This window comes from Microbacterium festucae (assembly GCF_025421715.1).
In the GTDB taxonomy this organism is placed as follows: Bacteria; Actinomycetota; Actinomycetes; order Actinomycetales; family Microbacteriaceae; genus Microbacterium; species Microbacterium festucae.
In genome coordinates this window covers 229,711-285,566 of the sequence record NZ_JAOEFC010000004.1, presented here as the reverse complement: position 1 = coordinate 285,566, position 55,856 = coordinate 229,711, and the positions used below count along the sequence as shown (strand labels likewise).

General features: G+C 69.9%; 54 protein-coding genes (2 of these 54 only partly in view). 24 read left to right on the top strand and 30 right to left on the bottom strand.

Annotated features, from left to right (window positions below):
- Both N3K63_RS14085 and N3K63_RS14080 read right to left on the bottom strand, forming a co-directional pair.
- Nucleotides 1-413, bottom strand: partial view of a 3-oxoacid CoA-transferase subunit B gene (locus N3K63_RS14085; protein WP_261580826.1) — the 5' portion only. It extends 241 nt beyond the left edge of the window; 413 of the gene's 654 nt are visible here — the first part of the coding sequence; it begins with the start codon at nt 411-413; the stop codon falls past the left edge of the window.
- 2 nt (nt 414-415) lie between these two features.
- Nucleotides 416-1,204: a CoA transferase subunit A gene (locus N3K63_RS14080; RefSeq protein WP_261580825.1), complete on the bottom strand. Its 789-nt coding sequence runs from the start codon at nt 1,202-1,204 to the stop codon at nt 416-418.
- Nucleotides 1,205-1,327: 123 nt separating this feature from the next.
- Between N3K63_RS14080 and N3K63_RS14075 the strand changes: the two genes are divergently transcribed.
- A complete protein-coding gene (locus tag N3K63_RS14075) occupies nt 1,328-2,134 on the top strand; it encodes an IclR family transcriptional regulator (RefSeq protein WP_261580824.1) in 807 nt (268 codons plus the stop codon).
- Nucleotides 2,135-2,312: 178 nt separating this feature from the next.
- Here N3K63_RS14075 and N3K63_RS14070 read toward each other — a convergent pair whose 3' ends face one another.
- Nucleotides 2,313-3,203, bottom strand: a complete 891-nt coding sequence (locus N3K63_RS14070) for an SDR family oxidoreductase (RefSeq protein WP_390895265.1) — start codon at nt 3,201-3,203, stop codon at nt 2,313-2,315.
- Between the two features lie 191 nt (nt 3,204-3,394).
- Here N3K63_RS14070 and N3K63_RS14065 point away from each other — a divergent pair, with 191 nt between their 5' ends.
- The 7 genes from N3K63_RS14065 (at nt 3,395) to N3K63_RS14035 (ending at nt 10,642) form a co-directional block, all read left to right on the top strand.
- Nucleotides 3,395-5,197, top strand: a complete 1,803-nt coding sequence (locus tag N3K63_RS14065) for a glycoside hydrolase family 15 protein (RefSeq protein WP_261580823.1) — start codon at nt 3,395-3,397, stop codon at nt 5,195-5,197.
- Nucleotides 5,187-6,083 carry an SMP-30/gluconolactonase/LRE family protein gene (locus N3K63_RS14060; RefSeq protein WP_261580822.1) on the top strand — a complete coding sequence of 299 codons (897 nt, stop codon included), beginning with the start codon at nt 5,187-5,189 and terminating at the stop codon, nt 6,081-6,083. Before N3K63_RS14065 ends, N3K63_RS14060 begins: the two co-directional genes overlap by 11 nt.
- Before the next feature lie 45 nt (nt 6,084-6,128).
- The gene (locus N3K63_RS14055; protein WP_261580821.1) at nt 6,129-6,929 is read left to right on the top strand and encodes an SDR family NAD(P)-dependent oxidoreductase; all 801 of its coding nucleotides are present in this window, start codon (nt 6,129-6,131) and stop codon (nt 6,927-6,929) included.
- Complete coding sequence (locus N3K63_RS14050; RefSeq protein WP_261580820.1) at nt 6,926-7,423, top strand: GNAT family N-acetyltransferase; 498 nt, start codon at nt 6,926-6,928, stop codon at nt 7,421-7,423. Before N3K63_RS14055 ends, N3K63_RS14050 begins: the two co-directional genes overlap by 4 nt.
- Nucleotides 7,424-7,524: 101 nt before the next feature.
- Nucleotides 7,525-8,610, top strand: a complete 1,086-nt coding sequence (locus tag N3K63_RS14045; protein ID WP_261580819.1) for an acyl-CoA dehydrogenase — start codon at nt 7,525-7,527, stop codon at nt 8,608-8,610.
- Nucleotides 8,607-9,920 carry a PIG-L family deacetylase gene (locus tag N3K63_RS14040; protein WP_261580818.1) on the top strand — a complete coding sequence of 438 codons (1,314 nt, stop codon included), beginning with the start codon at nt 8,607-8,609 and terminating at the stop codon, nt 9,918-9,920. The genes N3K63_RS14045 and N3K63_RS14040 overlap by 4 nt, the downstream gene beginning before the upstream one ends.
- Nucleotides 9,917-10,642, top strand: coding sequence for a glycosyltransferase (locus N3K63_RS14035; RefSeq protein ID WP_261580817.1), 726 nt, complete (start codon nt 9,917-9,919; stop codon nt 10,640-10,642). Before N3K63_RS14040 ends, N3K63_RS14035 begins: the two co-directional genes overlap by 4 nt.
- A 12-nt stretch (nt 10,643-10,654) precedes the next feature.
- Here the strand turns inward: N3K63_RS14035 and N3K63_RS14030 are convergent, their stop codons facing one another.
- Nucleotides 10,655-11,842, bottom strand: coding sequence for an alcohol dehydrogenase catalytic domain-containing protein (locus N3K63_RS14030; RefSeq protein ID WP_261580816.1), 1,188 nt, complete (start codon nt 11,840-11,842; stop codon nt 10,655-10,657).
- A gap of 278 nt (nt 11,843-12,120) precedes the next feature.
- On the opposite strand from N3K63_RS14030, the gene N3K63_RS14025 reads away from it, so the two are divergent.
- From N3K63_RS14025 to N3K63_RS13995, 7 genes are all read left to right on the top strand, one after another.
- Complete coding sequence (locus N3K63_RS14025; RefSeq protein WP_261580815.1) at nt 12,121-13,206, top strand: carboxylate-amine ligase; 1,086 nt, start codon at nt 12,121-12,123, stop codon at nt 13,204-13,206.
- A 178-nt stretch (nt 13,207-13,384) separates the two neighbouring features.
- Nucleotides 13,385-14,332 carry a manganese catalase family protein gene (locus N3K63_RS14020; RefSeq protein WP_261580814.1) on the top strand — a complete coding sequence of 316 codons (948 nt, stop codon included), beginning with the start codon at nt 13,385-13,387 and terminating at the stop codon, nt 14,330-14,332.
- Nucleotides 14,333-14,442: 110 nt separating this feature from the next.
- A complete protein-coding gene (locus N3K63_RS14015; protein ID WP_261580813.1) occupies nt 14,443-14,937 on the top strand; it encodes an SRPBCC family protein in 495 nt (164 codons plus the stop codon).
- Nucleotides 14,934-16,391 (top strand): phytoene desaturase family protein, encoded by a 1,458-nt coding sequence (locus N3K63_RS14010; protein ID WP_261580812.1) that lies wholly within the window; start codon nt 14,934-14,936, stop codon nt 16,389-16,391. The genes N3K63_RS14015 and N3K63_RS14010 overlap by 4 nt, the downstream gene beginning before the upstream one ends.
- A 46-nt stretch (nt 16,392-16,437) precedes the next feature.
- The gene (locus N3K63_RS14005) at nt 16,438-16,746 is read left to right on the top strand and encodes a DUF7882 family protein (RefSeq protein ID WP_261580811.1); all 309 of its coding nucleotides are present in this window, start codon (nt 16,438-16,440) and stop codon (nt 16,744-16,746) included.
- Nucleotides 16,747-16,773: 27 nt separating this feature from the next.
- Nucleotides 16,774-16,953 carry a hypothetical protein gene (locus N3K63_RS14000; RefSeq protein WP_261580810.1) on the top strand — a complete coding sequence of 60 codons (180 nt, stop codon included), beginning with the start codon at nt 16,774-16,776 and terminating at the stop codon, nt 16,951-16,953.
- Nucleotides 16,954-17,057: 104 nt separating this feature from the next.
- Nucleotides 17,058-17,225 carry a hypothetical protein gene (locus N3K63_RS13995; protein WP_261580809.1) on the top strand — a complete coding sequence of 56 codons (168 nt, stop codon included), beginning with the start codon at nt 17,058-17,060 and terminating at the stop codon, nt 17,223-17,225.
- A 48-nt stretch (nt 17,226-17,273) separates the two neighbouring features.
- On the opposite strand, the gene N3K63_RS13990 is transcribed toward N3K63_RS13995, so the two are convergent.
- Together N3K63_RS13990 and N3K63_RS13985 are read right to left on the bottom strand one after the other, a co-directional pair.
- Nucleotides 17,274-18,260, bottom strand: a complete 987-nt coding sequence (locus N3K63_RS13990) for an aldo/keto reductase (protein ID WP_261580808.1) — start codon at nt 18,258-18,260, stop codon at nt 17,274-17,276.
- Nucleotides 18,261-18,414: 154 nt separating this feature from the next.
- Nucleotides 18,415-19,080: an SDR family oxidoreductase gene (locus N3K63_RS13985; RefSeq protein ID WP_261580807.1), complete on the bottom strand. Its 666-nt coding sequence runs from the start codon at nt 19,078-19,080 to the stop codon at nt 18,415-18,417.
- A gap of 327 nt (nt 19,081-19,407) precedes the next feature.
- Here N3K63_RS13985 and N3K63_RS13980 point away from each other — a divergent pair, with 327 nt between their 5' ends.
- Nucleotides 19,408-19,722: a hypothetical protein gene (locus N3K63_RS13980; RefSeq protein WP_261580806.1), complete on the top strand. Its 315-nt coding sequence runs from the start codon at nt 19,408-19,410 to the stop codon at nt 19,720-19,722.
- Between the two features lie 157 nt (nt 19,723-19,879).
- Here the strand turns inward: N3K63_RS13980 and N3K63_RS13975 are convergent, their stop codons facing one another.
- Both N3K63_RS13975 and N3K63_RS13970 read right to left on the bottom strand, forming a co-directional pair.
- Nucleotides 19,880-21,433: a hypothetical protein gene (locus tag N3K63_RS13975; RefSeq protein ID WP_261580805.1), complete on the bottom strand. Its 1,554-nt coding sequence runs from the start codon at nt 21,431-21,433 to the stop codon at nt 19,880-19,882.
- Entirely contained in the window at nt 21,409-22,146 is a 738-nt protein-coding gene (locus N3K63_RS13970) for an ABC transporter ATP-binding protein (protein ID WP_261580804.1), read from the bottom strand. The genes N3K63_RS13975 and N3K63_RS13970 overlap by 25 nt, the downstream gene beginning before the upstream one ends.
- Nucleotides 22,147-22,289: 143 nt before the next feature.
- Here N3K63_RS13970 and N3K63_RS13965 point away from each other — a divergent pair, with 143 nt between their 5' ends.
- Nucleotides 22,290-22,487, top strand: a complete 198-nt coding sequence (locus tag N3K63_RS13965; protein ID WP_261580803.1) for a hypothetical protein — start codon at nt 22,290-22,292, stop codon at nt 22,485-22,487.
- A 5-nt stretch (nt 22,488-22,492) separates the two neighbouring features.
- Here the strand turns inward: N3K63_RS13965 and N3K63_RS13960 are convergent, their stop codons facing one another.
- Nucleotides 22,493-22,957 carry a hypothetical protein gene (locus N3K63_RS13960; protein WP_261580802.1) on the bottom strand — a complete coding sequence of 155 codons (465 nt, stop codon included), beginning with the start codon at nt 22,955-22,957 and terminating at the stop codon, nt 22,493-22,495.
- 125 nt (nt 22,958-23,082) lie between these two features.
- Between N3K63_RS13960 and N3K63_RS13955 the strand changes: the two genes are divergently transcribed.
- Nucleotides 23,083-23,475: a DUF5684 domain-containing protein gene (locus tag N3K63_RS13955; RefSeq protein ID WP_261580801.1), complete on the top strand. Its 393-nt coding sequence runs from the start codon at nt 23,083-23,085 to the stop codon at nt 23,473-23,475.
- Between the two features lie 75 nt (nt 23,476-23,550).
- On the opposite strand, the gene N3K63_RS13950 is transcribed toward N3K63_RS13955, so the two are convergent.
- Nucleotides 23,551-23,922, bottom strand: coding sequence for a DUF2834 domain-containing protein (locus N3K63_RS13950; protein ID WP_261580800.1), 372 nt, complete (start codon nt 23,920-23,922; stop codon nt 23,551-23,553).
- Between the two features lie 150 nt (nt 23,923-24,072).
- Here N3K63_RS13950 and N3K63_RS13945 point away from each other — a divergent pair, with 150 nt between their 5' ends.
- Nucleotides 24,073-25,947, top strand: coding sequence for an alkyl/aryl-sulfatase (locus N3K63_RS13945; protein WP_261580799.1), 1,875 nt, complete (start codon nt 24,073-24,075; stop codon nt 25,945-25,947).
- A gap of 244 nt (nt 25,948-26,191) precedes the next feature.
- Here the strand turns inward: N3K63_RS13945 and N3K63_RS13940 are convergent, their stop codons facing one another.
- The 3 genes from N3K63_RS13940 to N3K63_RS13930 are packed head-to-tail and all read right to left on the bottom strand — an operon-like array spanning nt 26,192 to nt 28,901.
- On the bottom strand, nt 26,192-27,241 hold the full coding sequence (locus N3K63_RS13940) for a transketolase family protein (RefSeq protein ID WP_261580872.1): 1,050 nt from the start codon (nt 27,239-27,241) through the stop codon (nt 26,192-26,194).
- Entirely contained in the window at nt 27,238-28,101 is an 864-nt protein-coding gene (locus tag N3K63_RS13935) for a transketolase (protein WP_261580798.1), read from the bottom strand. The genes N3K63_RS13940 and N3K63_RS13935 overlap by 4 nt, the downstream gene beginning before the upstream one ends.
- A gap of 29 nt (nt 28,102-28,130) precedes the next feature.
- Nucleotides 28,131-28,901, bottom strand: a complete 771-nt coding sequence (locus N3K63_RS13930) for an SDR family NAD(P)-dependent oxidoreductase (RefSeq protein WP_261580797.1) — start codon at nt 28,899-28,901, stop codon at nt 28,131-28,133.
- Nucleotides 28,902-29,059: 158 nt separating this feature from the next.
- Here N3K63_RS13930 and N3K63_RS13925 point away from each other — a divergent pair, with 158 nt between their 5' ends.
- Both N3K63_RS13925 and N3K63_RS13920 read left to right on the top strand, forming a co-directional pair.
- Nucleotides 29,060-30,400: an MFS transporter gene (locus N3K63_RS13925; RefSeq protein WP_261580796.1), complete on the top strand. Its 1,341-nt coding sequence runs from the start codon at nt 29,060-29,062 to the stop codon at nt 30,398-30,400.
- 77 nt (nt 30,401-30,477) lie between these two features.
- Nucleotides 30,478-31,134, top strand: coding sequence for a GntR family transcriptional regulator (locus N3K63_RS13920; protein WP_261580795.1), 657 nt, complete (start codon nt 30,478-30,480; stop codon nt 31,132-31,134).
- Here the strand turns inward: N3K63_RS13920 and N3K63_RS13915 are convergent.
- Nucleotides 31,131-31,769 carry an acyl-CoA-like ligand-binding transcription factor gene (locus tag N3K63_RS13915; RefSeq protein ID WP_261580794.1) on the bottom strand — a complete coding sequence of 213 codons (639 nt, stop codon included), beginning with the start codon at nt 31,767-31,769 and terminating at the stop codon, nt 31,131-31,133. The two genes, N3K63_RS13920 and N3K63_RS13915, sit on opposite strands and share 4 nt — an antisense overlap.
- A 127-nt stretch (nt 31,770-31,896) precedes the next feature.
- On the opposite strand from N3K63_RS13915, the gene N3K63_RS13910 reads away from it, so the two are divergent.
- Nucleotides 31,897-32,724, top strand: coding sequence for an SDR family NAD(P)-dependent oxidoreductase (locus N3K63_RS13910; RefSeq protein ID WP_261580793.1), 828 nt, complete (start codon nt 31,897-31,899; stop codon nt 32,722-32,724).
- A 45-nt stretch (nt 32,725-32,769) separates the two neighbouring features.
- On the opposite strand, the gene N3K63_RS13905 is transcribed toward N3K63_RS13910, so the two are convergent.
- On the bottom strand, nt 32,770-33,567 hold the full coding sequence (locus N3K63_RS13905) for an SDR family NAD(P)-dependent oxidoreductase (RefSeq protein WP_261580792.1): 798 nt from the start codon (nt 33,565-33,567) through the stop codon (nt 32,770-32,772).
- A 21-nt stretch (nt 33,568-33,588) separates the two neighbouring features.
- Nucleotides 33,589-34,512, bottom strand: a complete 924-nt coding sequence (locus tag N3K63_RS13900) for a Gfo/Idh/MocA family protein (protein WP_261580791.1) — start codon at nt 34,510-34,512, stop codon at nt 33,589-33,591.
- A 25-nt stretch (nt 34,513-34,537) separates the two neighbouring features.
- Between N3K63_RS13900 and N3K63_RS13895 the strand changes: the two genes are divergently transcribed.
- Nucleotides 34,538-36,196 (top strand): MFS transporter, encoded by a 1,659-nt coding sequence (locus N3K63_RS13895; RefSeq protein WP_261580790.1) that lies wholly within the window; start codon nt 34,538-34,540, stop codon nt 36,194-36,196.
- Between the two features lie 56 nt (nt 36,197-36,252).
- Here the strand turns inward: N3K63_RS13895 and N3K63_RS13890 are convergent, their stop codons facing one another.
- The 6 genes from N3K63_RS13890 to N3K63_RS13865 all read right to left on the bottom strand — a co-directional run bounded on the left by N3K63_RS13890 (nt 36,253) and on the right by N3K63_RS13865 (nt 43,600).
- On the bottom strand, nt 36,253-37,317 hold the full coding sequence (locus N3K63_RS13890; protein ID WP_261580789.1) for a LacI family DNA-binding transcriptional regulator: 1,065 nt from the start codon (nt 37,315-37,317) through the stop codon (nt 36,253-36,255).
- Nucleotides 37,307-37,807: a gluconokinase gene (locus tag N3K63_RS13885; RefSeq protein ID WP_261580788.1), complete on the bottom strand. Its 501-nt coding sequence runs from the start codon at nt 37,805-37,807 to the stop codon at nt 37,307-37,309. Before N3K63_RS13885 ends, N3K63_RS13890 begins: the two co-directional genes overlap by 11 nt.
- Before the next feature lie 19 nt (nt 37,808-37,826).
- Complete coding sequence (gene manD, locus N3K63_RS13880) at nt 37,827-39,065, bottom strand: D-mannonate dehydratase ManD (protein WP_261580787.1); 1,239 nt, start codon at nt 39,063-39,065, stop codon at nt 37,827-37,829.
- 22 nt (nt 39,066-39,087) lie between these two features.
- The gene (uidA, locus tag N3K63_RS13875) at nt 39,088-40,881 is read right to left on the bottom strand and encodes a beta-glucuronidase (protein WP_261580786.1); all 1,794 of its coding nucleotides are present in this window, start codon (nt 40,879-40,881) and stop codon (nt 39,088-39,090) included.
- A gap of 85 nt (nt 40,882-40,966) precedes the next feature.
- Nucleotides 40,967-42,298: an MFS transporter gene (locus N3K63_RS13870; protein WP_261580785.1), complete on the bottom strand. Its 1,332-nt coding sequence runs from the start codon at nt 42,296-42,298 to the stop codon at nt 40,967-40,969.
- A 45-nt stretch (nt 42,299-42,343) separates the two neighbouring features.
- Nucleotides 42,344-43,600, bottom strand: a complete 1,257-nt coding sequence (locus tag N3K63_RS13865; RefSeq protein WP_261580784.1) for a glycoside hydrolase family 1 protein — start codon at nt 43,598-43,600, stop codon at nt 42,344-42,346.
- Nucleotides 43,601-43,694: 94 nt separating this feature from the next.
- Here N3K63_RS13865 and N3K63_RS13860 point away from each other — a divergent pair, with 94 nt between their 5' ends.
- The gene (locus N3K63_RS13860) at nt 43,695-44,309 is read left to right on the top strand and encodes a TetR/AcrR family transcriptional regulator (RefSeq protein ID WP_261580783.1); all 615 of its coding nucleotides are present in this window, start codon (nt 43,695-43,697) and stop codon (nt 44,307-44,309) included.
- Between the two features lie 13 nt (nt 44,310-44,322).
- On the opposite strand, the gene N3K63_RS13855 is transcribed toward N3K63_RS13860, so the two are convergent.
- The 8 genes from N3K63_RS13855 to N3K63_RS13820 form a co-directional block, all read right to left on the bottom strand.
- A complete protein-coding gene (locus tag N3K63_RS13855) occupies nt 44,323-45,144 on the bottom strand; it encodes an ATP-binding cassette domain-containing protein (RefSeq protein WP_261580782.1) in 822 nt (273 codons plus the stop codon).
- Nucleotides 45,141-46,958: a dipeptide/oligopeptide/nickel ABC transporter permease/ATP-binding protein gene (locus tag N3K63_RS13850; protein WP_261580781.1), complete on the bottom strand. Its 1,818-nt coding sequence runs from the start codon at nt 46,956-46,958 to the stop codon at nt 45,141-45,143. The genes N3K63_RS13855 and N3K63_RS13850 overlap by 4 nt, the downstream gene beginning before the upstream one ends.
- Nucleotides 46,955-47,896, bottom strand: a complete 942-nt coding sequence (locus tag N3K63_RS13845; RefSeq protein WP_261580780.1) for an ABC transporter permease — start codon at nt 47,894-47,896, stop codon at nt 46,955-46,957. The genes N3K63_RS13850 and N3K63_RS13845 overlap by 4 nt, the downstream gene beginning before the upstream one ends.
- A 54-nt stretch (nt 47,897-47,950) precedes the next feature.
- Entirely contained in the window at nt 47,951-49,510 is a 1,560-nt protein-coding gene (locus tag N3K63_RS13840; protein WP_261580779.1) for an ABC transporter substrate-binding protein, read from the bottom strand.
- 140 nt (nt 49,511-49,650) lie between these two features.
- Nucleotides 49,651-50,979 carry a mannitol dehydrogenase family protein gene (locus N3K63_RS13835; RefSeq protein ID WP_261580778.1) on the bottom strand — a complete coding sequence of 443 codons (1,329 nt, stop codon included), beginning with the start codon at nt 50,977-50,979 and terminating at the stop codon, nt 49,651-49,653.
- A complete protein-coding gene (uxaC, locus tag N3K63_RS13830; protein WP_261580777.1) occupies nt 50,976-52,433 on the bottom strand; it encodes a glucuronate isomerase in 1,458 nt (485 codons plus the stop codon). Before uxaC ends, N3K63_RS13835 begins: the two co-directional genes overlap by 4 nt.
- Before the next feature lie 7 nt (nt 52,434-52,440).
- Complete coding sequence (gene uidA, locus N3K63_RS13825; RefSeq protein ID WP_261580776.1) at nt 52,441-54,240, bottom strand: beta-glucuronidase; 1,800 nt, start codon at nt 54,238-54,240, stop codon at nt 52,441-52,443.
- Nucleotides 54,234-55,856, bottom strand: partial view of an alpha-L-rhamnosidase gene (locus N3K63_RS13820; RefSeq protein ID WP_261580775.1) — the 3' portion only. Its footprint extends 1,029 nt past the window's final position; 1,623 of the gene's 2,652 nt are visible here — the last part of the coding sequence; the start codon falls outside the window, past its right edge; it ends in the stop codon at nt 54,234-54,236. Before N3K63_RS13820 ends, uidA (N3K63_RS13825) begins: the two co-directional genes overlap by 7 nt.

Sequence of the window (55,856 nt, the reverse complement as noted above, 5' to 3'; positions counted from 1 at the left end):
CGCGCGGCGCCGTGCACGAGGTCCATCGCCCCGCCCGGCCCTTTGACCATCTTCCCCGGGATCATCCAGTTGGCGAGGTCGCCGCGGGCCGAGACCTGCATGGCGCCGAGGATGGCCGCGTCGATCTTGCCCCCGCGGATCATGCCGAAGCTCGTCGCCGAGTCGAAGAAGGCCGCCCCCGGCAGCACCGTCACCGTCTCTTTGCCCGCGTTGATGAGGTCGGCATCCACGGCATCCTCGGCCGGGTACGGCCCGACCCCGAGGATGCCGTTCTCGGACTGCAGCACGACCGTCACCCCCGCCGGCACGTGATTGGGCACGAGGGTCGGCAGCCCGATGCCGAGGTTCACGTACGACCCGTCGGTCAGCTCGGCCGCCGCACGGGCGGCCATCTCGGTGCGGGTGAGCGCCACGGTCAGGCCTCGCTTCCGGTGGTGCGGGCGGCGGGTGGGGGCGCGGCGACCGTGCGGCGCTCGATGCGCTTCTCGATGCCGGTGCCGACCTCGACGACGCGGTGCACGTAGACGCCGGGCAGGTGCACGGTGTCGGGGTCGATCGTGCCGGGCTCGACGAGCTCTTCCACCTGCGCGATGCACACGCGGCCGGCCATCGCCGCCAGCGGTGAGAAGTTCTGCGCCGCCTTGCGGAACACGAGGTTGCCGTGGCGGTCGCCGCGCCACGCGTGCACGAGCGCAAAGTCGGTGGCGATGGCCTCTTCGAGCACGTACTCGCGGCCGTCGAAGACGCGCACCTCCTTCACCGGCGAGGCCAGCGCCACCCCGCCGGCGCCGTCGTAGCGCCGCGGCAGGCCCCCCTCGGCGACCTGCGTGCCCACGCCCGTCTGCGTGAAGAAGGCGGCGATGCCCGCGCCCCCCGCGCGCAGCTTCTCGGCGAGGGTGCCCTGCGGGGTCAGCTCGAGTTCGAGCTCACCCGAGAGGAACTGCCGCTCGAACTCCTTGTTCTCGCCGACGTACGACGAAGTCATCTTGCGGATGCGGCGGGCCGCCAGCAGCACGCCCAGCCCCCAGTCGTCGACGCCGCAGTTGTTCGACACCACCGACAGCTCGCGGGTGCCCTGCGCCAGCAGCGCCTCGATGAGCGCGATGGGGTTGCCGCTCAGCCCGAACCCGCCGACGGCGATGCTCGCCCCGTCGGGGATGTCGGCCACGGCCTCCGCCGCCGACGGCCAGGTCTTGTCGATCACGTCCGCTCCTTCGCGCTCGGCTGCCCCGTCGCTGCGGGGGCGTCACCGATCCTGCGCGCGGGCGGCGGCACCCGGCAGGGCGGGGCTTGCGATGTGGATGCCGGCGCGCGTAGCGTCCACATCGTGGACACCTCGCCCCGCTCCGCACCCGCGTCGGCCGCCACCGGCACGCAGGCGGTGGCGCGCGCGGCGGCTCTGCTGAAGACGGTGGGCCTCGCCGGCGACGGGGGCACCCGCACCTCCGACCTGGCCCGGCGCGCGGGCCTCACCCGCCCGACGACCCACCGGCTTCTCGTGGCGCTGCGCGAGGAGGGCCTGATCGACCAGGACGAGGCCACCGGCGCCTGGGTTCCCGGCCCCGAGCTGTATCTCATGGGCATCGCGGCCGCGGCCCGCTACGACATCGTCGACCTCAGCCGCGACATCGTGCGCTCGCTCGCGGTGCGCACCGAAGAGAGCGCGTTCCTGTCGGTGCGCCGCGGCGACGAGACGGTGTGCGTGCTGCGCGAAGACGGCAGCTTCCCCATCCGGTCGTTCGTGCTCTCCGAAGGCGTGCGCTTTCCGCTGGGTGTGGCCTCGGCCGGCCTCGCGATCCTGTCGTTCCTGCCACCTCACGATGTGGATGCCTACTTCGCACGGCATCCCGACATCGCCACCGCCTGGGGCGCCGCCCACAGCGAGGCGCGCATCCGGGCCCGCATCGGCGACACCACCGCGCGCGGCTTCGCCCTCAACGCCGGTCTCGTCGTGGAGGGCAGCTACGGACTGGGGGCGGCGGTGTTCGACGGCGCCGGCGAGCCGCAATGGGCGCTGAGCCTCACCGGCGTGCACTTCCGCTTCTCCCCCGACCGCATCCCCGAACTCGGTCGCACGCTGCTGGCCCACGCCCACCAGCTCACGCAGCGGCTCGCGAGCGCCCGGCGCGGCTAGATGCTCCGGGCGCCGTTCCGCGCGGGCACGACGGCCGAAACGGATGCCGGAAGCCCCCGCTCCCGACATCCGTCCTGCGCCGGCGCTTCTCGCGCCGACGCCCCGCATGCCCGATTGCCCGGCGCCGATTCTGGCCCCTTGTCGCGCTCGGAGACGGGCATGTCTGTGGCGCCCCCGCTCAGGTCACCGGCATACCGCCGGTGACGGCGATGGTCTCGCCGACGACATAGCTCGACTCCTGCGAGGCGAGGAACACGTAGGCGGGCGCGAGCTCGACGGGCTGCCCGGCGCGCCCGATCGGCGTCTGCTCGCCGAAGCTCTCGATCTTCTCGTTGGGCACGAACGCGGGCTGCAGCGGCGTCCAGATGGGGCCGGGGGCGACTCCGTTGACGCGGATGCCGCGTTCGATGAGCTGCTGCGCGGTCGCGCGCGTCCAGTTGGCGATGCCGGCCTTCGAGACGGCGTACTCCGACAGCGACGGCGACGGGTCGAACCCCTGGATGCTGGAGGTGGTGATGATCGACGACCCCGGCTTCAGGTGCGGCGAGGCCGCCTTGGTGAGCCAGAACAGCGGATAGATGTTGACCTTCACGACGTGATCGAGGGTCTTCGTCTCGAAGTCGTCGATGCTGTCGACGGTGGGCATCGTGCCGGCGTTGATCACGAGGATGTCGAGGCCGCCGAGCTCGGCGACCGCCTTCTCGACGGTGTCGATGTTGGTCTGCTCGTCCTGCAGGTCGCCGGGCAGCAGCACCGCGGTGCGGCCCTCGGCGCGCACCAGCTCGGCGACCTCTTCGGCCTGCTTCTGCTCGGCGGGCAGGTACGAGATCGCGACGTCGGCGCCCTCGCGGGCGTAGGCGATGGCGACGGCACGGCCGATGCCCGAGTCGGCGCCGGTGACGAGCGCCTTGCGGGCCGGAAGCCGGCCGAAGCCCACATAGGTCTTCTCGCCGTGGTCGGGCGCCGGGTCCATCTTGTGGATGTCACCGGGGGCGTCCTGCTGCTGCGGCGGGAACGGCGGGCGCGGGTACTGGGTCGTCGGGTCCTGGGGGGTGTACATGTTCGCCATACCGCCACGCTACGAAGCCGCGGCGGGGCCCGAGACCCCCTTGCCAGCGGGCCCCCGGCCCGCTACGGGCCGCCTCTCCCGGGCGGCGCCGCCGGCATCCCGGCTCCCGCCGCGAGCACCGCCCATAGCCACCGTCACCGGGGCACGCAACCCCCGTCCGGCCTCGACGCGACCGGTGACACCATGACGGGGTGACCCCCGCCGACCGCAGCGACCTGCGCACCTACGCCCCCATCGGCGACGGGCGTACCGTGGCCCTCATCGCCGCCGACGGCGGCATCGACTGGATGCCGATGCCCAACCTCGATTCGACGCCGGTGTTCGCGCGACTGCTCGACGAAGACGGCGGCGGCTGCATCGAACTGGCCCCCGACGACGACTACACGGTGCGGCGCCGCTATCTGCCGGGCACCAATGTGCTGCAGACGACGTTCACCACGGCATCCGGCGTCGCCCGCGTCACCGACGCGCTGGTCACCGGCGTGGCCGGCCGTCTGCCGTGGGCGCAGCTGGTGCGTCGCATCGAAGGGCTCGAGGGCGCGGTGGCCTTCTCGTGGGCGGTGCGGCCGGGCACGCGCCTGCGCACCGCCTCGCCCTGGGTCGAGCGTCACGACGACACCCACCTGCTGCAGGTGGGCACCACCACCGTGGCCGTGCTCGGCGAGGGCGTCGGCGACAGCCGGGCCGACGCCGCCGAGTTCCCGTTCCCGGCGGTGCGCGGCTCGTTCCGCACCGCCGAGTCCAGCCGTCACGTGCTGGCGGTCGTCGCGACCGACGACGAGCCGCTGCATCTGCCGGCCGCCGCCCATCTCGACGAGAGCCTCGACCGCTCGATCGCCGGCTGGCGCACCTGGTCGCGAGAGTTCTCCTACGACGGGCCGTGGCGCGCGGCGGTGCAGCGCAGCGCCCTGGCCCTGAAGCTGCTCGTCTACGCCCCGACCGGCGCGATCGCGGCGGCGGCCACCACGTCGCTGCCCGAGAACCCCCGCGGCGGCAAGAACTGGGACTACCGCTTCGCGTGGGTGCGCGACCTCGCCTACACCGCGCACGCCCTCGTGCGCTTCGGGCTGCGCGAAGAGACCCACGCGGCGCTGTCGTGGCTGTTGAAGACGATCCGCCGCCACGGCTCCGACCTGCATGTCATGTACACGCTGCGCGGCGACACCGTCGAGGGCGTGCACGAGTTCGACGCCGCCGGGTGGAACGGCATCCCGCCGGTCGTGGCCGGCAACCCCGCCCACGATCAACTGCAGCTGGGGGTCTACGGCGACCTGTTCGCCATCTGCCGCACCTACGTCGACGCGGGCAACGTGCTCGACGCCGCCACGGGGCGGCTGCTGGCCGAGCTCGCCGACCGCACCTGCGACCTGTGGCGCAACCGCGATTCGGGCATGTGGGAGCTGCCCGAGCTCGCGCACTACACGTCGTCGAAGATGGGATGCTGGCAGGCGCTGCGCGACGCCGTGCACCTGTGCGAGGCGGGAGCCATCCCCGGCAACCGCGAGCGCTGGAGCGCCGAACAGGACCGCATCGCCGAGTGGATCCGCGCGGAGTGCTGGTCGGAGGACATCGGCGCCTACACGATGGCCCCGGGCTCGTCGGCGCTCGACACCTCGGTGCTGCTGCACGCCGAGAGCGGCTTCGACCGCGGCGAGCGCATGTCGCGCACCATCGACGCGATCACCGCGCAGCTGGGCGCGGGGGCGCTGGTCTACCGCTACAGCGGGATGCAGCGCGAAGAGCACACCTTCGTCGCATCCGCGTTCTGGCGGGTGAGCGCGCTGGCCTGCGTCGGCCGGCACGACGAGGCCGTCGCCGCGATGGACGACCTCGTCGGGCGGGCCAACGACGTCGGCATCTTCAGCGAGATGATCTCGGAGCGCGACGGGAGCTTCTGGGGCAACCTGCCGCAGGCGCTCAGCCACCTCGCCGTCGTCAGCGCCGCCCTCACCCTGCGCGACCTCGTGCCCGACGAGGACCTCGATGGGCACTGACCGCGCCGCCCTTCCCGCCGGCGTGCGCCTGTTCCGGCAGCTGCCCTCGATCCTCGTCGAGAGCATCTTCTGGGACGCGCGCACGGCCGAGGTGGCCTGGCTCGACATCACCGCCGGCACGTTCCACCGCGCCCGTCTCGACGGCGCCGTCGACGGCAGCGACGACCGTGTCGTGCGCCTCCCGCCGCCGGCCAGCGCCGTGCAGCCGGCCCGGGGCGGCGGCTTCGTCGCCGCGCTGAAAGACCGCGTCGTGCTGCTGGATGCCGACGGGGCCCTCGTGCGCGAGGTCGCGCGCACCCCGCACGCTCACGGCGGCATCCGCAACAACGAGGGCAAGGTCGACCCGTTCGGGCGCTTCGTCGTCGGGGCGATGCACGTCACCGGCGACGCCCCCGATGCCGCGTTGTACGCCATCGACGTCGACGGCGGCGTCGAGGTGCTGCGCGGCGGCTTCGGCGTCGCGAACGGCTTCGAGTGGTCGCCGGCGGGCGACGTCATGTACGTCACCGACACCTCGACGTCCACCGTCTACCGCGGCGCCTACCGGGATGGCCCCGAGCCCCTCGGCGACCTCGAGCCCTTCCTCACCGGCCTGAACTCCGACGGCCTCGCCCGCGGAAGCGGGGGCGAGTTCTGGAACGGCGTCTACGGCGGCGGCGAGGTGGTGCGGTGGAACGCCGACGGCACCCTGGCCGAACGGCATCCGCTGCCCGCCCCGCAGGTCACCTCGGTCGCCTTCGGCGGCCCCGACCTGGCGACGCTGTTCGTCGGCACCGCCCGGGAGAACCTCACCGAAGCGCAGCTGGCGGACCACCCGTTGAGCGGCTCGATCTTCGTGCTCGACGTGGATGCCGTCGGCGCGCCGCCCCACGTCTTCGGCGGCTGACTCACGCCGCCGCACCTGCCCACCCCCGATCCGAAAGGAACCGACATGGATCTCGGAATCACCGGCCGCACCGCCCTCATCACCGGAGGCGACTCCGGCATCGGCTGGGAGACCGCCCGCCAGCTGCTCGACGAAGGCGTGACGGTCGTGATCAGCGACATCGACCCCGACGCCCTTGCCGAGGCGGCGGCCCGTCTGGAGGCCCCCGAGGGCGCCCTGCACCACTTCGCCGCCGACATCACCGACGTCGAGTCGGTCGCCGAGCTCGGCCGCCGCGTGCGCGCGGCGGTGGGCGGCATCGACATCCTCGTGCAGTCCGCGGGGATCACCGGCGCACAGGGACTGTTCCACGAGATCGACGACGAGGGCTGGACGACGACGATCGAGACCGACCTGCTCGGGCCGGTGCGTCTGGTGCGCGAGTTCCTCCCCGACCTGCGCACCGGCGGGTGGGGACGCCTCGTCTTCCTCGCGTCGGAGGACGCCGTGCAGCCCTACGACGACGAGATCCCGTACTGCTCGGCGAAGGCCGGCATCCTCGCCCTCATGAAGGGGCTCTCGCGCAGCTACGCGGCGGAGGGGCTGCTGGTCAACGCCGTCTCGCCGGCGTTCATCCGCACCCCCATGACCGACGCGATGATGGACAAGCGCGCCGCCGAGCGCGGGGAGAGCGTCGACGAGGCCATCGCCTCGTTCCTCGCCGAGGAGCGCCCCTACATGGAGCTCGGCCGCCGCGGCGAGCCCGCCGAGGTCGCCGCCGTGATCGCCTTCCTCTGCTCGGACCGGGCGTCGTTCGTCAACGGCTCGAACTACCGGGTCGACTCCGGGTCGGTGGCGACCCTGTGAGCGAGGCCGGCGACGTCGTCATCCGGCCGATCGCTGTCGCCGACGCCGGTCAGGTGCTGACCATCCAGCGCGCCGCCTTCGTGACCGAGGCGCTCATCTACGGCGACCCCGACATGGCCCCGCTCACCCAGAAGCTCGAAGAGGTGCAGTTCGAGCTGCGCGAGAACCTGGGCTGCGTCGCGGTCGCCGACGGCCGCATCGTCGGGGCCGCCCGCGCCGTCGCCGACGGCGCGCTGCTGCTGGTCGGTCGCATCGCGATCGCCCCCGACCAGCAGGGCGAGGGCCTCGGCAGCCGCCTGCTCGAGGCCGTCGAGCAGCGCGGCGCCGCCGCCGGATGCCGGGAGGCGGAGCTGTTCACGGGCTCGCTCAGCGAGCAGAACATCGCCCTCTACGAACAGCTCGGCTACCGCGAGCGCGAACGCGTCGACAACGGCGACGGCACCGCGCAGGTGTTCCTGCGCAAAGCGCTCGAGGCCCGGGAGCCCGCCGCATAGCCGCGCCGGTTAGCACCGCATCCGCCCGCGCGCAAGCCTCGACAGGGGAACGGCCCGGGCGCCTATCGTCGAGCGTGTCCCCCGCGCAAGGAGCAGCTCACATGGCGACCATCCCGACCACCACCACGGCGTGGGAGACGACGATCGATCATCTGTCGCTGCATCCGTTCGGCGCGCTCGCGGGCACCGCGGGACTCGATGCGGGCATCTCGGCCGCCGCCTCGCCGATGCTCGGCACCCACATGGGCGCGACGATCGACTGGGCCGTGACCTCGGCGCTGGGCGCTCCGCTGCCCGGGTCGGGCCGCACCCGCGAGACATGGGAGCTGCTGGCCACCGCGGCGGCCGCCGATGTGTCGGCCGCCCGCATCCTCGAACCGCACCTCGACGCGCTCAGCATCCTCGATCAGGCCCGCGGCGAGCAGATCGCCGTCGACCTGGCCGCCGTGGGCGCCGACGACGAGTCGTCGTGGGGCGTCTACGCCGCCGAGGGCACGCGGCTGGAGGCGCGCGAGACGACGGAGGGGTGGGTGCTGTCCGGCACGAAGAGCTGGTGCTCGCTGGCCGGGCACCTGAGCCACGCCCTCGTCACCGCGTGGACCGGCCCCGAGACCCGGCGGCTGTTCGCCGTCTCGCTGCGCCGCCCCGAGGTCACCGCGCACCGCGGGCCGTGGGTCTCGCGCGGGCTCGCGCAGATCGTCAGCGCAGGCGTCGACTTCGCCGATGCGCCCGCCGTGCCGGTCGGCGACGACGGCTGGTACCTCACCCGCCCGGGCTTCGCCTGGGGCGGCATGGGGGTCGCCGCGGTCTGGTGGGGTGCGGCGATGCCGCTCGTGCGCGCCGTCGTGCAGCGGGCCGAGGCAGAGGGCGCCGACCAGCTGGCGGCGACCTTCGCCGGGTCGGCGGACGCCGCGTTCTGGGCGGTGCGCTCGGTGCTGGCAGAGGCCGCCGACGCGGTGGACGCCGGGGTGACCGGCCGCGACCTGAAGATCACCGCCGAGCGGGTGCGCTCGTTCGCGGCGACCCAGGTGGAGCAGATCGTCGGGATCGCCGACCGCGCGCTCGGACCGGGGCCGCTCACCTCCGACGAGAAGCACGCCCGCCGGGTGTCGGACCTGCGCATCTACCTGCGCCAGCACCACGGCGAGCGCGACCTCGCGCGCCTCGGGAAGCTCCTGGCCACGTGAGCGTCGCGTTCGACCACCGCGAGGCCGGCACGGCGGAGGCCGACTGGCAGGCGGCGGCGCCGTGGGCGGGCAGCCCCGCGCTGAGCCTCGACGTCGCCCGCGTGGTGGTCGTGGCCGCCCACCCCGACGACGAGACGCTGGGCGCGGGCGGCCTCATCGCCGCGGCGCGGCGGCGCGGGCTGCCGGTCACGGTGCTCGTCCTCACCGACGGCGACGCCTCCCACCCGGGCGACCCCGCCATCGCCGACATCCGCCGCGGCGAGTGCGTGCACGCCGTGGGCGCGCTCGGCGCCGGAATCGATCTGCGGCTGCGCGCCCTGACCGACGGCGGCCTGCGCGAACAGCACGCCGAGGTGCACGCGGCCATCGCGGCGGTGCTGGCCGAGGGCGAAGCCGGTCGCACCCTGCTCGCGGTGCCGTGGTGGGGCGACGGGCATCGCGATCACCGCATCGCCGGCGAGGCCGGCCTCGCGCTGCGGGCCACCGGCGCGCGCGTGGTGGGCTACCCGATCTGGCTGTGGCACTGGTCGCCGGCGACCGACCTCGACACCGCCGACTGGCTCGCGCTGCCGCTGGAGCCCGCGGTCCGCGCCGCGAAGGAGCGGGCGATCGAGGCCCATCGCAGCCAGCTCGTGCCGTCGGCATCCGGCGAACCGCCCATCGTGCACGCCGGCATGCGCAGCCATTTCGCCCGCGACGTGGAGGTGTTCATCGCGGCGCCGCGCGCGGCGGGACGCGGGCACGACGCCGCGTGGTTCGACGCCTTCTATGCGCGCCACGACGACCCGTGGGGCTTCGAGACGCGCTGGTACGAGCAGCGCAAACGCGCCGTGCTGCTGTCGACCCTCCCCCGCGAGCGCTACGACCGGGCGCTCGAGCTCGGCTGCGCCACGGGGCTGCTCACCGCCGGCCTCGCCGGGCGTGCGGCGCGGGTGACGGGCGTCGACATCGCCGCCGAGGCGCTGCAGCGCGCCCGTGCCCGGGGGCTCCCCGACACCGTCGAGCTGCGGCAGCTCGACACGCCCGCCCAGTGGCCCGCCGGCCGCTTCGACCTCGTGGTGCTGTCGGAACTCGGCTACTACTGGTCGCCCGACGACCTGGCGGCGGCGCTGCACCGCATCCACGCCTCGCTCGAGCCCGGCGGCGAGCTGGTCGCCTGCCACTGGCGGCCGCCCATCGAGGGCTGCACCCTCGACGGCGACCAGGTGCACGCCGCGATCGTCGCGAGCGGACTGTTCGAGCGGATCACCACCCACCTCGAGGCCGAGTTCGTGCTCGAGGTCTTCCGCCCCGTGGCGGCACGGCGATGACGCGCGCCGCCGCGATCAGCGCCGTCGCCGTCGTCATCCCGGCCCACGACGAGGAGGAGCTCCTGGGCGCATGCCTGGCATCGGTGGCGGTGGCCGCCCTCGCTCCCCGCCGCCGCGGCATCCCCGTGCACGTGTGGGTGGCCCTCGACGCGTGCACAGACGGCTCGGCGCGCATCGCGGCAGCGGCCGGCGCGCACCTCGTCGAACTCGACGCCCGCAACGTGGGCGTGGCCCGGCAGGCGGGTGTGACGGCGGCGCTGGATGCCGTCGGCGACGTCGCCCCGTCGCAGGTGTGGCTCGCCCACACCGATGCCGACAGCGTCGTGCCCGCCAACTGGCTCACCGACCAGCTGCGGCACGCGCGGCGCGGCGCGGGCGTCGTGGTCGGCACCGTGCGTCCCGACTTCCGCGACCTCAGCCCCGCCCAGCACGACGCGTGGTGGCAGACCCACACCCCCGGCGTCGCCAACGGGCACGTGCACGGCGCGAACCTCGGCATGCGCGCCGACGTGCACCTGGCGGCGGGCGGCTTCGCGGCCGCCGCGGTGCACGAAGACGTCATGCTCGTGGCGGCGGCGCGGGCCGCCGGGGCCCGCGTGAGCGCGTCGGATGCCGCGTGGGTGCGCACCAGCGGCCGGCAGGCCGGTCGCGCGCCCGACGGCTACGCACGCTACCTGCGCGAAGACCTGATCCCGCTGTCGAAGTCGCTGCCGACGGTCTGAGGAGCAGCGCTCTCACACGTGCGCGGCGCCGGGTTGCAGGACCACCTTGATGCAGCCGTCGGCCTTCTTCTGGAACAGCTCGTAGTGGGCGGCGGCGTCGGTGAGCGCGGGGCGGTGGGTCACGAGGTCTTCGGTGCCGAGCGGGTCGTCGGGCGCCTCCACGAGCGGCAACAGCATGTCGGTCCAGCGCTTCACGTTGCACTGCCCCATCCGCAGCGTCACCTGCTTGTCGAACAGCGTCTTCATCGGCATCGGGTCGGCCTCGCCGGCATACACGCCGCTGAGCGAGACGGTGCCGCCCCGGCGCACCATGTCGATCGCGCTCAGCAGGGCGGCCGTGCGGTCGAGCCCCGCCGTCTGCATGAGCGGCTGCGCGATCGCATCCGGCAGCGCCCCCATCACGTGGTGCGCGGCGCTGACGACGGGGTTGCCGTGCGCCTCCATGCCCACCGCGTCGACGACGCCGTCGGCCCCGCGCCCGTGGGTGGCCTCGAGCACGGCATCCACAGCGCCGGGCTCGTCGAGGGTGTGCACGCCGTGACGCGCCGCCATCTCGCGACGCTCGGAGACCGGGTCGATGCCGATCACCTCATAGCCGAGGTGGCGTCCCACGCGGGCGGCGAACTGGCCCACCGGGCCGAGGCCGACCACGACGAGCGAACCGCCGGCGGGCACGTGGGCGTAGTCGACGCCCTGCCACGCGGTGGGCAGGATGTCGCTGAGGAACAGGTAGCGGTCGTCGGGCAGGTCATCGCCGACGGGCACCGTGTTGTAGTCGGCCAGAGGCACCCGCAACAGCTCCGCCTGCCCGCCGGGCACCTGCCCGTAGAGCTTGGTGTAGCCGAACAGCGACGCCCCCGAACCGTACTCGCGCACCTGGGTGGTCTCGCACTGCGACTGCAGACCGCGCACGCACATGAAGCACTCGCCGCACGAGATGTTGAAGGGCACGACCACGCGCTGGCCCGGGCGCAGACCGCGCACCTCGGAGCCGACCTCTTCGACGATGCCCATCGTCTCGTGGCCGAGGATGTCGCCGCGATCGAGGAAGGGTCCGAACAGCTCGTAGAGGTGCAGGTCGGAGCCGCAGATCGCGGTCGAGGTCACCCGCACGATCGCGTCGGTCGGCAGTTCGATGCGCGGGTCGGGCACATCGAGCACCTCGACGCGCCGGCGGCCCTGCCAGGTGAGCGCCTTCATGCCCGCACCTGCCGCGCGGCGGCGCAAGGGAGCGGGGATCGGACGGCGGTGGCGGTGGCGCGGGGGACGGCGGGAGCGGAGATGTCCATGACACCACGCTGTGCCCACCGGCCGTCGTCGACGAAGGGGCTTGCGTACCGAAGGTGCGGCGGCTATGCCGCACGGATGCCGCCGCACCTCGGCCGCATACCCCTCCGGGTCACGCGACGCAAGCGCCTCGGCGGTATGCGGTGTCTGACCTATCGTCGTGCCACGACGAGCGCGAGGAGGCGGGGATCGTGACGACGACGTTCGGCATCGAGGAGGAGTTCGTCGTGCTCGACCCGGCGACCCTCGCCACCGCCGACCTCGGCGACGTGGCGGTGCGCGAGCTCGCCGCGGGCGAGGAAGGCACGGTCACCCCCGAGTTCTTCGCGTCGCAGATCGAGTACGCCTCGCCCGTGCTCGGCACGCTCGACGATGCGGCCGAGGCCCTGGGGCGCTTCCGACGCCGATTGGGCGACTGGGCCGCCGACCACGGCGTGCTCGCGGTGGGTTCGGGCACCCCGTTCCGCATCGGGGCGCACGCCGAGGTGCACGCCGCCGACCGCTACGCGCGGATCGCCGCCGACATCGGCGCCCTCGCCCCCGACCACCAGATCAACGGCCTGCACGTGCACGTCGGCATCGCCGACCGCGACACCGGGGTGCACGCGTCCAACGCGCTGCGGGCGTGGCTGCCGGTGCTGCTGGCGCTGTCATCCAACTCGCCCTACTGGCACGGGCGCGACACGGCCTTCGCCAGTTGGCGCGCCGTGCACTCCCGGCGGTGGACGACCTACGGCATCCCGCCGGTGTTCGCCGACGCCGCCGACTACGACCGCGGCATCGCGGCGCTCACCGGGCTCGGCGCCACCTCGGACGCCGGCACCCTCAACTGGAACGTGCGGCTGTCGCAGCGGCATCCCACGGTCGAGGTGCGCGTCTGCGACGCCCAACTCGATCCGGGCAGCGCCGTCGCACTGGCCGCGATCGTGCGCGCGCTCGTGGTCGCCGGACCCGTCGTGGCAGAGCCCGCACCCGGGTACGGGGATGCCGCGCTGTGGCACGCCGCACGGCACGGGCTCTCGGCCGACCTGGCCGACCCGGGCACGGCGACCATCGCCCCCGCCCGCCACGCGGTGCGCAGCTTGCACGCCGCCATCGCCCCGGCACTGCGCGCCGCCGGCGACCTCCGCCGCGTCGAACGCTTCCTCTCCGACGCGCTGCGTGCGGGCACCGGCGCGACCCGGCAGTGGCGCGCCGGGCGGCACGGCCCGCCCGCGCTGGGTGCGCTCTACCGCGAAAGCCTCACGCGCGACGCGCTCGCGCCGACACCGCACTGACGCTGCCTCGCCCGACCGGTCTCGCGCGCGCCGACCGGTCTCGCGTCCCCCGACCGGTCTCGCGCGCGCCGGAGTGTACGCCGCGAGACGCGTGACGTCGAGCGCCTGCACCCCCGCCGAGACGGCGCGCAGACTCGCCGCACGACACCGCCCCCGGCCGTCGCGACAAGGAGACCCCATGTACTTCCACCTGCAGAACCTCATCAACGAGATCGAGATCGACGAGCCCGATCCCGCCGCCGCCAACGCCCTGCAGGAGGGGCTCGGCGGCCAGTTCGGCGAGATGCGCACGATGATGCAGTACCTGTTCCAGAGCATGAACTTCCGCGGACCCGAGGGGAAGCCGTACAAGGACCTGCTGCAGGGCATCGGCACCGAGGAGATCAGCCACGTCGAACTGATCGGCACGACGATCTCGCGCCTGCTCGACGGCTCGCCCCGCTACCGCGGCGAGAAGACCGACCCCGTCGACAAGCCCGGTGCCGGCGGTGCGACGCCGCTGAGCGTGGCGCTGGACACCGGCAACATCCACCACTACCTCGTCGGCGCGCAGGGTGCGCTGCCGGTAGATGCCGTCGGCAACCCGTGGAGCGGCAGCTATGTCTACAACTCGGGCAACCTCGTGCTCGATCTGCTCTACAACCTCATGCTCGAATCGACCGGCCGGCTGCAGAAGTGCCGCCTGTACGAGATGACCGACAACAAGGCCGCGCGCAGCACGATCTCGTACCTGATCGTGCGCGATCAGGCCCACGAGAACGCCTACGCGAAAGCGCTCGAGACGCTCGGGGTGAACTGGCGCGTGTCGCTGCCCATCCCCAAGACCAACGCCGAGAGCTTCCCCGAGGTGGCACGGCTGCTCGATCTCGGTCTGCAGAGCAAGGCCTACTCGTTCGACCTCGACGGCCGCTCCGAGGCGGGGCGCATCTTCCAGGGGATGTCGCCCTCCGGCGACGGCACCGAGCTCGACGCGTCGGAGCAGGCCCCCGAGGGCGTGCCGCTGGAGATCGCCCCCGAGCGCCCCGAGGAGTTCTCCCCCGGCGCCGACGCCGAGCTGCGCGAGCTGATCGCGGCGACCGCGGCGATGGAGATGGCCGACATCGACGCCGCGTTCGGCCGGCTCTGACCCGTCCGGGCCGTCATGCACGGAGTGCCCCGGCGGCCCTGGCGAGGGGGTTGACAGTGGCAGCCCGTGACCGCGGAGACTGGGAGCCGGACCACGAACAGAGGCGGACCATGTCACGCAACGTGCGGAAGTTGGAGTGCACCCCCGAGGCGGTGTTCGAGGTACTCGGCGACGGGTGGCTCTACCCGACGTGGGTCGTCGGCGCGTCGCGCATGCGCGCCGTCGACGACCGGTGGCCGGCGCAGCGCTCGCGGCTGCAGCATTCGTTCGGGGTGTGGCCGGTGCTCATCGACGACGAGACGGTCGTCGAGTCGGTCGACCCGCCGGGGCAGATCGTGCTGCGGGCGAAGGGGTGGCCGCTGGGCGAGGCGCGCGTGGTCATCGATGTGAAGCCGGTGGCGGGCGGCACGCTCGTGCGCATCCAGGAGGAAGCCGTCTCGGGACCGGGCCGGTTCGTGCCGCGGCCGATCATGGATGCCCTGCTGCACTGGCGCAACGGCGAGACGCTGCACCGGCTCGCCTACCTGGCCGAGGGCCGCGCGGCCGCCGACGGGGGCGGCGCCACCGCCGACCGCGAAGGCGCGCCGACAGGCGCCGAGCGATGACCCACGATCTCGACGCGATCGTGGTGGGCGCCGGCCCCAACGGCCTGGCCGCCGCCGTCACCCTCGCCCGGGCCGGGCTGTCGGTGCGCGTCTACGAGCGCGCCGCGACCGCCGGCGGCGGCACCGCCACCCGCGAGCTCACCCTCCCCGGGTTCCATCACGACGTCTGCTCCGCCGTGCACCCGCTGGCCTTCGAATCGCGCTTCTTCCGCGAGTTCGACCTGCGCGCCCGCGTGCCGTTCCACACGCCCGACGTCTCCTTCGCTCACCCGCTCGACGGCGGCCGGGCGGGCATCGCCTACCGCGATCTCGCCCGCACCGTCGACGGGCTGGGCGCCGACGGAGCGGCCTACGGGCGCCTGCTGCAGCCGCTCGTCGACCGCGCCACCCGGGTGGCCGCCTTCACCGGCGCCCCGCTGCTGCGGGTGCCCGACGACCCGGCGACGGCTGTGCTGTTCGGCATCCGCTCGCTCGAGCAGGGCTCGCCGCTGTGGAACGCGCGGTTCCGCGATGAGGTGGCCCCCGCGCTGCTGACGGGGGTGTCGGCGCACACGATCCTCGCCCAGCCGGGGCTGGCCGCCGCCGGGGCGGGGCTGGCGCTGACCACCTACGCGCACGCGCGCGGCTGGCCGATCCCGGTGGGGGGAAGCCAGGCGATCGCCGACGCCCTCGTCGACGATCTGCGCGCCCACGGCGGTGAGCTCGTCACCGACCACGAGGTCGCCTCGCTGCGAGACCTGCCCCCGGCGCGTGCCGTGCTGCTGGATGTCACGCCGCGCGCGCTCGTGGCGATGGCGGGCGAGCGGATGCCGTCCGCCTATCGCCGCGCGCTGGAGCGCTTCCGGTACGGCCCCGGGGTCGCGAAGGTCGACTTCGCCCTGTCGGAGCCCGTGCCGTGGCAGCATCCCGAGCTGCGCCGCGCCGGGGTGGTGCATGTGGGCGGCACCCGCGCCGAGATCGCCGCGGCCGAGAACGCCGTGCAGGCCGGCGCGCACCCCGACAGCCCCTACGTGCTGGTCGCGCAGCAGTCGCTGTTCGACGCGGGCCGCGCTCCCGCCGGCCGTCACACCCTGTGGACCTACACGCACGTGCCCGCCGGCAGCGAGGTCGACCAGGCCCCGGCGGTCATCGCCCAGATCGAGCGGTTCGCGCCCGGCTTCCGCGACGTGGTGCTGGCCACCGCGTCGTCGACGGCCGCCGACGTCGCCCGGCACCACCCGAACTACCCGGGCGGTGACATCTCGGCCGGAGTGCCCTCGATCCCGCAGATGCTCCGCCGCCCCGTGCTGGCCCGCGAACCGTGGCGCACGCCGCTGCCGGGGGTCTACCTGGCGTCGGCGTCGACGCCACCCGGACCGGGAGTGCACGGCCTGGCCGGGTGGTTCGCGGCGCGCAGTGCGCTGCGGCACGAGTTCGGCACCGGCATCCTGCCCGCGCTGTCGCCGCGCGGGTGATGGCCGGGCGCTCCCGGGGCTAGAGTCTCCCCTGAGAGGAGCCACCATGGGCACCCTGCACTACGACGGCGAGCGGTTCGAGTTCGACGACCTCGTCCTCGCCCATCTGCAGGTGATCATCGGGCTCAAACTTCGGCGCAACGAGTCGTTCTTCATCAGCTGGCACATCGGCACCGAGAACGGCTCGGGGCGCAACGTGATCTGGATCGACAACGGCATCCCGATCCGCATCCGCTACGCCGGTTCCCGTCCGCCGCAGATCAATCGCGAGTGGGCCGAGTCGCTCTCGTTCGCCGCCAACACCAGCAGCGGGCTCGTCATCACCGACGAGCGCATCGCCCCGGCCGAGGACTGACCGGATGCCGACCCCGAGGAGCACCGCATGAGCACCGACCGCCCCGCATCCAGCGCACCCGCCGAGCCCGAAGAGAGCCGGTCGCTCGCCGACGAGTCGCACATCGTGGTGAGCGAGCACGACGGCGCGACCCGCGTCGACATCGCCGACGACTCCGGCGTGCGCCCCGGCCCCGGGCCAGGTCAGCCCGAAGCCGACGCCGACTGAGAAGCCGCTGACCGGCCGCTGCGGCGGTGCCGCCCGAACCTGCACACGCGGCCCCGTTGCGCAAGCCCCGCGCGCGCCGGCCGGGGCGGGCGTGCACTGGATCCATGGACGACATGGACCAGCAACACGACGAGGAAGACCACCGCAACCACGACGGCAACGGCGACGACTCCGTCGACGACGCGGCCGCCGCGGGGGCGGAATCCACCGAAGAGGGCGCGGCGGCGATGACCGCCGCCGAAGACGCGACGGTCGACCAGGGCGATGGCTGACACCACGCTCCCAGCGGCCGTCACCTGCCCGCTCGCCCTCGAACGGAGTCAGAGCCCGACGGCGGCCATCCCGGCGTCGTCGTAGCGGTTGCCGGCCACCCCGATGCGGGCGGCCAGGCCGTCGAGATCGGCGATGTCGTCGGCCGACAGAGCGAGCGCGGTGGCCCCGGCGTTCTCGTCGAGGCGGGTGCGACGCCGGGTGCCCGGGATCGGCACGATGAACGGATGCTGCGCCAGCAGCCATGCCAGCGCCACCTGGGCGGGCGTCGCATCCCGCTCCGCCGCGACGCGGCGCACGTGGTCGACGAGCGCCTCGTTCGCGCGCAGGTTGTCGGGCGCGAACCGGGGCACGCGGGAGCGGATCTCGTCGGGGCCGAAGGTGGTGTCGGCGGTGACGGTGCCGGTGAGGAATCCCTTGCCGAGCGGGCTGAACGGCACGAACCCGATGCCGAGCTGGGCGCACAGCGGCAGCACCTCGGGCTCGGGGTCGCGGGTCCACAGCGAGTACTCGCTCTGCACGGCGGTGACGGGCGTCACCTCGTGGGCCCGGCGGATCGTCGCCGCTCCGGCCTCCGACAGACCGAAGTGCGCGACCTTCCCCTCCCGGATGAGCTCGCCGACGGTGCCGGCGACGTCTTCGATCGGCACGGTCGGGTCGACCCGGTGCTGGTAGAGCAGGTCGATGCGCTCGATGCCGAGGCGCGAGAGCGAGCCTTCCACCGCACTGCGGATGCGTTCGGGGCGCGAGTCCACGCCCTGCGAACGCCCGTCGACGATGTCGAAGCCGAACTTCGTGGCGACGACGACGCGGTCGCGGATGGGGGCGATCGCCTCGCCGACGAGCTCCTCGTTGACGTACGGTCCGTACACCTCGGCGGTGTCGATGAAGGTGATGCCCTGGTCGACGGCGTAGCGGAGCACGTCGATCATGTCGCCGCGGTCGCCGGGGTTGGGGCCGTAGCTCTGCGACATCCCCATGGCTCCGAGGCCGAGGGCCGAGACGGTCAGGCCCTGACCGAGTGTTCTGGTGTGCATGGGTTCTCCTTCGTGCCGGTGGGCGGGGAAGAGCGCCCGGAGGCGGTCACCCCTATTGCACCTCGCCGCGCGAACGCGTGGCAGTCCCCCTCGTGCCCGGTACTGCCAGAACCCCCCCCCCCCCGCTCGAGCATGGCCGGCTGGTCTCGGCGCGTCAGTACCGCGCGGAGTAGCCGCCGTCGGTGTGCAGGAGCTGGCCGGAGATCCAGCGCCCCTCGTCCGACAGCAGGAACGACGTGATGGCGGCGATGTCTTTCGGGGTGCCCATGCGGCCGAGCGGATGATCGGCGGGCATCTGCGCGCGCAGCTCGTCGGTCATCCATCCGGTGTCGATGGGCCCGGGGTTCACGGCGTTCGCGGAGATGCCTCGGGGGCCGAGCTCCCGTGCCGCCGAGATCACGATCCGGTCGAGCGCGCCCTTCGAGGCGCCGTAGGGGAGGTTGCCGGTCGTGTGGTCGCTGGTGAACGCGACGATCGCTCCGCCGCTCTCCGACACCTGCCGCGCGAATGCCGCGATCAGCAGCAGCGAGGCGCGCGCGTTGACGGCGACGTGCGCATCGAAGCTCTCCGCCGTCGTGTCGAGGATGCCCGACTCGATGTCGTGCGCGTGGCTCAACACCAGCCCGCTGAGCGTGCCCCGCTCCGCGTTCACCCGCGCGATCAGCTCCGCGGCTGCGTCCGCGGCACTGAGGTCGCACGGGTAGTCGCCGTCATGCAGGTCGCTGGTGACCACATCCCATCCGTCGGCGACCAGTCGAGGGACGATGCCGGCGGCGATGCTGTTCGCACGGGCGGCACCGGTGACGAGAACGAGACCCATGCCGGCAAATCTATCCGCCCGTCACCGCCCGACCACCGCCCACCCCCTCGGTCGTTGAGCGAGCGCAGCGAGTCGAAACGCCCCCACCCCCTCGGTCGTTGAGCGAGCGCAGCGAGCCGAAACGCGCCGCCCCCTCGGTCGTTGAGCGAGCGAAGCGAGTCGAAACGGCCCCACCCTCAAGAGATGCGCGCTCCCCGTCCGATCACTAAAATCGTTGCGCCGCCGCGAGGCTGCTCGTTGCACAGGTGAGCCCGGCGCTCCGTCCGCGTCTCGGACGGACCACGGAGGAGGAGACATGCCCTATCGCGACCGCGCGCAGGTGGAACGATGGCTCGCGGAGTTCTGGGACGCGCACAGCCTTTTCAGTCACCAGCTCTCCGTGCTCGACGACGACTTCGTCCCGACGCCAACAGCGGACTCGTCGTCGCCTACCTGGAACGCTCCCCCGGACTGGCCTACCTGAGCGTCAAGATCATCGACGGCACGCCGCGCTGGATGGTGACGTTCGAGCCACGGCAGGATGCCATCAACCTCGAGGCCGCCGGTGTGCGCGAACTGACCCGAGAGATCGCCGCGCTCGGCACGCTCTGCGACTACCTCCAGACCCGCACCGACGACGCGACCCGCCTGACCGCGCTCTGACCGGCCACCCCTCCCCCCCCCCCCGGTCGTTGAGCGAGCGCAGCGAGCCGGAACGCGCCGCCGCCTATACCCCGGTCGTTGAGCGAGCGCAGCGAGTCGAAACGCACCGGCCGACCCGACCTCTCGTCTCGTCGGTATCGGAACCACGCGCGCCGGGTCAGGCCGCGAGCGCGTCCAGCAGACGAGCGGGATCTCGGTCCAGCCGGCGGCCGAACAGGCGCATCGAGGCCGCGGCGAGAGCAACCGCAGCGGCCAGCAGCACGAGGGCGACGACGCTCTCGGGCAGAACTGTGAGCAGCGCCGCCCAAGCGACCGCGCCGACGACGATCAGAGCGAGAGCGACACCGAGGATCCCGAAGACCCTGGGGAGCTGTCCGATCCGATTGGCGGCACTTCCCACGTCGAACGGGTTCCACGCACTCGACCACGCGCCGACGGCGATCATCACCGCGACGGTGCCGTAGCTCGCCAAGAGCGCGACGAAGACATCGGCGAGACGGTCGAAGACGAGCGCGAAGGCGACGACGACGACGGTCATGAGCGGCACGAGGTAGGCTGCTGCGGCGAGAAGCTTGCCGGCGAGGATGCCGCGGAGCTCTGCCCCCGTCTGCACGGTCGCCTCGATGGCAGTGCCGTCGTATCCGAAGACATTCGTGACCCCGCCGAACGCGACGATGACGGCGGTCAGCGCCATGGCGACGGTGAGCGGGTTCGACCCGATCTGCGTCACACCGACCACGATGCCGAACAGGGGTGTGATCGTGACGAGTTGCGCGGCGCGCGGCGAGCGGAAGAAGAGGTAGCGCAGCTGCTGACTCATCGCGGCGAGCGCGGTCGAGGAGCGCATGCCGTGGAGCGCGCGCGGAACGAGTGACAGTGTCTGCGGATGCCGCTCCGCGCGGCGCCGGCGGGACGAGCCGCTCTGGCCGCGAACGTGTCGGCCGAGCGCCCAGGTCCACCCGGCCAGAGCGAGCGCGATCGTCGCGACGGCGATCACAGCGCGGATCGCTGCGCCCGCCGCGTCACCGTCGCGCATCTCCATACCGATCGCGGCGGCAGCCCCGGGCGGCGCCCACGACAGCACGTCGCGGATGGCCCCAGCGGCCGAGTCCGCCGAGCGCAGCACATCGGTGGACGTCTCGACGAGGAGGAAGAGCCCCACGGCGAGAATGCCACTCGCGAGGATCGCGATGTCGCGTCCTCGGCGGGAGGCGAGGGCCGCGGCGAAGAGGGCGCGAACGGCGTACGAGACGCTGACGCACAGCACTGCGAACATCGCGGCGCTGAGGAAGGACACGACGCGGGTCGGCCCATCGAGCCCGGCGGTGAAGACGGCACCGGCAGCGACGAGGAACGTGGCTACCGCGGTGGGGGCGACGAGGCCGCCGAGCAGGAGTCCGGTGACCTGCTCGCCCCGGGAGAGCGGGAACTGTTCCAGGTTGGCGGGGTCGATCGCATCACCACCGACGCCGGGGATGAGCACGGGGGTGAGCACCCACGAGAGGAAGACCGCGGTCATCAGCAGCAGCACGATCATGTCGCCGCCGGCCGAGTCCTGCGACTCGAACGCGGCGACGAGCGTGCCGCCCGCAAGTCCGGCGGCCACGGCGAGCACCCACCCCAGCACGAACCAGGCCGTGCCGGCTGCACCGCGCCGTGCTCGTGCGCCGTGGTGCAGTGCCAGCCTCAGTCGGAAGAGGACGAGAGCCATCCGAGGTCCTCCTCACCGAGGTCTCGCCCGCCCACGATTCCCATGAAGGCCTGCTCCAGCGAGCCGGCACCGGCGAGCTCACGCACGGTGCCCTCGGCGACGAGTGCGCCCTCGGCGATCACGGCGACACGATCGCACAGCTTCTCGACCACGTCGAGCACGTGGCTCGAGAAGACCACCGAGCCGCCACCGTCGCGGTAGCGAGCCAGCAACTGCTCCATCACCTGTGTGTTGACCGGGTCGAGTGAGCCGAACGGCTCATCGAGAATGAGCACCCGCGGGCTGTGGAGGATGGCGACGGCGAGGCCGATCCGCTTCGTCATGCCCAGCGAGAAGTCGGCGATCGGCCGATCGGCGTCCGACTCGAGAGCCAGCACCCGCAACAGGTCATCACCCCGGTCTTTGATGGTGACAGGGTCCATGCCCCGCAGCATCCCGGCGTAGTCCAGCATCTCGCGGGCGCTCAGGCGCGCGAAGAGAGTGGGGTTGTCGGGAACGTAGCCGAGCACGCGCTTGGCTGCTCGCGGGTCGGGCCACACGGAGACACCATTGACCTCGATCGTGCCGGCATCCGGGCGCAGCAAGCCTGCGATCATCCGGATCGTCGTCGTCTTGCCCGCGCCGTTGGGCCCCGCGAGTCCGTAGAACGAACCACTCGGGATATCCAGCGACAGCCCACGCACGACCTGTGCGCCGTCGAAGGCCTTGACCACTCCAGACACGCGTATCGCCGTCACCGCTGCACTCCACTTGATCTCTGGTCGCTCGCGCCACGCGCCGCGATCGGTCCCTCCACGGTATCGGGGGGTTCGATACGTTGGTCGACGTACCGCACCAACCCCGAGAAGGAGACACCATGCAGTCACGCAGCACAGGCAGGTCTGTCACCCTGATCATCGTCGGGGTGCTTGTGATCGTGGGGAGCATCTTCGCGCTGGTCGGCGGCGGCCAGGTTCTCTGGTGGCTGGCCCTGGCCGCGGGCATCATCGCCGCGATCGTCGGCATCCTCGACCTCGCCCAGAAGCGCGGACGGGGAACCGACCCGCGCGCGTAGCCCGCCTAGCCGAGTTCGGCGAGCAGGTCCTTCAGACCGAGGTTGCCGATGCGCTTCGGCTCGAACTCGAGGGTCGCGCCCGTGGAGGTGTCGGTGAGTTCGAGCGTCGAGACGGTGCCGTGGCGCTTGCGGGCGACGGCGAGGTTGCTGCGGTCGATCTGCGTGATCGGCTCGAGCTTCTTCCAGCCGCCGACCGAGCCCGACTTCTGACGACCCAGCAGGTACAGGGTCGTGGCCGAGACCGCCAGGACGTAGGTCGGGTAGACGCCCTTGAGCGACGCGTTGACGCGCTGGCCGATCGCGGCGCCGGCGAACCCCCAGGCGACACCGCGGTTCCCGCCCATGCCGAGCACCGCACCCACCACACCGGAGGACGTCGCGCCGCGCGCCTCGACGAGTGCGACGTCGATGATCTCGTCGTCGGGGATGACGGACTGTGCGCCGTCGCGGGCCTTCTCTTCTTTGGACATGCATCCACTCTTTCTGACAGACCACCGAGGCGCAGTTCGCAACACCGTAGCTAAGTCGCCTGCCCGGGGGAAGGCCCCCGGCAATGCTTGACGGCCGCAGCCAACCTGACCATATGCTGTGGCCCATGACAGCCTTCGCCTCGGCGACCCTCGAGTCCCAGTACGCCGCATTCCAGCCCGTCGGCATCATCATCGCCGTGATCTGGTACCTCATCCTCGTCATCGCGCTGTGGAAGGTGTTCACCAAGGCGGGTTACGCCGGGTGGCTCGCCATCATCCCGATCGTCAACACGTTCGTGCTGGTGAAGATCGCCGGCTACTCCGCCTGGATGGGGCTGCTCTACCTCATCCCCATCGTCAACGTGATCTTCCACATCATCGTCTCGCTGCGCATCGGCCGCGGCTTCGGACACGGCGCCGCGTTCTCGATCTTCTTCCTGTGGCTGCTGACGGCGATCGGCTTCCTCGTCATCGGCTACGGCTCCGACACGTACAACCGGGCCCGCGTCGAGGGCTGAGACCTCGCGCGCTCGGGCGTTCGCTGAGCGAACGGCCGCAGACATGCGGGTCACACCTCGCGTCTAGAGCTCGACCTAGGCCTCGTTCTCGGATGCCGCTTCGTCCCGGCCGCGGCCGGCACGGCCGGCGGTCAGATGCCGCTCGCGCATCGCGAGCCACAGCGGGAACGTGAACGCGAACGCCGTCAGCGCCGAGGCGGCGACGTACGCCCATCCGAACCGCATCCCGATCCGGCGCGATTCCACGATGATCAGGATGCTGCCGGCCACGGCGACGACCAGCAGATCGTTCGTGATCGACGACACCGCCGGTCCGCTGGAGACGAGGTCGCTGATGAAGTCGTTCCCCTCGGCGATGGCGATCGCGTTGTACGTCCAGGTGCCGACGAGGCCGACGACAGCGAGCACGAGGTAGACGACGGCGAGCGGGGTCCAGTGACGGGTCATGCGCCCAGTGTGGCGTCGATGCGCCTCCTGACGGGCCGCGGCGCCCAGACCGCGCCGCGATCCCTTCATCAAAGTCGTTCACCGAAAGGCTGGCGGGACACGTCAGCGGCGCGCCATAGTCGTAGAAGGCCCCCCTGAATCGAGGACTTCATGTCGAACAAGCCCGCCACCCCCACGATCATCGCCCAGCAGTCCGCCCTGCGCGACACGTTGCCGTTCTCAGACACCCGCGATTTCGATGATGCGGAACGCGGCTTCATCGCGGCGTTGGACGACGGTGTGATCCAGGCCTCCGACGGCCGGGTGGTGTGGGATGCCGACAGCTACGCGTTTCTCGACGGCGACGCGCCCGACACAGTCAATCCGAGCCTGTGGCGCCAGTCGCAGCTCGTCGCCAAGCACGGCCTGTACGAGGTCGTCGAGGGCATCTATCAGGTGCGCGGTTTCGACTTGTCGAACATCACGTTCGTCGAGGGCGACACCGGTGTGATCGTCATCGACCCGCTGATCTCGACCGAGACCGCCGCCGCCGCGCTGGCGCTCTACCGCACGCACCGCGGCGACAGGCGGGTCGTGGCGGTCATCTACACGCACAGCCACGTCGACCACTTCGGCGGAGCTTTCGGGGTCACCACGGTCGAGGATGCCGCGTCGGGTGCGGTCAAGGTCATCGCCCCCGAGGGGTTCACCGAGCACGCTGTGGCGGAGAACGTCTATGCCGGAACTGCCATGGCCAGGCGTGCCGGCTACATGTACGGCGCCGCACTGGCCCGCGGACCTCAGGGCGCGGTGGGTGCCGGGCTCGGCCAGACGACCTCGACCGGAGAGGTAGGTCTCATCGTCCCGAACACCGAGATCACCCGCACCGGCCAGACCCTCACGGTGGACGGCGTCGAGATCGAGTTCCAGATGGCGCCGGGCACCGAAGCTCCCGCCGAGATGCACTTCTACTTCCCTCGATACCGGGCCCTGTGCATGGCGGAGAACGCCACCCACACCCTGCACAACCTGCTGACGCTGCGCGGCGCGCTCGTGCGCGACCCGCACGTGTGGTCGCAGTACCTGACCGAGGCGATCGATACCTTCAGCGACCGCGCCGACGTGGCATTCGCGTCACATCACTGGCCCACCTGGACCCGCGAACGCATCGTCGAGTTCCTCTCCACCCAACGCGACCTCTACGCGTACCTCCACGACCAGACCCTGCGACTGATCAACCAGGGGTATCAAGGGGCGGAGATCGCCGAATCGCTCGAGCTGCCGCCGGCCCTCGCCGACTCGTGGAACACGCACGGCTACTACGGCTCGCTCAGCCACAACCTCAAGGCGATCTACCAGCGCTACATGGGCTGGTTCGACGCGAACCCCGCACGGCTGTGGCCGCACCCGCCGGTCGAGCAGGCGCGTCGCTATGTCGCCGCGCTCGGCGGGCTCGACCGCGTCGTCGAGCTCGCGCAGATCGCGTTCGACGAGGGCGACTTCCGGTGGGCGGCCACCCTTCTCGACCACGCCATCTTCACCGACGAGATCCACGCCGGAGCGCGAGAGCTGTATGCCGACACCCTCGAGCAGCTGGGCTACGGGTCGGAGAACGGCACCTGGCGCAACTTCTTCCTCTCGGGCGCGACCGAACTGCGTGACGGGAACTTCGGCACCCCCACCGCCACTGCTGCTCCCGCGATCGTCGCCCAGCTCAGCCCGCAACAGCTGTTCGATTCCCTCGCCATCTCCGTGAACGGACCGAAAGCATGGGATCTGTCGATCGACCTCGACGTGACCCTTACCGATCTCGGCACCAACTACCGGCTGACCCTTCACAACGGTGTGCTCATCTACCGTGAACGCATCGCCGAAGCAGGCGCCGACGCGACGATCACCACGACGAAGGCCCGACTGATCCAGCTCGCCGCCGGCGGCGACCTGACCAGCCCTGGGCTGGACGTCGACGGCGACATCGGCGCACTGCAGGCGCTGCTGGGCGTGCTCGATCAGGGTGATCCCTCGTTCAACATCGTCACCCCGTAACGCGGCGTCCGCCGGTCGGTCGGGACGGGCTGAGGTGCGCTCAGCGGCGGCTTCAGCCCGTCAGCGTGACCGTGTCGGTGACGCTCTTCGCTCCGTCGCTGCCGTACACCGTGGAAGTCAGCGTGTAGGTACCGGCGGGTATCGGGGCCGTGCCGTAGGAGATGGGCCCGGTGATCTCTGCAGAACCGGCCGACGTTCTCCGGTGCACACATAGGTGCGCACAGGCGCTGCTGGGCGTGCTCGATCACCGCGACCCCTCGTTCAACATCGTCACCCCGTAGCGGCGCCCACCGGTCGGGCGCGACCCGATCGCCGCGAGCACCCTCTGGACGATCTCGTCGGTTCCCAGTCCGTACCTCGCGTGCAGAGTGGGCAGCGCCCCCGCATCCAAGAACGCATCGGGCAGCCCGATGCGTTCGACTCTGCGCGGCTTCTGCGACCGGACGACTGCGCTCGCGACAGCTTCGTGCAAGCCACCGATGACGGAGTGGTTCTCGAGGGTGAAGGCCACGCGCGGCGAGTCGAGTTCGCGCAACACGGTGTCGGCGTCGAAGGGTTTGATCGTCGGGCTGTGCACGACGGCGACGTCGACCTTGTGTGCTGCAAGCCGATCGGCGGCCTGCAACGCACGCATCGTCATGAGTCCGCTCGAGATAAATACGACGTCGTTACCCGGGCGGATGAGCTGGGCCTTGCCCAGCTCGAACGCGTAGTCGTACTCGTCGAGCACTGTGGGCACCTGTCCGCGAAGCAGGCGCAGGTAGGTGGGGCCGGCGGATGCCGCGAGTTGCGGCACCGCCTGGGTGATGTCGACCGAGTCGCACGGGTCGACGATGGTGAGGTTGGGCATACCCCGGAAGATGGCGATGTCTTCAGTCGCCTGATGACTGGGGCCGTAGCCGGTCGTCAGGCCGGGCAGGCCGCCGACGATGTTCACGTTGAGGCCCGGTTCGGCGATGTCGAGGCAGATGAAGTCGTAGGCGCGGCGCGCGGCGAAGACCGAGTAGGTCGATGCGAACGGCACGAGCCCGACCTCGGCCAGGCCCGCGGCGGCACCGAAGAGCAGCTGCTCGGCCATCCCCATCTGGAAGAACCGGTCGGGGTGCGCATCGCGGAAGATGTGCATGTCGGTGTACTTGGCGAGATCGGCCGACAAACCGACGATGCGCTCGTCGGTTTCCGCGAGTTCGCGCAGCGCGTGGCCGAACGGAGCCGGAGCCGTCTTCTGCCCGGGGTCTGCGAACGAGGCGATCATCGCCGAGGTCTTGAGCTTGGGCGCGGATGTTGTATTCATCGGTCTCCTCCGTCGTGGCCGGCGGTCAGCTGCTCGCGACAGATGGCCCACTCGTGCTCGTCGATGCGCATGAAGTGGTTCTTCTCACGATGCTCCAGCAACGGGACGCCCCTCCCGACGCGGGTGTCACAGACGAGCACTTGCGGCGGCCCGTCCGCCGCGCGATCGTCTATCTCGTCGAAGGCGGCCAGCAGCCCCTCAGGGTCGTTGCCGTCGACGCGGAATGTGCGCCAGCCGAATGCCTCCCACTTGGCCTCGGCGGGTTCGATCCGCAGCACGTCGGCTGTCGGCCCGTCGGCCTGCAGGGCGTTCATGTCGACGACGGCGGTGAGGTTTCCCAGCCGATGGGATGCTGCGCCCATCGCGGCTTCCCAGGTCGAGCCCTCGTTGAGCTCGCCGTCGGAGAGGAAGTTGAACACGCGGGAGTCGCTGCCGCGGTGTCGCAGGCCGAGCGCCATTCCGACCGCGACGGTCAGACCGTGACCGAGGCTCCCCCCGGAGATCTCCATCCCCGGCGTGTAGCTGGCCATGCCCGACATCGGCAGGCGGGATTCGTCCGACCCGTAGGTGTCGAGCTCCTCCACGGGGATGACCCCCGCTTCGGCCAGTGCCGCGTACAGCCCGATCGCGTAGTGCCCCGTCGACAGCAGCATCCGGTCGCGCTTCTCCCAGTGCGGATCGGCGGGTTCGAATCGAAGCTGATCGGCGTAGAGAGCGGCGAGGATGTCGGCGGCGCCCAACGCCTGTCCGACGTAGCCTTGACCCTGCACTTCACCCATATGGAGGGCGTGGTGACGGATGCGGTGGGCCGCCGCGCGCACGGTGGCGGCCCGCTCGGCGCGGGTTCGTGTGGTGGTCATCGTCGACTCCTCATTAACGGTGGTGGACATCAATGCAGGTGGCTGCCGCCGTTGATGTCGATCGTCGTTCCCTGCAGGTATGACGCCTGGTCGCTGCTGAGGAACACGATGACGTCGGCGACCTCGGCGGTCGTGGCGGTGCGGCCGAGCGGGATGGCGTTCGCGATGGCGGCTTCCTGCTCGTCCGTCGACCCGACGCGGATGTTCGTGTCGACCGCTCCGGGTGCGACCGCGTTCACAGTGACACCGGAGTCGCCGAGCTCGCGGGCGAGCGCCTTGGTGAGCCCGAGCACGGCAGCCTTCGCCGCGGAGTAGGGCACCTTGCCGAACACCCCGCCCCCGCGCTGGGCGCTGACCGAGGACATGTTCACGATTCGGCCGAATCGTTGCTCGATCATGGCGGGCAGAAACGCCCGGGTCATCAGATAGGTGCCGGTCGCGTTCACGGCGAGCACGGTGTTCCAGAGGCTGAGCGTCGTCTCGAGGAAGGGCACGGGAGAGGTGATTCCGGCGATGTTGGCCAGGGCGCCGACGCTGGGGATGTCGCCGGCTGCCACGTGCACGTCGATCGCCTTCTGCGCCGCCTCCACCGACGTCTCATCGGCGACGTCGACACGGGCACCCACAGCCTTAACCCCGGTATCGGCGGCGATCTGCGCCGCGACGCGCACTGCGGCGTCGCCGTCGAGGTCGAGGATGGCGATCCCCCAGCCGGCACGGGCGTAGGCGTATGCGGTGGCCATTCCGATGCCCCGATCGGCGGCGGCGCCGGTGATGACGGCGGTGTAGGTGTGCGGCATTGCGATGACTCCTTCGAACGCATCGTTGCGTGGCTCGACGATAAACCTATTCGTCTAACAGTTCAACTGTCGACTGTTGACAATGATGAGAATCCTGTCGATACTCGTCTCCATCGCCCCTGCCCGGGGCCGCACAATGATGTGAGAAAGGCACGAAGATGAGCCAGACCGCTTCCCTCGAGACCCGCGGGCCCGTTGGCGGAACACCCCAAGCGCGACGGGTCGCCGTCGGTTCCGGAGTGGGGGCCGTGATCGAGACGTACGACTTCATCGGCTTCGGTACCGCCGCGGCCTTGTACTTCGGCACCGCATTTTTTCCCGAGGGAGATGCCCTGACCGGAACACTGCTGTCGTTCGCAACCCTCGGAGTCGGCTTCGCCGCACGCCCGATCGGTGGCATCATCGGTGGCCACCTCGGTGACCGCGTCGGCCGCAAGCCGGTGCTCGTGGCCTCCCTGATCATCATGGGCCTGGCCACCTTCGTGATCGGGCTGCTCCCCACCTACGCCACGGTCGGCATCGTCGCACCGATCCTGCTCGTGACCGTGCGCATCGTGCAGGGCCTGGCGTTCGGCGCGGAGTGGGGCGGTGCGATCCTGATGACCTACGAGCACGCCCCCTGGAACCGCAAGGGCGCTTTCACCGGCATCGTCCAGTCCGGCTTCCCCGTCGGCCTGCTGCTCGCGAACCTCGTGTTCCTCATCAGCGTGCACCTGCCGGGCGACTGGGCATGGCGCGTGCCGTTCCTCGCGAGCATCGTGCTCGTGGTCGTCGGCCTCATCATCCGCGCCAAGGTGCCCGAGTCGCCCGTCTTTGAAGACGTCAAGACGCAGGGCATCGTGCTGAAAGCACCCATCATCGACGTCATCCGCAACGACTGGCGCAATGTCCTGCGGGGCATCGGCCTGCGTATCCCGGAGACCGCCGGCTACGCCGTCTCGGTGACCTACCTGATCTCGTACCTCAACACCAACGAACTCACCGAGAGCTGGCAGACGCTCACCGCCCTCTGCATCGCGGCCGGCATCGGCGTTTTCGCGACCTGGGGATGGGCCCGGCTCACCGACTCGATCGGCCGCCGGCCGATCTACATCGTGGTCACCGCGGTCGCCGTGGTCTGGGGCTTCGTGATGTTCCTCGGCGTCAACACCGGACTCTTCCCCGTCATCATTCTGGTGATCGTGTTGTCGTACGCGGTCTTCCAGAACGCCCTCGCCGGCGCCCAGGGGCCGTGGTTCCCCGAACTGTTCACCGCGAACACGCGCACCTCCGGCGCCTCGTTGGCGTACCAGATCTCGGCCATGGTGTCGGGCTTCACCCCCTTCATCACCACACTGCTCTTCGGGGCGTTCGGGTGGGTCGGACCGGCCGGGCTCTTCGCCCTCTACGGCGCGATCGGATTGGTCGCCGCCCTGTCGACACCCGAGACCTGGACGAAGGCCAACCGGGAGGCAGCCGATCGCGCTACCCGCGAGGCGGGGATTCCGGTTCTGCGCTGAGCGGATCACGAAGAGGCGGCGTCGGTGTTCCGGCGCCGCCTCTTTAGGATGGGAGTCATCGGATGGGGGCACAGACCATGACAGGTGAACAGGCGATCCTCGGCCTTCGCCGCACGACGCTGCGCGAGCAGGCGATCGACTCCCTCCGCCGTGCGATCACCACAGGCGAGCTCGAGCCCGGCTCGCACGTCTCGGAAGTCGACATGGCCGCCCGCCTGCAGATCAGCCGCGGCACCCTGCGCGAGGCGATGCGAGTACTCCAGAACGAAGGGCTCCTCACCTCGTCGGCGCGAGGCCGGCTCCTCGTGCGCCAGATGAGCGACACCGAGCTGCGCGACCTGTTCACGGTGCGCACCGCGCTGGAGGCGCTGGCTGCACAGACCCTCGCCTCCCGTGACGATCTCGACACAGTGACCGGAGAGCTGCGTGCCGCTCTCGCGCGCATGGATGCGGCATCCGGCCCCCCGTGGGAGCCGCGCATGCAAGCCGATCTCGATTTCCATCGTCGAATGTGCGAACTGACCGGCAACGACACCCTCGTGCGCGCCTGGACCGCCCTCGAGGGGTCGATCCAGATGTCGATCGCAGCATCGGGGGTGGAACGGGCCGTCCGCAACATGGACGTGCCCCGGCATCTCGAGATCATCGACGCGATCGCCTCAGGCGATCCCGACACCGCGGCCCGCGCCGTCCGCGCACATATGACGACCGCAGTCTCGGTCCTCATCGACTAGCGTTCCGCGGAGGTCACGCCGTCCGTCGCGGGCGGGGTGGCGCAGGAGCTGTCGTCGATCTCATTCGAGCGACCACGGGAGCGCATGCCCGCCCAGGACGGACCGGCGGGGTCGAGCCCGTCGAACGCGTCGAGGCCCTCCGCCACGACCTCTGCAGGGTCGCGCTCGTCGCCCTCCGTCGCCCACCAGAGGATCGCGGCGGTGATCGTCGCGTGCAACGCGGTTCCGAGGGCGACCGGGACAAGGGCATCCGGCGATGTTCCGCCCGCACGTGCGACGAACCGGATGAGTTCGTCGCGCCAGCTGTCGAACGTCTCGGCGCGCCGGCGGCGAAGTTCGGACGAGGCGGAGATCAACCGTAATCGGGTGCGCAGAACATCGATGGCGTCCACGTTGCCACCCAGCACCTCGAGCACGACCGAGCGGACGGAGGCGAGGACCGGTGCACCATCGGGGATCTCGGCGAATCCGGCGCGGAGCGCGTCGAGCGAGGTGTCGATCCCGCCCCACACGATGTCGGCCTTCGATGGGAAGTAGCGATGGAGGGTACGCACGCTCGTCCCGGCCGTAGCGGCGAGATGCGCCATCGTCACGTTCTCGTAGCCGAGGGCGTCGATCTCGCGCAGGAGGAGCACGCGCATCAGGTCAGGGTCGCCGACGGGCGGTCGACCACCCTTCGCTGAGCGTGTCATCCCGCCACCCTACTGTGCTCGTCGAGTTCTGGCATAGACTGCCAAAACTCAACGACGATATGGAGACCCCATGCCATTCCCTTTCCCCGACGTTTCCGACCGCACACTCGCCGACCTGCTCTCGCTGCGCGGACGCCCCGCCGTCATCACCGGCGGCGCACAGGGTCTCGGCTTCGCCATCGCCCGACGCTTCGCCGAAGCGGGGGCACCGGTCGCCATCGCCGACATCAATGGCACGGCCGCGGCCTCGGCAGCGACCCGACTGGCGGGGGAGTTCGGCGTCGCGACCACCAGCATCGAGATGGACGTCACGCGCGAGGAGTCGGTGGTGGCGGGCATCGAAGCGGCAATCGAGGCCCTGGGCGCACTCTCGATCTGGGTCAACAACGCCGGAGTGTTCCCGAGTGCGCCAGCCGACCGGATGCCGATCGATGCTTGGGATCGCGTGTTCGAGGTGAACACCCGCGGCACCTTCATCGGCTCTCGCGAGGCCGCCAAGCGCATGGGCCCCGACGGCGGGGTCATCGTCAACATCGTTTCGACCGCCGGTTTCCAGTCGCCGGCTCCGGGGCTGGCTGCATACGTGAGCTCGAAGCATGCGGTGCGCGGGATGACGAAGGCGATGGCGCTCGACTTCGCGCCGCTCGGTGTCCGCGTGATCGGCGTCGCACCCAGCTATGTCCCCACGGAGGGGAACATCGCCATGGCGCAGGCGATGATGGAGCAGGCCGCCGCGGCCGGGATCGAGGTCCCCCCGATGGACGTGATGTCGCAGAGCCTCATCGGCCGCGTGGGAACCCCGGATGACATCGCGCGGGTCGCCCTTTTCGCCGCGAGCGACCTCGCCACCATCATGACGGGAAGCGTGCTGCTGGCCGACGCCGGCGAGACGATCTGATCGGGCGCCCGGGCCGCCGCGTATGTGTTGCGGCGGCCTCCGCTGTCACGACAGCAGCGACCCCATCTGCTTCGCGATCATGGTCGTCGCCATCTTCGGGTTGAGTCGGGAGAGGCGGTCCATCGTCGCAGCATCCCGACCAATCGTGGCCCGGAACTTGCCCTTCTCCACGGCGTCGACGATCACCCGCGCCGCATCCTCGGGGCTCGTGGTCTTGAAGGCCGGGGCGTCCGCCGACGCATCCCCGAGGGCCACGCCGGAGTTCGTGGCGATGTCGGTGCCGATCGCACCGGGGAAGACAACGGTCACCGCAACGCGGGTGTCGAGCAGTTCCGCATAGAGCGCTTCGGTGAGGATCTTCACCGCCGCTTTCGAGGCGCCGTAGACAGCCTGGCCGGGGACCGGCGCGTAGGAGCCCATGCTCGCGATGTTGACGAGCGCCGCTTCGGGGCGGGTGAGCAGCACCGGCAGGAACGCCTTGACCATGTTCATGGTGCCCCAGAAGTTCACGTTCATGACCTTCTCGATCTCGCTGAAGTCGAGGTCATTGACAGTCACGAACTTCTGGATCACGCCCGCGACGTTGATGACGGCATCGGCGGGCCCGTGGACGTCGGCCACCGAGGCCGGCAGCGTCTCGACGGCGGCACGGTCGGTGATGTTGACGACGTGCGACGAGAACCGCTCACCGACGGCCGCGAGCCGCTGCGTCTCGGCGAGGCCGTCCGCATTGAGGTCGACACCGGCGACCCGCGCACCGGCCTGGAGGAGTTGCAGGGTGACCTGCCGGCCGATGCCGTTGCCGGCTCCGGTAACGACGAAGACTTTCGAGGAGATGTGCATGGGGGTCCTTTGTGTGATCGATCAGGTGGAGGTGGTCATGGCGTGGAGAACGCGGTCCATCGTGCGCGCGATGCGCAAGGTGTCCTCGTGGGTGTGGTCGGGGTGCTCCAGGCGCCCGTCCCCTAGCGCGGAGATCACGGCGGTGAGCATGGGGCGGTAGCCGTTGCCCTCGCGCGGATGTTCGACGATTTCGGGGGCCACGAAGATGCGCTCCACGGTTCCCGCGTGCACGCGCGCACGGCTGCCGGCCCAGAACATGGGATCGAGGGTGATCCAGCCGCGCTCTCCGCTCACCGTCGCCGAGAGGTCGAGGAACTCGACTCCCGACCAGGCGAGCTGCGCGAAGCCGTCGACACTGTGCAGCGTCGCGCGCCCGTGCACGTCGACGCCGTCGTCGAACGCGCCGGCGGCGTGGATCGACGTCGGCGCCCCGAGGAACCAGTCGGCGAGCGTGATCGGGTAGATTCCGCGATCGAGCAGGATGCTGCCACCTTGGCCGGGGCTGAGGACGTTGCCACGGGCCTGGAACGGTGTGCCGAAGCTCGCGCGCACACTGTTGACCTCGCCGATCAGGCCGTCGGAGATGCGCTCGCGCAGCTCCGTGTGAAGCGGGTTGAATCTCATCCACATCGCTTCCATCGCGAACCGGCCGGTGGCGCGTGCGGCGGCGAAGATCTCCGCCGCGTCGGCCGCGCTCGTCGCGAGTGGCTTCTCGATGAGCACGTGCTTCCCCGCCAGAAGAGCCGCGATCGCGATGTCGCGGTGGGTGGCGGCGGGTGTGGCGACGTAGACGACATCGACGTCGTCCCGATCGAACACCGCTGCGCGCGAATCCGAGGCGAACGGGATGGCGAACTGTTCGGCGAAGGCGTGCGCCCGTTCAGGCCCCCTTCCCCACACTGCTGTCACTGCGCCGGGAGCCACCGCCGACAGATCGGCGGCCATCCGGCGCGAGATGTCTCCGGTTCCGATGATTGCCCATCTGTACATCGTCGCCCCCCGTATGGTCATCCGTCGCAGGCAGCAGCACGTCGCTGGCAACCGGTTGTCAAAACCGATGATACGTGCTGTACTAGTTGCGCGACAAGTGACGTCGCACGTGCGACAGAGGAGTTCGGCTATGGCAGCCCCCACCACGACCACCACGGTGCCCACCGCGCGGCTGCCCTTCGGCAAGCTCGTCGCGTGGGCCGGCGCCGGCCTCTCGGCCGCGGCGAACTTCATCATCCTGGGCTACGTCGCCATCTATTGCACCGACACCCTCGGGCTCTCCCCCGCGGTGGTGGGAGCTCTCCTGCTGGTGAGCAATCTGTGCAACGCAGTGCTCGCTCCGGTAGCCGCCTACATCGTCGACCGCAGCCCCGAGACGCGCTGGGGCAAGGCCCGACCCTACGAGTTCGCGGTGCTCGGAATCTGGGCGACGACCTGGATGCTGTTCTCCACTCCCGCGAGCTTCGGAGAGACGGGACGGATCGTCTGGGTCTTCGTGACGTTCATCACGATCCAGGCAGTGTTCCGCACGCTGCTCGACGCGAATGACAACCTCTACCTCGCGCGAGCCTTCTACGGGCGCCGGGTGTATGCCAAGGTGACGACGCGGTCGGGCATCGTGACCTCCATCGGCGCGATCGCCGTCACCGTGACGCTGCCGATGGTCCTCAACGCCGCCGGCAAGTCCCCCGAGGGGTGGTCCACGGCGATCGCCGGTTTCGCAGTCGTGCTCGGCATCGTGGGCATGTCGCGTTTCCTCTTCGTGAAGGAGACGCACCTCACCGCCGACGCCGCCTCCCCGCCCGTTCGCGTGCGCGACATCCTCCACGCTCTCAAGGGCAACCGATGGATCTTCGCGATCGCCGGCCTCCAGCTGTTCGCCTCGGCAATCAACGGCGCCGGGGCCGGCGCCTACTATTTCCGCTACATCGTCGGAGATCTCGGCATGCAGTCGATCGTGTTGGGAGCGGGCATCATGATCCTGCCGAGCATCATCTTCCTGCCTGTCATCATGAAGCGGTTCGCAATCTCCCAGATCATCATGGTCGGCGCCGTCGCGGGGATGATCGGCTGCGTCATCAATGCGTTCGCGGGTGCGAGCATCCCCTTGTTGGTGGTCGGCAGCCTCTTCACCGGACTCGCTCTGCTGCCGGTGAGCTACCTCGCCGCGGTCATCGTGCTCGACCTCTGCTCTTACAACGAATGGAAGGGCAATCGCCGCCTGGAGAGCACCATCGGCGCGGTCGTCGGTATCTTCACGAAGATCGGTGCGGGACTTGCCGGGGCCTTCGTCGGTCTGGTGCTCACCCTCGCGGGTTACGACGGCACCGTCGAGACGCAGAGCCGCGATGCGAACGCGACGATCGTCGCGCTCTACTCGTGGTTCCCGCTCGTACTCTTCGTCGGCGTGTTCTTCACAATGCTCGTCTATGGCCGCTTCGACCGCCTCATCCTTCCGGGAGTGCAGGCCGAGCTTGAGGCCCGTGGCGTGGAGACGGACGGCGAGACCGATCTCGTCGCTGTCCCCCCGGTGATGGTGGGCGGCCCCGCCGGCATCGACGCGCAGCCGTCGCTCGATCTGCTCGATGTCGAGCGGCGCGGTGAGGAGAACTCCCCCACCGATGGGCGCCGAGCCTGATCAGGCGCCCGCGGGCAAGAGCACGGCGGGGTCCCGATGGGTCCCGCCGTACTCGTTCAGGCCGCGGGGCCGGTGCTGCCTCTGACCACGAGCGCCGTCGCGAGCGTGGAGTCGTCCACCGTGCCCGTCACGTCGTCGAGCTCAGCGAGCACCTTCTCGACGGCCCGCTCCCCCGCTACCTCGAGCTGGGCCTGCACGGTCGTCAGCGGCGGAACGACCAGTTCACTGCCGAAGATGTCATCGAACCCAGCCACGCTGAGCGCATCAGGCACGACCAGACCGGCGGCAGCAGCCGCCTGCATGAGCCCGATCGCCATGAGGTCGTTGAAGGCGACGACGGCGGTCGCGCGTGCCGCGATGACGCGGCGCAGTGACTCGCGGCCCCCTTCGATCGTGGGGCTGTGGGGACCGATCTCCACGACGCCGACCTCGAGCCGCTCGGCGGCATCGAGAATGCTCTCCCATCGCCGCCGACTGATCCACGACGTCTCAGGGCCCGAAAGAAAGACGACCGAGACGTGCCCCAATGCGGCGAGGTGGGCCATCAACGCGTCGACGCCCGTCTCGACGTCGGGCAGCACTGCGGCCACACCGTCGACGTGGCGGTTGATGAGCACCATCGGCTTGCGCGCTGCCAAGGCGCAGATCCGCTCGTCTGCGAGGCGCGTCGTGGCGAGGATGAGCCCATCGACGCTGGGGAGGATGCGCGAGATGGCCTGCGCCTCCGCTTCCCCGGACTCCTGCGACTCCGCGATGACGAGCGTGTACCCGGCCGCGGCAGCCGCGTGCTCGGCACCGCGGACGATACCGAAGATCACGGGGTTGGTGATGTCGGCGACGAGCAGCCCGAGGGTCTGGCTGCGTCCCGTGGGCAGGGCTCGCGCCATCGGGTTGAACTGGAAGTCCAGTCGCTCAGCCGCCAGACGTATTTTCTTCTCGGTCTTCTCGCTGACCCGGCCGGGAACGCTGAGCGCGCGCGAGACGGTCGAGGGATTGACGCCTGCCAGTTCGGCGATGTCGTAGATCGTGGCGGCGCCGCCGCGGCGCTTGATGCGCGCGGCGATCTCGGGGGGAAGGTCCTCCGCCACTGCCACTCCCGTCGTCGAGTCCTCAGCGCTCATGCGCCTCCCACCATTCAAGTGCAGTTCGGGCGATAACCGTGACCGGCGCGTCGACATCGAGTTCCATGCCGGCTTCGTCACCCTCGAGCGGCTCGAGGGTGACGAGCTGGGAGCGCAGGAGCTGCGGGGGCATGAAGTGTCCGGAGCGCGCCGCCGCGCGCGTGGCCAGCAGCTCGTGCGCACCGTGCAGGTGCACGAACAGCACACCCGGCGCCATGGCGCGCAACCGATCACGGTAGGCACGCTTCAGCGCCGAGCACGCCACCACCACTCCCGTCGACGACGACAGTACGCCGCCGACCGCGTCCAGCCACGGCCACCGGTCGGCGTCGTCGAGCGCCATGCCCGCTGTCATCTTCGCGACGTTGGCGGCCGGATGCAGATCGTCGGCGTCGACGAACGCCACGCCGCGCAGGGCCGCCAACTCGATCGCGACCGAAGACTTGCCGGATGCAGAGACGCCCATCACCACGACGGGCGAGGGCGTCACGGCATCCGCGCGAGTCGCCTCACCAGTCATGCACCGTGCCGTCGGACAGGCGGTTGTAGGGCAGGTAGGCCTGCTCGTAGGGGTACTTGCCCGCCTCGTCGACGTTGAGTTCGACCCCCAGGCCCGGCTTGTCCCCCGGGTGCAGCAGGCCGCCGCTCCAGGTGAACGACTGCTCGAAGACCTGGTCAGTTCTGGCGCCGTGCTTCATGTACTCCTGGATGCCGAAGTTGTGGATCGACAGCCCCAGGTGCATGGCGGCTGCCATGCCCACCGGTGAGATGTCGGTCGGGCCGTGCATTCCCGACTTGATCTGGTACATCGCGGCGTAGTCGAGGGTCTTCTTCAGCGCCGTGATCCCGCCCATGTGCGTGACGGCACCGCGCACGTAATCGATGAGCTGGTCTCGGATGATGTCCTTGAAGTCCCACACGGTATTGAAGATCTCGCCGATCGCGAGCGGTGTCGTCGTGTGCTGACGCACGAGACGCAACGCCTCCTGGTTCTCGGCGGGCGTGCAGTCCTCGAGCCAGAACAGGTCGTAGGGCTCGAGCGACTTGCCCAGCTTCGCCGCCTGGATCGGCGTCATACGGTGATGCCCGTCATGCAGCAGCGGCAGGTCGGGGCCGAACTCGTTGCGCACCGCTTCGAACACCGTCGGGAGGTGCCGCAGATAGGGGCGGGTCTCCCAGTCCTCTTCGACGGGCTTGGCGCCGCGGCGCGCGGGCTCGTGGTCGTAGCGCGCTTCCCCGCCGCCGGTGAACGACGACTGCGCGGCGATTCCGTAGATCGCCTTGAGCCCCGGCACGGCGGTCTGGATGCGGATCGCCCGATACCCCTGTTCCAGGTGGTCGCGGACGGAGTCGAACAGGGAGGGCAGGTCGGTCCCCGATGCGTGCCCGTACGCCAGCAGGCCCGAGCGCGACGCGCCACCCAGCAGCTGGTACACCGGCATCCCGGCGGCTTTGCCCTTGATGTCCCACAGCGCCATGTCGACCGCGGCGATCGCGGCCATCGTAACGGGCCCTCGACGCCAGTACGCCGATCGGTACAGGAACTGCCATGTGTCCTCGATCTTCGAGGCGTCGCTGCCGATCAGCAGCGGCACGATGTGCTCCTGCAGGTACGCGACGACGGCGAGCTCCCGGCCGTTGAGCGTCGCGTCGCCCAGACCGGTGAGTCCGTCGCGGGTGGTCAGCTTCAGCGTGACGAAGTTGCGATCGGGGCTCGTGATGATGACTTCGGCTTTGTCGATGATCATGATGACTCCTCGGTTCTGCAGGTCAGTCGACGGCGCCGGGCTTGCGGCCGTCGAGCCCCCGCCAGCGGCGACGCAGCGACAGTGCGGCCGACTTCGGGCGACGATCACGCGTGAACACGCCCTTCTTGTTCCCGTCGACGCGGTGGATGCCGTTGGACGTCGCGAAGTCGGCGAAGTTCCAGACCTGCTCACCGACGAACTGGGGGAACCGGTCGAAGACGCGGTGGTACATCGCAAGGAGGTCGGTCTGGTACTCCTCTGTCCAGGCCTGGTCCCACACCGAATGCAGACCCGGTTGGGTGTCGGCGCCGTACTCGGTCATCATGATGGGCTTTCCGGTGCGGTCGATCCACCCCTGGATATCCCCCTGCAGATACATCTCGGCGGTGGTGAGATCTCCGGTGGAGATGTACCAGCCGTAGTAGCGATTCATGCTGACCACGTCGAAGAGGTCGACGATCTGATCGTTCTTGAACGTGGCGAACATCACCAGGGAGTAGGTCAGCGGGCGGGTCGGGTCGAGGTCGCGAGCGAGGTTCACCAAGGGCTCGAAGTACTCGCGAGCGCCGTCCTCGTTGGATGCGGGCTCGTTGGCGATGCACCACATCACGACGGAGGGGTGATTCTTGTCACGACCGATGAGCTCGCGCAAGTGCTGCGCGTGCGCGGCCTGCGTCGCGGCGCCGGCGTACTGCTCCGAGAAGGTCGGGAACGGCGGCGTTCCGGACATGCCGCCGACGACGCCCATGTTGAGCCCGACCGCCGCGGTCTCGTCGATCACGACGATGCCCCGCCGGTCGGCGAAGTCGAGCACGTCCTCTGCGTAGGGGTAGTGGGACGTGCGGAACGAGTTCGCGCCCGTCCATTCCATCAGCTGGAAGTCGTGCACCATGTAGGCGTTGTCGTGACCTTTACCGCGCACGGCGGTGTCTTCGTGCTTGCCGAAGCCGGTGAAGTAGAAGGGCTCACCGTTGATGAGGAACTCGTGGCCGCGCACCTCCACGGTGCGCACGCCTACGGCGAGCGAGTACGCGTCGACGACGACGCCGTCGTGAAGGGCCTCGACGGTCAGCTCGTAGAGATAGGAGGCACCAGGCTTCCACAGCACGACGTCCGGCACCTCGAGCACCCCGGCTGCACCGGAGCCCTCGGCGACGACGGCACCGGTCGCGTCGGTGAGTCGCACGCGCACCGCGGCGTCGCCGACGAGCGCGACCCGGTAGTCGACAGAGCCCGTCGTCCCCTCGAAGCCGGTGACGACGGTGACGTCGTCGACGCGGGTCGTCGGCACCGAGTAAAGCCACACCGACCGCGCGAGTCCCGCGTAGTTGTAGAAGTCGTGGAAGTAGGTCTGGGTCCGCTTGCCCGTCATCCCCACCTCGATCTTGCCCGGAGGAATCGTCTCGTTGCTCAGGTCGCCGCTGACGGCGACCGTCAGCCGGAACGCACCGCCGGCCTCGACGTGAGAGGTGATGTCGACGTCGAACGGCGTGTAGCCGCCGATGTGCTCGCCGACGAGCGTGTCCCCGAGGTAGATACGCGCCGCATGAGTGGCGGCGTCGAAACGCAGGAAGATGAGCTCCCCGCCCCACCCCCGAGGCACGCGCACCTCACGCTGGTAGTAGACCCAGCCCACGTGATCGCGGATTTCCGCATCGGTGAAAAGGTCGTTGTAGCTGGCCGGTACCGCCGCTTCGAGCGGAGTGTCCAGGCGCGCCGTCCACGGCTGGTCGCCGACGCGGGAGTCGATGGCGAAGCGCCAGACCCCGTCGAGGTTGACGAGTTCACGGGTGGGGGTGGAGATGGGCTTCAGCATCGATGGCCTTCCTGCGCGTCGCTGCGATGTGTGGTTCCAGTGAACCAGGTTGAGGAACAATTGGCAACCGATTGCCACCGAGGGTTCATCGGATGCCGTGGACTTTGCTCGCGATGATCGATCCGCCGATGAGGGCGAGCACCGCGGAGGTGAGATAGAGGAGCGTGAAGTTCTGGCCGCTGTCGCCCACCATGAGCAGCAACGGCGCGGTGACCGGCGCGAGCACGCCGGGGATCTTCTGCGCGAACATCGTGATGGCCATGTACCGGCCGGCCTGGGTCTCGCGCTCCGGGAGCACGTCGAGCACGAGAGCTTGGCCCACGGCGGAGAACGAGGCGATACCGAGCGAGCCGATCAGCACACCCACGATGATCATCACCAGATCGTGCGCGAAGGCGGAGACCACCGCCCCGCCCGCGAACAGGGCAGCGCCCGCGAGGATGATCGGCTTGCGACGGCGCCAGCGGTCGCTGATCCATCCGCCGCCGAGCGACCCGAGCATCGCGGTGCCGATGCTGAGCGCCGAGGTGAGCGCCTGCACGCCCGCGACATCGGCCACCGGCATGGCCAGCCGCTGCGCGATGAAGAAGACGGTGAAGCTCGTCGTCAGGCTCAGCCCGAGGAAGAACACGAATCGGCCGAGCCAGTTCCAGGCAAAGTCGGGCACATCGCGGGGACGGAAGAGATAACTGCGCAGCAGCGCCCCGACCGTCAGCGGCGAGTCGAACCTCACGTCGCGCGTGTCCGGCTCGGGGGCGAGCAGCACGAACAACCCCACCAGCACGACCGCCACCGCAGCCGGCACCGCGAAGACGAGCAGGATGTCACCTCGCAAGGGCCCGACCATGATGATCCCGATCACCGGAGCGATCTGCATCGTCACCCCGGTGAGGCCCGACACGCTGCCACGCTGACCGGGCGGAAGACGGTCGGCCTGCCAGTTGCCGACAGAACCTGCGGCGGTCCCCCACCCGACCGTGCACAGCACCCAGCCGATGCCGAGCCACAGGAGATCGGGCGCGAACGACATCACAGGCACCGCCGCCACGCCCACCACCATGCCGATGACGGTGAACGGACGTCGGCGACCCCAGCGCGTGCGCGTGCGGTCGCTGAGGATGCCGGTCATCGGCGCGAGGACGAGCGTCGCGGCCGCACCGACACCGAGGATGTAGCCGAGGACGTCGGTGCGCCCAGGGGCCAGCTGATCGAGCCGCACGGCGAGTGAGTAGGCCATCGGCACGATCATCGCCATTCCGCCGCCGAAGGTCGCCGCGACCAGCAGCACGATCTGCCAGCGCGGAACCGGCGCCCCTTCGACAGGCTCGTGAGCGGGGGGCGCCGGCGTCACGGACGGGTCGGGAAGTGAGACGTTGCCGGCCGGCAGCCGCTCGTGGTCACCGGCGCGTGCCGTCACGGCGCGTGCCTCCGAGTCGCTGGACACCGACGCCCCGTCTGCCGGTCAGGCCAGGCCGTTGCGCTGCGCGACCTCGCCGAGCCATCCGAGGCTGGGCTTCGGGGTGCGCGCGAACGTCTCGCGGTCCACGGCGATCAGGCCGAACGTCGGAGCCCAGTGTCCCCACTCGTAGTTGTCGAGAAGACTCCAGTGCAGGTAGCCGCGCACGTCGATTCCGTCGGCCATCGCACCGAGCAGACCCTGCAGCGCCTCATCGGTGTAACGGATGCGCTGGGTGTCGTCGGCGGTCGCGATGCCGTTCTCCGTCACCAAGATGGCAACGCCCTCGGACACCTCCCAGGCGTGACGGACAGCCATGCCCAGCGCGTCAGGGCGGTAGGAGGTGCCTACCAGCGTGTTGTCCGGCAGCTGCGGGTGCGGGACGAGACCGTTCGCGTCGACCTCCTGGCTGGAGTAGGCCTGCACACCGACGAAGTCGTCGCCGCGCGAACCCTCCCAGTAGACGTCTTCTTTGCCGTAGCGGATCTCTTCGAGCTTCTGCTCCCCACCGGGGGCTGCCGTCAGCGCGCCGGCCGCGATCGTCCAGCCCACCTTCGCCCCGGTGCGCGCCCGCACCACCGCGCGTGCTGCGTGGTGGATCTCGACGAACCTGCGCCCGATCTCCGGATCGGCGTAGGTGAGGAACTCGCTGTGCGTGTTCTTCTTCTCACCCTGATCGCTGGCCGAGGCGTCGTCGGTGGATGCGCTGTCGGTGCTCTCGACCGTGGGGCTCTGCCACTGTCCGCCACCGGACTGAGCCATCCGCCGCATGGCCGTCATGATGGCGGCTTGCATGTTCGGCTCGTTCATCGTGGCCACCCACTCGACGCCGTCGAGAATGGTGGTCGCCTCCTCAGTGAAGCGCACGAAGCACTCGAGGGCGTCGGGCGCCGTCCAGCCGCCGGCCTCGGCGAACCACTGGGGGGTCGTGAAGTGCTGGAGGGTGACGACGGGCGCGACGCCGCGCTCGAAGCAATACTCGATGACCCGGCGGTAGTGCGCGAGTTCGGCACGGGAGAACCGCCCGCGCAGTGGTTCGATGCGCGACCACTCGAGGCTGAAGCGGTAGGCGGTCAGGCCCGCGTCTGCGAGAAGGTCGATGTCCTCGCGGTAGCGGTGGTAGCTGTCGCAGGCATCGCCCGACAGCTCCATGCCGGGCATCTGCTGTTCGCGGGCCCACCAGTCGCTGTTGATGTTGTTGCCTTCGATCTGGTGACCAGCCGTCGCCGCGCCCCAGAGAAAACCGTCAGGGAAGTTCGTCATCGCACATCCTTTGCGTCGATCGGTCCGTGCAACCGATTGCCACCACGGTAGCATACGATTTCGAAAGGTCTCACTATTTTTGAGGGAGAGCATGATGGCTCAGTACGCGAAGTCAGCGGCGGTGCGCGAGGGAATCATCGAGGCGTGCCTGTCCGCATTCGGCGACTCGGGATTCCACGGCGCGTCCATGGCGGAGATCGCTCGCCGTGCCGGCATCAGTCACACCGGGCTCCTCCACCACTTCCCCCGCAAAGAGGCGCTGCTCACCGCGGTGCTCGACCTACAGGACCGCCGCAGCGCCGCCTACCTTGCCGAGCACTCCGCATTCGAACCCGGTTCCGACCCGCTCGTGCTGCTGCGCGGCATGGCTACGGCACTGATCGACCGAGATCGCCAACCCGGTCTGGTCGAGCTCACGGCGGTACTGTCCGGTGAGGCCACCCGACCCGGGCATCCCGCACACGACTACTTCGCGCAGCGCTATCGCAACATCCGCAGCTTCATGACCCGTCTGTTCGCCCGCCTGCGAGACGAGGGGCGACTGTCGACGACCCTGCCCGCCGACGCGCTGGCCGCGCTCGTGATCGCCGCCATGGACGGCCTCCACACGCAGTGGCTCTACGATCGATCCGCGATCGACGTCGACGGGACCGTGCAGGACTTCTTCGCCTCGCTCGTCCCCGAGCTGGCAATCCCGGGACCGGCGTGACGACCCCGCCCGGTCAGACCGCCGCGAGCTTGCGTCGCACTTCCCGGCGCTCCCGTTGGAGCACCGGATCGGCGACCGGCGCGGCGAGCAGCAGGCGTTGCGTGTAGGGGTGATCCGGCGAGGTGGTGACCGCGGCAGCCGGGCCCGTCTCTACGAGGTCGCCACGATAGAGCACGGCGACGCGGTGGCTGATGTGTCGGACGACCGACAGGTCGTGCGACACGAAGAGGTAAGCGACACCGGTCTCCCGCTGGATCTCGACGAAGAGGTCGAGGACCCGAGCTTGCGTCGACAGGTCGAGGGCGCTGACGGGCTCATCGCAGACGATGAGTTTGGGCTTGGAGGCGAGCGCCCGCGCGATGGCGACGCGCTGCCGCTGGCCTCCCGAGAACTCACGGGGCAGCCGGTCGAGTGCATCGGAGGGAAGACCCACCTGGTCGAGGAGAGTGCGCACGCGCGTGCGCGCGTCGCGTGATGACGCCCCCTGCACGATCAACGGTTCGGCGAGAATGTCGCCGATGGTCATCGACGGGTTCAGAGAGGTGTACGGATCCTGAAACACGACCTGGATGTCCCTGGCCAGCCGGCGACGTTCCGCGCCTCCCGCGCGGGTGATGTCGCGGCCGTCGAACCGGATGGTTCCGGCGGACGGCCTCACGAGACCGAGGACCGCGCGTCCGATCGTCGTCTTACCCGAACCCGACTCTCCGACGAGGCCGAGGGTCTCCCCCGCCGCCACGTCGAGCGAGACGCCGTGAAGGACTTCGTTGGGCTGCGCGCGCCATCCCCGACCGGGGAAGCTGACACGCACATCCTTCATCTCCAGTAGGCTCATCGCCCCGTCCCTTCCTGTGCACCCTCGACCGGGTCGGCGCGCACCGCACTCTCGTCGAGGATCGCGCCCAGCAGCATCTTCGTGTAGTCGTGCCGGGGATGACGGAACACCGCGTCCGTCTGCCCTTCCTCCACCACACTGCCGTGCTGCATCACGACGATGCGGTCGCAGAGGTCGGCGACGACGCCGAAGTTGTGGGTGACGATGAGGATCGCCATGTCCAGCTCCGCCTGCAGCTCTCGCAGCAGGTCGAGGATCTCGGCCTGCACCGTCACATCCAATGCGGTCGTCGGCTCATCGGCGATCAGCAACTTCGGCCGGCTGGCCACGGCCCCGGCGATCAGGACGCGCTGGGCCATCCCGCCGGAGATCTGGTGGGGGTATGAATCGAAGGTGCGCTGCGGATCGTTGATGCCGCACCGCTCGAGGAGCGCGAGCACACGCTCGGTGGCATCCTTTCTCGACACTCCGAGCGCAGCGCGCACACCCTCGACAAGCTGTGCGCCGACGCGATACGAGGGGTCGAGGTTCGACATCGGCTCCTGCGGGATGTACGCGATCGCCTTGCCCCGCAACGGCCGCATCTGCGCGTCGGTGAGGCCGAGCAGCTCGCGCCCCTCGAACAGGATCGAGCCACGTGTGATGAGCGCTTCGGGCGGCAGCACACCGAGGGTCGCGAAGGCGGTCTGCGTCTTCCCCGAGCCCGACTCGCCGACGAGGCCGACGACCTGCCCGCGCGCCACACTCAGCGACACCCCGCGCACAACCTCCCGCGCGCGGCCGCTGGGGCCGCTGTAGGCGATGCCGAGATCGGCGATCTCGAGCAAGGCGCCGGGAACACGGCGCACGGCGTCGTCGACGGCCGCGACCTTTTGCCCCCGGCCGACCTTCACCGGTTGGGGCTTGGAGCCCTCGAGCGTGTCGCGCAGGGCGTTGCCCATCAGCACGAGCGAGGCCGTGATGACGCCGAGGAGCAGACTCGGCCAGAGGAACTGGGTGGGAGCGATGTACAGGTTGCGGAAGCCCGACGAGATCATCGCGCCGAAGCTGGGGATCTGGATCGAGCCGACGCCGAGGAACGCCAGCCCCGACTGCACCGCAATCGCCGAGCCGGCCATGAACGCGGCGGCGATGATGATCGGGCCCCGCACGACGAACAGCACGTGTCGGCTGAGGATGCGGAGGTTCCCAAGGCCGGATACCCGCGCGGCATCCACAAAGAGCTCGTTCTTCACCCCCACGACGAGGTTGCGCACGATGCGGTAGATGCCGGGTGAGAGCAGCACGCCGAAGATCAGCATCGTGAAGCGGTAGTCGCCACCGGTCACCGGCATGAGGATGATCAGCAGCAGGATGCCGGGAAAGGTCATGATGAGGTTGAAGAGCCACTCGGTGCTCGCCCGCGTGACGGTGCCGAAGTATCCGCCGACGAGCCCCGCGATGACACCGACGATGAGGGCGACACCGGCGCCGATGAGGGCGGAGACGGCCGCCGTGTTGATCGAGTGCAGCAGGCGCGTCCAGATGTCGCGGCCGGTCTCATCCGCACCGAGCGGGTAGCCCGGAGTGCCGACCGGAGCGTTGGTCATCGACAGGTCCGCCTCGTTGGGCCCGAGCTGTGTGAGCACGGGCGTGAGGATGCCGAGCAGGAAGATCACCACGAGGATGCCAGCGGTGATCACGAACTGCGGTTCCTTCAGCAGGCGCTTCCACATCGGCGTGCGCGAGGAGGCGGCCGTCTCCTCCAGTGCGACGATGAGCTCCGTCGTGGGAGCGGTCATCGCATCCATCAGGGGTCCGCGTTCGTCGCTCACTGCACTCTCGCTTTCGGATTGAGCCAGCCGTTGGCCAGATCGGTGAGGAGGTTGATGACGGTCACCAGGATGACGCCGAACGCGGCGACCCCCATGATCACCGGGATGTCGCCCTGTAGTGAGGCATTGAAGGCGAAGCTTCCGTAGCCCGGAAGTGCAAAGACGTTCTCGATGATGAGCGCACCGCCGAACATCTGGATGAACTCCAGCGACATCACCGTCAGGGCGGGGCTGGCCGCGTTGCGCAGCGCGTGGCGGATCACGATCGCACCGGACGAGATGCCCCGCGTGCGCAGGGTGCGCACGTAGTCGTGGCGGAGTTCGTCGATCATCCGGCCGCGCACCTGGGCGGCCATGTTCGCCACGCCGCCGATCGTCAGCACGATGACGGGGATGGTGATGCTGCGCAGCCACGCGCCGACGTCTTCGGCGGGCGGCGTGTACCCGGTCGCCGGCAGCCACTTGAGCTGCACGGCGAACACGACCACCAGCCCGATCGCGAGGAGGAGTCCCGGCACGATGTAGCCGATCAGCGAGATGCCCTGTGCGATGCGGTCGACGACGCCGCCGCGCGAGGCGGCCCACACGCCGAGGAATGTCGAGAGGACGACCGTCAGCAGCAGTGCCGGGACGATCACCGAAAGGGTAACGAGTAGACGCTGGACGACGCTCGGGCCGACCGGCAGCGAGGTGTACACCGAGACCCCGAAGTCGCCCTGCACGGCGTGGACGAGCCAGTCGACGTACTGCACGATGACCGGCCGATCCCATCCGCGGGCGGCCACGAGCGCGGCCGTGGTCTCCGGCGTGGCGGCAGGCCCGAGGATCGTCATCGCGACGTCCTCGAACGACGTGCTCAGCAGCAGGAAGGTGATGTAGGTGACCAGAAGCGCCAGGATGATGCCGGCGATCAGACGGCGCGCGATATATGCGAGCATGAGCGGCTCCGGAGTGAGCAGGGGCGCGCCCGGCGGCGCGCCCCTGCGGATCGATTACTCGGTGACGGTGAACAGGCGGACGGTGGACAGCGTGTTCGCCTCGCCGATGTAGGTGATGCCGTCTCCCGTGGCCCAGGTCGAGCCGACATAGAGCACCGGGGCGATGAACGCCTCGTCGACGACGTACGAGTTCAGCTCCTGGTACGCGGGCACCGCGTCTTCGAAGGCGACGGTCGAGTTGACCTCGCCGAAGAGCTTGTCGAGCGTCGGGTCGGTGTATCCGCGGGGGTTCGACGTCCCGTCGGCAGCGAAGACCGTCGCCAGGTCGGCGGTGTCGGAGTTGAACCCGACGATCTGGTAGTACAGGCCGAAGTCGCCCGACCGGGCCGCCCCCTGCGCCTGCTGGGGAGGAACGGTGACCCACTCGAGGGTGAGCCCGATGTCGGAGAAGGCCTGAGTCAGCGCGGGCTCGACCGTGGTGGTCAGGAAGGTGCTGGGGATCTGGAAGGTCTCGCCGGCATACCCGGCTTCTTCGATCAGCTTCTTCCCCTCTTCGGGGTCGTACGCGTAGGTATCGTTGAGCGACTCGTCGAAGATCGCGCCGAGCGGGTTGACGATCTGCTCGGTGACACTGCCGACATTGCTGAAGAGGGCCTTGAGCATGCCCTCCCGGTCGATCGCCATGTTGATCGCCTGACGCACACGCTTGTCCCCCAGGGCCGGCCACTTCTCGCCGCCGCGATCGAGGATGTTGAGGTAGGCGACCGCGGTGGCGTCGTTGACCGTCAGGTTCCACTCGTCGGGGTTCAGCTGCGACGCCATCTGCGACTGGACCGTCGCGGCGTTCAGCTCACCGGACTGCAGCGCGTTGAAGCTCGCCGTCGGGTCCTGCATGACCTTCACGGTGAGGGTCGCGAAGGGGACATTGTCCGCATCCCAGTAGTCGTCGCGCTTGACGAGCACGTAGCTGCTGCCCGGCACCGTCTTGGCGACGTCGAGGGTGAATGGGCCCGAACCGACGGGGTCGGTCGCCGTGCGCGCCTCGTCGATGGTCGCCGGATCCCCGATGGCGCCGACTCCCGACGAGAGGTTGTCGACGAACTGGGGATCGAAGCTGGAGAACGAGACCTTCACGGTGAGGTCGTCCTCAGCGACGACGTCGTCGACGAGGCTCAGTCGGCTCTGCACATTGCCGGGCGTCGCCTTCGAGCGCAGCAGCGTGGCGACCACGGCGGACGCGTCGACGGGGTCGCCGGTGCTGAAGGTCATCCCGTCGCGAAGGGTGAGGGTGAGTTCGGTCCCGTCCTCGTTGTACTCCCACTTCTCGGCGGCTCCGGGGAGGATGTCGCCCGTCTTCGGGTCTTTGCGCAGCAGCGTGTCGAGGATGGAGGACCACACGAACATCTGCTGCCCGTCGACGAGCTGGGCGGGGTCGAGCGAGTTGGGTGCGGAGACGGCGGCGACAGCGAGGTCGCGCTCTGCGACGGGTGCCGACGATCCGCTCTCTGCGGGTTGCGGGCTGCTGGAGCAGCCGGAGAAGGTCAGTGCGGCGACCAGGGCGACCGCGGGCACCGCCAGCCGGAGCGACCGGCGGACTGTACGGGTAGACGACATGTGTTCAGACTCCTTTGAATGAAACCGTGCCTGCAATCGCTTGGCAGAAAGAGCGTGTCGATCGCCTTGCACTGGGCTAGACGTCAGTAAAGCAGGAACTCACTCGCTTGACAACCGATTGCCAAAATCAGGTCGAGTCGTTACACAAGCGTGAGGGAGGCAAGCTGATCGACAGCGCGCATCACGGCGGCCACGAATGGCGCGTCGTCGGCCAGATCCGGCGCGACACGGCCGATCGCCGCGACCGTGTCTTCGCGTCGGCCGCGCGTTCGCGCGCCGGCCGCCCACGCGCCGACCGCGAAAGCAGCGGCGTCGGCCGGACGTCCGCAGGCGCGCTCGAGGCGGGCGACCGGCACGATTCGCAGGCGCAGTTTGGTCTCGGTGTCGACCCGGATCTGCGACAGCGGGTGACGGATGCGCGGGTTCTCGAAGCGGGAGAGCAGCGCGCGCCGATAGGCGGCGATCTCGAGTCCGGCGGGGAGGTGGCGCTGCGCCTCGTCCCAGAACGCCGACACGGCCCGTCGGCACACCGGATGGGCGATCGCGTCGGCGACGGCGTCGCGACCGACGAGCGGTCCGACGGTGGCGAGGATGGTGTGGGCTCCGTTGAGCAACCACAGCTTGCGCGCCTCCCACGGCTCGAGCTCGTCGGTGAACCTCGCGCCGGCGCTCTCCCACCGCGGACGTCCCGCGGGGAACGGGCCGGAGAGCACCCAATCGGCGAAGGGCTCGGACACCACCGGCGCACGGTCCTGCAGCATCACCTGCAATGCAGTGAGCTCATCGCGTTCGATGCGCGGCGTGATGCGGTCGACGGAGCTGGAGACGAAGGAGACGTTCTGCGCACACCACGCCGCGGTGGCGGGATCGACCGCCGCGAGCGCGAGCACGCATGTGCGCAGCAGCCCGCCATTGTCGGGCAGATTGTCGCAGGACACCAGCGCCACCGGGCCGCCGCCGGCCCTCCCCCGCGCCGCGAGGCCGAGCACGAGCCTGCCGAGTGCGGTGCGCACATCCATGCTCGCCAAGTCCCGGTGCGACGAAAGCGCTGACAGGGCGATGCGGTCGGCGGCCACGAGCGGGTCGTCGGGATCGGGTCCGCCGTCACGTCCGGCGCGATAGCCGGCCTCGGTGATCGTCAGTGTGACGACTGCCGTCGTCGGTGCCGCGAGGTCGGCCAGCAGCGACGTGAGGTCGTTGCCCGGGTGCACCCGCACGACGCTTTCGATCTGCTCGCACAGGTCGCTCTCGGCGGAGCGGGTGACCAGCGTGTAGAGGCCGTCCTGCGCACGGAGCTCGTCGACGAGTGCCGTGCTGTTGCCGGTGTAGGCGGCGATCCCCCATGCGTGCGCATCCGCCGCGTGGGCGGTGTACCAGGCGATGTGCGAACGGCTGAACGCGCCGAGGCCCAGGTGCACGATGCGCACGGGCGGGGCGGCCGACGTGCGCTGAAGGGGTGCATACGTCACAGTTTGAACACCCGCTTCGGCTGTGGACCGACCATATCGTCGATGATGTCGCCAGCGACGGCCTCGGTGATGCGCGCTTCCGTCACCAGCCGCGCCAGGAACCCGGCGTCCGCTCGCCGGGCCGTGTCGTGCCGCGCGGGGATGGACAAGAAGGCGCGGGTGTCGTCGATGAAACCGGATCCGCGAGAGAACCCGGCCGTCTCGGTCACCGCCGAGCGGAAGCGCGCCATCGCGTCAGGGGCATCGAGGAACCACCAGGGCGCACCGATGTAGACGCTCGGGTAGAAGCCCGCCAAGGGGGCGATCTCCCTCGAGTAGACCGTCTCGTCCACGGCGAACAGCACGAGGTGGAAGTCGCGCTCCAGACCGTAGCGTTCCAGAAGCGGGCGCAGGCCGCCCACGAAGTCGGTCGAGCGCGGGATGTCGTGGCCGGAATCAGGCCCGAATCGCTGCAGCGTGCGCGAGCTGTGGTTGCGCACGACACCGGCGTGGACCGTCATCACGAGCCCGTCGTCGACGCTCATCCGCGCCATCTGCATGAGCATGTGACCGCGGAACACCCGACGCCCGTGCGCGCTGGCCGCGCCGGCGAGAACCGCGTGAAACAGCTCTTCGGCTTCCGCCTCGCCCAGATCGAACGTCGCCGGTTCCTCGACGCCGTGGTCGGCGGAGACCGCACCGTGTGCGATGAAGTGGGCGCGGCGCGCGGCCAGCGCCGAAAGGTATCCTGCGAAGGTCGCCTGCTCCCCCGTCGCTGCGAGCAGACGCTCGACGTCGGCGGCGAACGCCGGCGCATCTGGGTCGAGATAGCGATCGGGGCGGAACGTAGGCACGACGCGTCCGCGCAGCCCGCTGCGTGCCACGCGCGCGTGGTCGGCGAGGTCGTCGAGCGGGTCGTCGGTGGTGGCGAGCACCTCGATGCCGAACCTCTCGAAGAGCGCACGCGGCCGGAACTCAGGGGTGCGCAGTCGCTCCTGGATCTGGTCGTAGACGGCATCGGCGGTGCGCTCCGACAGCGGTGAGGCGACGCCGAGCACCTGTGTCAGCTCCTCCTCGATCCAGTAGCCGGATGCCGTGCCGGCGAACACCCGGGTGTGGGCCGCGAACAGCCGCCAGATCTCACGCGGGTCTGCCGGCGCTCCGCCGACCCCCAGCGACCCGAGGTCGACGCCAGACGCGTGCAGCAGGCGAGTGATGTAGTGATCGTGGGAGACGAGCAGGCTGGCCGGGTCGGTGAACGGTGCGTCCTCCGCCAGCCATTGGATCGGCACGTGGCCGTGGGGAGAGACGATGGGCGCGCCGGCCACCCGGCTGTACAGGGCACGCGCGATGTCGCGCGTGCGCGGATCGGCGGGCAGCAGCCGGTCGGGGTGGCGCTCGACCGGGGACGATGCAGCTGGGGTGCGCGCGTCGATCGATCGGGGGGCCGGCGCACCGGCACGGAGGTCGGTCATGGGGTCATCACTCCGGGTTCTTCGCCTGTGAGAGCGAGGTCCAACGGGCCCGCAGCGCGTGCGCCACGGCTTTCGGGCGCCGATCGCGCGTGAAGACGCCCTTCTTGTTGCCGTCGACGCGCTGGGTGATCGGCATCGCCTGGAAGTCTGCGAACGCCCAAACGTGCTCTCCGACGACGGAGTCGATGCGATCGAAGACGCGCTGGTACATGGCCACCAGAGCTGTCTGGTAGTCCTCGCTCCACGGTTGGTCGACCGCGGCGTGAAGACCGGCGATGGCATCGGCCCCGAATTCCGACACGATGATCGGCTTGTGGAAGCTGGCCTCCCAGCCGCGGAGGTCAGCCTCCAGGTGCGCCTCTGCGGCGGCGAGGTCGTTCGTGTCCTGGTACCAGCCGTAGTAGCGGTTGATGCTCACGACGTCGAAGAGGTCGGCGATGACGTCGGTGTCATGCTGGGCGAGGATCATGTTCGCGTAGGTGACCGGGCGCGTGGGGTCGAGTTCGCGCGTGAGGGAGACAAGGGGCGCGAAGTAGTCGCGGGCCCCCGGATCCCGCGAGTCGGGTTCGTTGGCGATCGACCACATCACGATGCTCGGGTGGTTCTTGTCACGTGCGATGAGTTCTCGCAGGTGCGCGGCGTGAGCATCGCGCGTCGTGTCGCCGAACGCGCCTCGCGGTCCGAATGTCGTGACCTCGGTCTGGCCGAGATAGCCCGCGGCGATCGCGAGGTTCAGCCCGACGGCCGCGGCCTCTCCGATCACCACGATGCCCTGACGGTCGGCGTAGTCGAGAACTTCCTCCGCGTAGGGGTAGTGGGAGGTCCGGAACGAGTTGGCCCCCGTCCAGCGCATGAGCTCGAAGTCATGCACGAGGTAGGCGGGGTCGTGGCCCTTGCCGCGCACCGGAGAATCCTCGTGCTTTCCGAAGCCGGTGAAGTAGAACGGCTCACCGTTGATGAGTACGCGGTTGCCCCTCACCTCCACGGTGCGCACCCCGACCGCGAGGGGGTAGCTGTCACGCACCTCGCCGTCCCTTACGATCTCCGCCACGACCGTGTAGAGGTAGGCGGCGCCGGGGCGCCACAGGCGCACATCCGGGATCTCGACGACACCGCGCGACCCGGATGAGGCACCCACCACAGTTCCGTCGGCGGTCAGCACCCGCAGCCGCACCTCGGCTCCGGGCGTGAGATCGGTCGTGACGAGGTCGTAGCTCACGAGGCCGCTCGTGCCGTCGATCTCGGTCGTGACCGTGATGTCGTCGATGCGCTCTGCGGGGACCGACTGGATCGACACTGATCTCGCCAGGCCGCCGTAGTTGAAGAAGTCGTGCATGTAGCGCTGGCGTGGACGCCCGAGGGAGTCGGTGTCGACGCTGCCCGGCGGAATGCTGGACGGCGTGAGTCGATTGTCGACGCCGATCGTGAGTCTGAATTCGCCGCCCGCCGTCACATGGCCGGTGATGTCGACCTCGAACGGCGTGTATCCACCGACGTGTGTCACGACGAGATCGTCATCGACGTAGACGGCGGCTTCGTGCGTGGCTGCATCCAGCCGCAGCATCACCCGGGTCCCCCGCCAGCCGTGTGGCACACGCACCGTTCGCTGATACCAGGCGACACCGACGTGGTCGCGAAAGCGGGGGTCTGGGAACAGGTCGTTGTAGCTGGCGGGCACCGGCGCCTCCCGGGTGGTGCGCAGCGTCGCCCGCCACGGCTCCTCGCCCACCGCGGCATCCAGATCGAAGCGCCACAGTCCGTCGAGATTCAAGACCTCGCGGGTGGATGTGATCTTCGGCGTCAGCATGCGGCGACCGCAGTTCGCTCGCGGCCGGCGAACCGCGAGCGGCCGGGACCGATCGCCGCCCGCGTACCGTCGGGGACGATGACGACTCCGCGGGTATCGGCGGGAAGGTCCACCTCGACGGTGATCGCGTCGCCGTCGGTGCGCCAGGCCACCGAGATCCGTCCCTGCGGCGAGTCGTGTGTGCCCTCGGCCCACGTGAGCGCTGCCGTCGGTGTGGGCTGGATGATCACCGACTCCCAGCCGACAGATTCGGGGGCCTGACGCAGCCCGAGCACGTGGGTGTGCAGAAAGCGCACGACGGCGCCCTTGCTGTAGTGGTTGAGGGACTCGTGGGCGTTGCCCTCGTCGTCGATCCCGTCCCAGTCCTCCCAGATCGTGGTAGCCCCGCGAGCGATCATGTTGAGCCATGAGGGGGAGGTGGGCTGGAGGAGCACGCGGTAGGCCACCTCGGGATAGCCGTGGTCGACGAGGACAGGCAGGAGGTCTCCGGTGGAGAGGAATCCGGTAGCGAGGTGACCGCCGGCGTCGTCGATGAGGGCGACCAGGCGCGCGGCCGCGGCGGGCGCGAGCGACTCCGGAACGAGGCCGAACGACAGGGCGCGCACGTAGGCAGCCTGGGTGTCGGTCGTCGTGCGGCCCTCGGGCGACAGAAACTCCTGCCGCCATGCATCGCGGATCCGCTCGGCGAGGTCGCCGTATGCCGCGGCGTCGCCGTCGCGTCCGAGCACGGCCGCAGCGTCGGCCAGCGTACGCGTCGAGCGATAGAGGAAGGCGGTGCCGACCTCTCCCCGGTCGGCGCTGAACCAGCCGAGCGGGTCGTCGTGCACGGGATCGGCCCGCGACCCGTCGGCGCGCAGCGGCTTGGGCTCGATCCACTCGCCCCAGTGGAACGAGCCGTCCCAGATGTACTGCTCGTGTGCAGGCGGCTCGGCGGACCGTCCGACGCGGGAGGGGTGTCGTCGGGTGCGCGCGGTCTCGAGAGCCCACTCCACCCAGCGCTCCATCGCGTCCCAGTTGTCCGCGAGGAATGCTGCGTCACCGTAGGCCGTGTACATCTCCCAGGGGACGGCGACGATCGCATCCCCCCACCCGGCCGAACCGGTCATCATCGCGAACTGGGTCTGGGTGTTGTTCTTGACCCGCCGACCGTCGGGCGAGAAGTTCGCGATGCGACCGTCGTCGAGCTGGTCGTCGCGCACCGACTGCAGCCACTTCCGCGTGAAGCCGCTCACGTCGTACAGGCGCGTCGCAGTAGGCGCGAAGATCTGGAAGTCACCCGTCCACCCGAGCCTTTCGCGCGTGGGACAGTCGGTGGGTATGTCCACGGCGTTGCCGCGGAAGCTCCAGTCGGCGATCTCGTGCAGGCGGGTCAGTTCGGGCGCGCTGCAGGAGAACGTGCCGGTGCGCGCGAAGTCGGTGTGCACGATCCGCATCGAGATGCGCGCGGGGTCGAACCCGCCCGCGTCCCTGGTCACCCGCACGTACTGGAAGCCATGCACCGTGTGCCGCGGCTCAAACGGCTCGCCGGTACCGGAGGAGATCACCTCGTCGCGCTGGACGAAGACCATCGGCGGCTCTCCTGGGCGCACCGAGTCCAGATGCGCGGTGGACAGGTC

What these genes read in the sequence shown, in the direction of transcription:
- N3K63_RS14070 (WP_390895265.1), bottom strand. Translation starts at nt 3,203, where the DNA reads ATGGCGAACATGTACACCCCCCAGGACCCGACGACCCAGTACCCGCGC.
- N3K63_RS14060 (WP_261580822.1), top strand. Translation starts at nt 5,187, where the DNA reads ATGGGCACTGACCGCGCCGCCCTTCCCGCCGGCGTGCGCCTGTTCCGG.
- N3K63_RS14055 (WP_261580821.1), top strand. Translation starts at nt 6,129, where the DNA reads ATGGATCTCGGAATCACCGGCCGCACCGCCCTCATCACCGGAGGCGAC.
- N3K63_RS14045 (WP_261580819.1), top strand. Translation starts at nt 7,525, where the DNA reads ATGGCGACCATCCCGACCACCACCACGGCGTGGGAGACGACGATCGAT.
- N3K63_RS14035 (WP_261580817.1), top strand. Translation starts at nt 9,917, where the DNA reads ATGACGCGCGCCGCCGCGATCAGCGCCGTCGCCGTCGTCATCCCGGCC.
- N3K63_RS14030 (WP_261580816.1), bottom strand. Translation starts at nt 11,842, where the DNA reads ATGAAGGCGCTCACCTGGCAGGGCCGCCGGCGCGTCGAGGTGCTCGAT.
- N3K63_RS14020 (WP_261580814.1), top strand. Translation starts at nt 13,385, where the DNA reads ATGTACTTCCACCTGCAGAACCTCATCAACGAGATCGAGATCGACGAG.
- N3K63_RS14015 (WP_261580813.1), top strand. Translation starts at nt 14,443, where the DNA reads ATGTCACGCAACGTGCGGAAGTTGGAGTGCACCCCCGAGGCGGTGTTC.
- N3K63_RS14010 (WP_261580812.1), top strand. Translation starts at nt 14,934, where the DNA reads ATGACCCACGATCTCGACGCGATCGTGGTGGGCGCCGGCCCCAACGGC.
- N3K63_RS14005 (WP_261580811.1), top strand. Translation starts at nt 16,438, where the DNA reads ATGGGCACCCTGCACTACGACGGCGAGCGGTTCGAGTTCGACGACCTC.
- N3K63_RS14000 (WP_261580810.1), top strand. Translation starts at nt 16,774, where the DNA reads ATGAGCACCGACCGCCCCGCATCCAGCGCACCCGCCGAGCCCGAAGAG.
- N3K63_RS13995 (WP_261580809.1), top strand. Translation starts at nt 17,058, where the DNA reads ATGGACGACATGGACCAGCAACACGACGAGGAAGACCACCGCAACCAC.
- N3K63_RS13990 (WP_261580808.1), bottom strand. Translation starts at nt 18,260, where the DNA reads ATGCACACCAGAACACTCGGTCAGGGCCTGACCGTCTCGGCCCTCGGC.
- N3K63_RS13985 (WP_261580807.1), bottom strand. Translation starts at nt 19,080, where the DNA reads ATGGGTCTCGTTCTCGTCACCGGTGCCGCCCGTGCGAACAGCATCGCC.
- N3K63_RS13980 (WP_261580806.1), top strand. Translation starts at nt 19,408, where the DNA reads ATGGCTCGCGGAGTTCTGGGACGCGCACAGCCTTTTCAGTCACCAGCT.
- N3K63_RS13975 (WP_261580805.1), bottom strand. Translation starts at nt 21,433, where the DNA reads ATGGCTCTCGTCCTCTTCCGACTGAGGCTGGCACTGCACCACGGCGCA.
- N3K63_RS13965 (WP_261580803.1), top strand. Translation starts at nt 22,290, where the DNA reads ATGCAGTCACGCAGCACAGGCAGGTCTGTCACCCTGATCATCGTCGGG.
- N3K63_RS13960 (WP_261580802.1), bottom strand. Translation starts at nt 22,957, where the DNA reads ATGTCCAAAGAAGAGAAGGCCCGCGACGGCGCACAGTCCGTCATCCCC.
- N3K63_RS13955 (WP_261580801.1), top strand. Translation starts at nt 23,083, where the DNA reads ATGACAGCCTTCGCCTCGGCGACCCTCGAGTCCCAGTACGCCGCATTC.
- N3K63_RS13950 (WP_261580800.1), bottom strand. Translation starts at nt 23,922, where the DNA reads ATGACCCGTCACTGGACCCCGCTCGCCGTCGTCTACCTCGTGCTCGCT.
- N3K63_RS13945 (WP_261580799.1), top strand. Translation starts at nt 24,073, where the DNA reads ATGTCGAACAAGCCCGCCACCCCCACGATCATCGCCCAGCAGTCCGCC.
- N3K63_RS13940 (WP_261580872.1), bottom strand. Translation starts at nt 27,241, where the DNA reads ATGAATACAACATCCGCGCCCAAGCTCAAGACCTCGGCGATGATCGCC.
- N3K63_RS13935 (WP_261580798.1), bottom strand. Translation starts at nt 28,101, where the DNA reads ATGACCACCACACGAACCCGCGCCGAGCGGGCCGCCACCGTGCGCGCG.
- N3K63_RS13930 (WP_261580797.1), bottom strand. Translation starts at nt 28,901, where the DNA reads ATGCCGCACACCTACACCGCCGTCATCACCGGCGCCGCCGCCGATCGG.
- N3K63_RS13925 (WP_261580796.1), top strand. Translation starts at nt 29,060, where the DNA reads ATGAGCCAGACCGCTTCCCTCGAGACCCGCGGGCCCGTTGGCGGAACA.
- N3K63_RS13920 (WP_261580795.1), top strand. Translation starts at nt 30,478, where the DNA reads ATGACAGGTGAACAGGCGATCCTCGGCCTTCGCCGCACGACGCTGCGC.
- N3K63_RS13910 (WP_261580793.1), top strand. Translation starts at nt 31,897, where the DNA reads ATGCCATTCCCTTTCCCCGACGTTTCCGACCGCACACTCGCCGACCTG.
- N3K63_RS13905 (WP_261580792.1), bottom strand. Translation starts at nt 33,567, where the DNA reads ATGCACATCTCCTCGAAAGTCTTCGTCGTTACCGGAGCCGGCAACGGC.
- N3K63_RS13900 (WP_261580791.1), bottom strand. Translation starts at nt 34,512, where the DNA reads ATGGCCGCCGATCTGTCGGCGGTGGCTCCCGGCGCAGTGACAGCAGTG.
- N3K63_RS13895 (WP_261580790.1), top strand. Translation starts at nt 34,538, where the DNA reads ATGATTGCCCATCTGTACATCGTCGCCCCCCGTATGGTCATCCGTCGC.
- N3K63_RS13890 (WP_261580789.1), bottom strand. Translation starts at nt 37,317, where the DNA reads ATGAGCGCTGAGGACTCGACGACGGGAGTGGCAGTGGCGGAGGACCTT.
- manD (WP_261580787.1), bottom strand. Translation starts at nt 39,065, where the DNA reads ATGATCATCGACAAAGCCGAAGTCATCATCACGAGCCCCGATCGCAAC.
- uidA (WP_261580786.1), bottom strand. Translation starts at nt 40,881, where the DNA reads ATGCTGAAGCCCATCTCCACCCCCACCCGTGAACTCGTCAACCTCGAC.
- N3K63_RS13865 (WP_261580784.1), bottom strand. Translation starts at nt 43,600, where the DNA reads ATGACGAACTTCCCTGACGGTTTTCTCTGGGGCGCGGCGACGGCTGGT.
- N3K63_RS13860 (WP_261580783.1), top strand. Translation starts at nt 43,695, where the DNA reads ATGGCTCAGTACGCGAAGTCAGCGGCGGTGCGCGAGGGAATCATCGAG.
- N3K63_RS13855 (WP_261580782.1), bottom strand. Translation starts at nt 45,144, where the DNA reads ATGAGCCTACTGGAGATGAAGGATGTGCGTGTCAGCTTCCCCGGTCGG.
- N3K63_RS13845 (WP_261580780.1), bottom strand. Translation starts at nt 47,896, where the DNA reads ATGCTCGCATATATCGCGCGCCGTCTGATCGCCGGCATCATCCTGGCG.
- N3K63_RS13840 (WP_261580779.1), bottom strand. Translation starts at nt 49,510, where the DNA reads ATGTCGTCTACCCGTACAGTCCGCCGGTCGCTCCGGCTGGCGGTGCCC.
- uxaC (WP_261580777.1), bottom strand. Translation starts at nt 52,433, where the DNA reads ATGACCGACCTCCGTGCCGGTGCGCCGGCCCCCCGATCGATCGACGCG.
- uidA (WP_261580776.1), bottom strand. Translation starts at nt 54,240, where the DNA reads ATGCTGACGCCGAAGATCACATCCACCCGCGAGGTCTTGAATCTCGAC.